Genomic DNA, 55,485 nt, shown 5'->3' on the forward strand with positions numbered 1-55,485 from the left:
AGCAACGCGCCGACCGCGCCGCCGATAATCAGGCCGGTCGTGCCGTTATCCCGCTTGCAATGATAGCGTCCGTCACGGCCGCGCCAGACCTTGTCGTTATGGTTCAGGCGGCGAGGGTTCACGTAGCGACCTTGGCGGTCGTAATCGCCGCGATGATAGCCGTTGTGGCGCTGGGCGACGGCGGGCGCAATCGGCAGCAGCATCGCGGCGATGGTGGTGGCGGCCAATGTCATTTTGAGCATGATTTTCCCTTCCTTCGTGCCGTTCAGAACCCGCAAACCCTACGCGCGGTTGCATGAACGGCCGTCGACCTCTTTGTTCATCGAAGCGTTTGTCCTGGCCGATGCGGTGTTCCGCCCCGGATCAGCGGCATTCGGCGGCGTGCTGGTCGACTGACCGGCCGAGTAGGGCACCGGCGCCAAGGCCGAGGATGGTGCCGACGGCGCGGTGTCGGCCGCCGTCAATCGCGCGACCGATCAGCGCGCCGCCGGCGCCGCCGATGATGAGGCCGGTGGTGCCGTCTGATCGGCGGCAGTAGGTGCGTCCGTCTTCTCCGCGCCAGGTCTGGCCGACGTAGGCAGGGGGCGGTGCCGGCGGTGGAGCCGACGCCTGGTCGTAGTCGCGGTAATAGCTGTCGCGGCTGCGGTAGTAGGCGTCGCGCGAGCGCTCGTAATTCTCGCGGTCCCGATAATATTGGTCGCGGGCGCGCTCGTAGGAGTCGCGGGAATCGACCGCTCGGTCCTGTGCGTAGTTGCGATAATCCTGTGCGCTGTTGAAATGATCTCGCTCGTAAGCGTCACGGTCCGCATCGTAATCTGGCGGCGGCGGGGCGTCATAGGCGAGCGGCGGCGGCGCCCCGGTCTGGGCAGCGGCGACGGTCGTCGGCGTCGCGATCCCCAGCAACGGAGCGAAAAGAAGAACGGCCTTGCGCATCGGAAACCTCGCTTTCGGCGCACTGGAAACACGCCATTCTTGTCCGGCCTGCCTGAACGGCGGCTGATCGGCCCGCTGCTCTATTGCCCGGCCAGTATCGTGCCGCCGAGCAGCAACAGCAACTTGACGTCCAACACAGCGCCTGCCGCTTGCCGCCCGGCGACGAACTGCGAGACTTCGGAAAGCGGAACGCGATGGACGACAATCTGTTCATCTTCGATACCGCCGCCGTCGCCGACCCTGGTCAGCCCCTCCGCTCGAACCAGGGTGAAGGTTTCGGAGATCATGCCAGGCGACGACGCGAAGCGCCCCACCGGCGTGATCCGCGCGGCGCGATAGCCCGTCTCCTCCTCCAATTCGCGCGCGGCGGCGGCGAGCACCGTCTCGCCATCCCGCTCGTCGCCGACCAGCCCGGCGGGCAACTCCAGGCACCGGGCGCCGAGCGGCACACGATATTGCTCGACCAGCAGAACATGGCCGTCATCGACGGCCAGGATCACCGCCGCCTCGATGTTCCGCGCGCGGGACACATATTCCCATTTGCCGTCGCGCTTGGCGGTGATGAAGCGGCCCTGCCAGACAATCTCTTCCATGTGCGCGGCGCTACAGGATGATCAGGCGGTCCGGCAACTCATTGGTGTCATCGGTGCTCTTCGGGAAATGCGCCGCGAGGATCGCGCCGACATGACTAACCGCTGCGACGACGCCATCAGCGACACGACCAGCGCGGACTTCGTCGATCATCGCCGCCATCGCCTCACCCCAGGCTGCGGGCGCGACGCGGGTGTGGATCGCCTCGTCGGCGACGATCTCGGCGACGTGCTCCTCCATCGACAGATAGATCAGGACGCCGGTGCGGCCGACGGTGCGCCGCTCCGCACCCACCTTGAAGCAGGCGATCGCGCGGGCGCGCACCCGCGCCACCTTGAGCGCATTCGGGGTCAGCCACAGCCGCAGTGGACGCCAGGTCAGGATCAGCCAGACGGCCAGGAATTTCAGTGCCATCATCGCCAGCAGCGCGGCGCAGATCAGCGCCGGTTCGTGGCTGATCGACCAGCCGCCAGACAGCCCGTCGAGTGCGTCGGTCAGCAGCGCCGGGAACAGAGCAAAAAAGGCGGGGACAAGCAGCGCAATGCCGATTGCCCAGAGCAGCGCGACATCATGATAGCTGTCCGACCGGTCCGCGGCGATCGTCACGATCTCGCCGTTCGACAACCGCTCTGCGGCTCCGACCGCCTCCGAAACGCGCCGTGCGCCCGCTTCGTCCATCACCATCCTCCCGATGCGCCGCCGCCACCGAACGATCCGCCGCCGCCGGAAAAGCCTCCGCCTCCGCCTCCGCCCCATCCACCGCCGCCACGGCCGCCCCAGTGATCGTCGCCGCCCCAGACGATGACCGGACCGGCCCCGCCGCGAAAGCGCCGACCGCGCCGGCCGAACAGCGCGGGCAGCACGAACACCACCATGACGATGATCCAGAAAATCAGCGCCACCGGGATACCGTCGTCCTGTCGGTCCTTGGCCTGGGCAAGCAATTGCTGCTGGCGCGCTTGCGCCTGGTCTTCCGGCAACTGCAGTTGGGCGATGACCGCATCGACGCCGGCGGCGATGCCGCCCGCCATGTCGCCGTCGCGGAAGCGCGGGGTGATCTGGGTGTTGATGATGACGGATGACAGCGCGTCGGTCAGATAAGGCTCCAGGCCGTAGCCGACCTCGATCCTGACCTTGCGCTCGTTCGGCGCGACGAGCAGCAGGACGCCATCATTTTCCTGCTTGGATCCGATCCCCCACGTGCGGCCGAGCCGGTAGCCGTAGTCGGCGATGTCGTAGCCTTGCAAATCCGTCACGGTCGCGACGACGAACTGGCGCCCGGTCTGCTGCTCAACGGTGGCGAGCTTGGCCGTAAGGGCAGCGGCCTGGGCGGCGTCTAGCAGATGCGCGTCGTCGACGACCCGCCCGCTCAGCTTCGGGAGTGTCTGGGCCTGCGCTGTGGACGCGAGCAGCAGCGCCAGCAGGACAAGCAGCCATGCCCATCCCCGGCCCAGCGGTAGCATCGGGGATCGCGCGGGCAGAAAGAAAGGCATGGCGCCGGTCCCCGTGCCCGCTTCAGCTCTTGGTGCCGAAATCGACCTTGGGCGCGCGGTCGGCATTGGGTGCGGTCGCCTCGAACGGGGTCAGCGGCTTGGCGCCGTGGACCAGCTTGGCGCCGATCATGTCGGGGAAGGTGCGGATGCGGGTGTTATAGGCGCGTACCGCTTCGTTATAATCGCGCAACGCGATCGCGATCCGGTTCTCCGTTCCTTCGAGCTGCGACTGGAGGGCAAGGAAATTCTGGTTGGATTTCAGGTCGGGATAAGCCTCGACCGTCATCAGCAGGCGACCGAGCGACTGGCCGAGCGAGCCTTGTGCGTCCTGGAACGCCTTGACCTTCGCCGGGTCGTTCAGGTCGTCGGCGCTGAGTTGGGTCGAAGAGGCGCGGGCGCGCGCCTCCGTCACCTCGGTCAGCACGCTCTTCTCTTGAGCGGCATAGCCTTGCACCGTGGCGACCAGATTGGGGATCAGGTCGGCGCGGCGCTGGTACTGGGTCTGGACGTCGGCCCAACGCGCCTTGGCGGTCTCCTCGGCGGTGGGGACGCTGTTGATGCCGCAGGCGGGCAGCGGCAGCACCAGTGCTGGCACGGCAAACATAGCGAGAAAGCGGCGGTCCATCGGCGTCATCCTTTCAGGCCAACTGTATTGTGCGGGGAATACAGCAGCGCCACGCCCGCCGCAATCACTCTTGCCTTCGCGCCGAGATCGGGGAAAGTTCCGTCCGACCGGCTGACAGGGAGATGCAATCATGCTCGGTGAGTTCAAGGCCTTCATCATGCGCGGCAACGTGCTCGACCTGGCGGTCGCCGTCATCATCGGCGCCGCATTCGGCAAAATCACCACGTCGTTGACCGAAGACATCATCATGCCGGTGGTCGGCTGGCTGTTCGGCGGCCTCGACTTTTCCAGCCATTTCATCACCCTCGGCGCCATTCCCGCCACCTATACCGGCTCGCTGACCGATTATGCGGCGCTGAAGGCGGCGGGCGTCGCCCTGCTCGGCTGGGGCGAGTTCCTGACGGTGGTGATCAACTTCATCATCCTCGCCTTCATCATTTTCCTCCTGATCCGCTCGGCGACCAAGCTGGCGCTACGCAAGGACGGCGATGAGGTGCCGGGCGATATCGCCCTGCTGACCGAGATCCGCGACCTGCTGAAGAACAGGTAGCATCGCCTCCCGCCCTACGGCGCGAAGCCACCGCCGGGCGGCTTCACTTCACATTCATCGCCGATCGCCTATATCGGCCGTGCCGGATTCGTCCGGAGATGGCGATGAATGATGCCGTGGAATAGATGCAGCGGACCCGGGGGCAGTACCCGGCGGCTCCACCACAAACCCCCGAAAGGGGGTTTGTGACGGGGCCGAACCAGGATCGACGTGTATTCAAAGACGGTGTTTTTGCCCGGGCTGAGTAACCCGTTAAAGGCTCAAAACCACAAGTGCCAACGATAACGAGGCGCTCGCGATTGCCGCGTAATCACGGCCTAACGGCTTAGATTACAAGGCTTGAACGCGGTTCGGGCCGCACCGGGCAACAGAAGCGGATTCCAGCGGTACGGGGGGCACCGGGCAACAGAAGCTCCCCACTTCCCCATCTGCGGACTGCCCGGCGCCGCTATCGGCGGCGATCGAACAGCCAGAACAGCACCGCGATCAGCGCGCCGGCACCAACGCCGATGACCAGGCCGAGCGAGGGCTGGCGGTAGAGGCCGCCGACGAAAGTACCGACCAGCGGCAGAATCGCCAGTGCGATGCCGGCGGCGCGGGGATTGGGGTTGGGCGCATGGGGCGAAGTCATCGTTCGTCGCCAATGCCATGTCCCGCACCGATACGCCAGCGGTGCCGCATCGATACGCTTTGTCCCGCCGGGGAGAAGCGACGAAAATACCTTCGGTATCATTCACCGGCCGCCCGCCGGGTGGCGGCTTCACCCGGCAGCCAGCCCGATCCCCCTCAGTGCGACAGCAGCACCCGCGCCTGGCCGGCGACCTGCGCCAGCATGGCGGCATTCGGCACGGCGGCGCCGCGCGCCCGCTTTATGACGTCGCGGAACGCGGTGACGCGCGTCGCATTGCCGCCCAGCCAATCAGCGACCTTCGCCTCCGGCGCCTTGCCCCCGGCGCGCGCCAGGAAGTCGAGCCGCATCTGCTGAAAATCACGCGCCAGCCCGGCAGTCAGCAGCCGTTCCCAGGGATCGGTCGGATGCAAGCGGATCGCGGTGGTCTGCGCCCAGTCGAGACCGAGCGCCGCGCCCAGCGCGGTGAACGCGCTGGCGAGCACCGTCTCGTCCACCTTGCTGCGCGCACCGAGCGCCGCCAGACCGATGGCGCCGTCCAGTTCGAACAGGCGGGTGACGCGCTGGACGAGTGGGATCGGAGCGCCGACGGCGGTCAGCCGGTCGGCGATCGCGCGGGCGGCGGCGCGTCCTTCGTCGCGCAGGATCTCGTCGACCTTGGCGTCGAGCCGCTTGATCCCCGGAGCCAGCATCGCGACCAGATCGCTCGGCTGCTGGCCGGGCTGGATCGTGCGGATCAGGTCAGCCATCTGCGCGCGCATCGCCGCCGCAACCTGGTCGAGCAGCATCAGCCGGCCTTCTTCACTGATCGCCGCCGCGTCGATGTCTGCCCAGATCTGGCCGATGCCGAACAGGCGCTCGGCGGTGATGAACACCGTCGCGATGTCGGCCAGTGAGGCGCCTTCCTCTTCCGCCAGCTCGAACGGGACGATCAGGCCCATGCGGTTGACGATGCGGTTGGCAACCTTGGTAGCGATGATCTCGCCGCGCAATTGGTGGGCGTCGATCGCAGCGGCGAACCGCTTCTGCATAGGCATCGGGAACGCAGCGTGCAGTTCCGACGCCAGCGCCGGATCGGCTGCCATCGCGCCCCGCTCGATGCCGTCCTGCAGCGCCAGCTTGGCCGTGGCGAGCAGTACCGCCAGTTCCGGCCGGGTCAGGCCGCGCTTGTCCTGGGCGCGGCGCAGCAGTTCTTCGTTCGGTGCCAGTCCCTCGACCGCACGATCGAGCCGGCCTTCGCTTTCGAATATCTCGATCAGCCGGACATAGGATGGCAACGCCGCCGCTCCGCCGCTCTCGGCGATCGACAGGGCCAGCGTCTGCATCCGGTTGTCCTCCAGCACCAGCGCGGCGACATCGTCTGTCATGCTCTCGAGGAAGGTGTTGCGATCCTCGAAGCCAAGCCGGCCTTCCTTGACCTCGCGGTTGAGCGCGATCTTGATGTTGACCTCGTTGTCGGAACAGTCGACGCCGGCCGAATTGTCGATGAAGTCGGCATTGTTGCGGCCGCCCTTCAGCGCATAAGCAATGCGGCCGGCCTGGGTGACGCCCAGGTTGGCGCCCTCACCGATCGCGGTGGCGCGGACGTCCTCGCCATTGACGCGCAGCCGGTCATTGGCCGGATCGCCGACCTCGCTATTGGCCTGCGCCTTGGCCTTCACATAGGTGCCGATGCCGCCGAACCACAGCAGGTCGGCCGGGCTTTTCAGGATGGCGGAGATCAGCGCCGTCGGCTCCATCTCCGTCTCGGTAACGCTGAGCAGGGCGCGGACCTCGGGCGTCAGCGGCACTGTCTTGGCGCTGCGTGGGTAGACGCCGCCGCCGGCCGAGATCAGCTTCGCATCATAATCCGCCCAACTCGATCGCGGCAGGCTGAACAGCCGCTGGCGTTCCGTCCAGCTCTTTGCCGGGTCAGGGTCGGGGTCGAGGAAGATGTGGCGGTGGTCGAAGGCGGCGACCAGCTTGATCGCCTTGGACAGCAGCATGCCGTTGCCGAACACGTCGCCCGACATATCTCCGCAGCCGACGACGCGAACCGACTCGGTCTGCACGTCGACGCCACGCTCGGCGAAATGGCGCTGGACGGAGATCCACGCGCCACGTGCGGTAATCCCCATGCCCTTGTGGTCGTAGCCGTGGCTGCCGCCGCTGGCAAAGGCGTCACCCAGCCAGAAATTGCGTTCCTCGGCGATCGCGTTGGCGACGTCGGAGAAGCTGGCGGTGCCCTTGTCGGCGGCGACGACGAAATAGGGATCGTCACCGTCGAGCGCGACGACCTTTTCGGGGTGGACCACCTTGCCGCCGACGATGTTGTCGGTGACCGACAGCAGCGCGCGGATGAAGACGCGGTAGCTTTCCTTGCCTTCTTCCAGCCAGGCGTCGCGGTTGGACGGATCGGGCAGCTGCTTGGCGTAGAAGCCGCCCTTGGCGCCAGTCGGCACGATCACCGCGTTCTTGACGCGCTGCGCCTTCATCAGGCCGAGCACCTCGGTGCGGAAATCGTCGCGCCGGTCTGACCAGCGCAGCCCGCCGCGCGCGATCGGCCCGGTGCGCAGGTGGATCGCCTCGATCCGCGCGCTGTAGACGAAAATTTCCCGCCACGGCACAGGTGCCGGCAGGCCGGGGACCAGCGCGCTGTCGAACTTGAACGCCAGTGCCTCGCGCCCGCCGGGGGCGAAGGCGTTGGTGCGCAGGATCGCCGCGACCACGCCCTTGAGCAGGCGCAGGATGCGGTCGTCGTCGGCGCCGGCGACATCGCGCAGCCCGGCGTCGAGCGCTGCCTGCGCGGCATCGGCCGCGTCGCCGCTCTTGCGGCCAGCGGCCGGGTCGTGGCGCGCGTCGAACAGCGCAATCAGCGCGGCGGCGACCTTCGGCGCTCGCGCCAGCGCGTCGACGACGGTGGTCAGGCCATAGGACAGGCCGGTCTGGCGCAGGTAGCGGAACCAGGCGCGGAACAGCACGATTGCCCGCGGGTTGAGCGCGGCGCAGACGATCAGCCGGTTGAACGCGTCATTCTCCGCCCGGCCGGACAATACGGCGGCGATCGCCTGTTCGACCACGTCGGCGCGGTCGAACAACGCCGCCTGCTCCGTGCTGGTCCCCAGATCGAGAACGAAGTCATGGACATAGCCGAGCGTGCCGTGGTCGAGCGCAGTCGGCATTTCCTCGATCACGCGGAAGCCGAAATTCTCCAGCACCGGAACCGCGTCGGACAGCGGCACGGAACCGCTGCCGTTATATATCTTCAGCCGCAGCCGGCTTTCGGCACTGGCGTCGTTCAGCAGCCGTGCGTCGCGGTCGGCAGAATCACTGAGCCCCTGCAGGCGGGTGATGTCCCGCGCCGCCTCGACCGGGCCGGATGTTGCACGGTAGTGCGACGGGAAAGCCGGCGCGTAGCGCAGCGCCAGCCGCGCGGCACGGCCCTGATCGCCGCCTTCGGCGAGTATTGCCTCGACCGCTGGCACCCAGCCGCGCATCATCTGTTCCAGTCGCGCATCGAGCACGGCCATGTCGGGCAGCGTGCCGCCGTCGCGCAGGTCGAGCGTGTAGCGGACCAGCGCCAGGCTGCCTTCTTCCATCGCCATCGCCCAGTTGAGCAGCGTCGCATTGGCCGCCTGGGTCAGCATCTCGCCGATCTCGGTGCGGCGCTGGGTCGTCGACTCATCGCGCGGCAGCCAGACGAAGGCGAACAGGTGCCGGCCAAGCGGGCTGGGCACACCGACCAGCCGGGCACGCGGGCGATCGGCCAGCGACATCGATGTCAGCGCGACGGTTTCGAGCGCGGCCGGCTCGAACGCGATCAGCAGGTCATGCGGCAGCGCGGCGAGCGCGTGGCTGAGCGCCTTGCCGGCGTGGCCTGACGGATCGAAGCGGTATTTCTCCTGTAGAGCGGCCAGCCGTGCGCGCAGCACCGGCACCTTTTCCGGCGCGGCGTTCAGCGCGCTGCTCGTCCACAGGCCGGCATGGAGCGAGAGGGCGATGATCCGCCCACCTTCGCGCACCGGCACGATCAGCACGTCGAGGGGGACATGGCGATGCACCGTCGCGATCCGGTTGGACTTGACCGCCAGCGGCGCGTCACCGCCCTCTTCGAACCAGCGGAACGCATCGGTGATGGTCGACGGTGCGAGCAGCGGCGTGTCGTCCACCCGCGATACGCCGAGCGGGGCGCTGACCGCACCCTTGCGGTCCCGCATCTCATGGGCGAGCTGGGTGAAATGACGGTCAAGGAACCAGCGGAGCAGCGCCGCGCCCTCGCCGTCCGGCAGGCGATCGGCATCAGCGCGCATTGCCGTCTGCATCGCCGGCCAGTCGGAAACGGCGGCGCGGACATGGTTCAGATTGCGTTCGATCGTCGTGACCAGCGCCCGCCGCTCCTTCGCATCGGCGCGCTCGACCTCGACATAAATCATCGATTCCCGGCGCTCGCCTTCGGCATCGTCGTCGAGCACGTCGGTCAGTCGCCCCGCATCGTCGCGCCGTACGCTCAGCACCGGGTGGAGCAGACGATCGATCGCCAGGCCGTGAGCGGCAATCGTCGCCGCAACTGAATCGACCAGGAACGGCATGTCGTCGTTGATGATCGCCAAGCGCATGTGACGCCGGCGCTCCCCCGCTGCGACGGATTCGATGGCGACAACCGCCTTGCCGGCGGCCCGGGTCGCGGCCGCTTCGGCCACGAAGCTGGCCGCATCGTCGCGCGCCTCGCCGTCGAAACCGTCAAGCTCACCCGGAAGCGCGCCGTTGACCAGCGCCTGTCTGATCGTGGCTGCAAGGCCTTGTGCCGATGCGTGCCGGTCCCGCGATGCCGTCGCCATATGTCTCCACCTGCAATTTGCGCCCCTTTTCAGGGGACTTCGCTTCTCTGGAGAGCCTATGCGCCCGGCTGGGGCTTTCCTCAAGCCTCAGCGGCGGCAATCCTGACGGCGCGGTCTATAAGTGCGGTATCGGTGGAGATTGGAGCGACGATTCCGAGCGTTCCATCGCTGATGCGACGGGCGACGAGCACGACGAATTCCGCTTCACCGGTGTCCAGCGTGACGGTCGCGCACGGTGCGATGCTGCGCAGCGTGGTGCGCGCTTCCTCATCGCGATTGGGTTTGCCGGCGGGTGCGCGCAATCGGCGCTCCGCCTGGACGACACCTTTCAGCCCTCCGGCATGGCTGTCGAGCAGCGCGGGCAGGCCGCCGCTGGCGATGCCGAGGCGCCGGCCATGGGACAGGGCGGCGGCATATTCAGTCAGCCGCGTCTTGTCGTGATTGGCGCCGAACACAAGCTTGACGATCGGCGTCATCGGCGCGCGGGCCTGGGCGGCGATGCCGCTGTCCTTCAGCAACTCGGCATATTCTCCGGGTCGCGCATCCGCGATCAGCGAGAAATCGAAAGCGAGGCCGAGGGCGGTGTAGAGCGCACCGCGGCTGCGGCGTTCGCTGTGCTGCGCCGATTCGGCGGATTCGCGCGCGGCAGCCAGCCAGTCGTAGATGCTGGAGCTTTCGTCCAGCTCGGTGGGCTCGCCGGCCTCCGCGTCATAAGCGATCGGCTCGCCGAGCAGCGGGCTGGCGTGGGGGCCGTCGGCCCATACCGGAATGTCCGTGCCCAGCGGCGCGCGGGGCATGTGGCGCAGCGCCTGCCCGACCTCGGCGGCCAGCGCCTCGCCGGCCTTCTCGGCGACCACTTCCTTCCAGTTGATGACGCCGTAGATGAAGTCGATCGAGTCCTCGTCGGAGGAGAAGGGCATCAGGATGCCGCGATACATGGTGTTGCTGCCGCGGCTGTTGACGAATTCCGCCTCGAAGCCGATCGGCGCGCGATTGGCGATGATCTGCAGGTAATGGTCGGTCAGGCGCGACAGCAGCGAACGGCTCGGCACGTCCGCGATGCTGGCGATCTGGTGGTCCAGCCCGCATTCCTCGCGCAGTACCGGGCCGAGCCAGGCGATCTTCGGGTTCTCGATGCCGACGGTGAAATCCAGCAGCACGCTGTTCGGGCCGAAATCGGCGATCTGTGAGGGGTCGAGATCCTCGATCGCCGGATAGGCCCGGCCGCCCAGCAGCGACACCCAGTAGTTATAGGCACGGACATGCATGCGCCGTTCGTCGGTGCCGATCGCCGGCGGAGCCTCGACAGCGGCGTCGTCGATCGTCGCCGCATCGCCCCCATCCCGGTCAAATCCGCGCATCGAATCCATTGTCGATCCCTACTCGTCGTAAGCGGCCATTGTGCACTTCCATGGTAAATGAATGGTGAAGCTTTATGGCGCGCCTTGCGCTTGCCAGCACCTTTGCCCGCTGGTAAGCGCTGCCACCCATCCGGCGCCGCTTTAGCTCAGCTGGTAGAGCATCGCATTCGTAATGCGAGGGTCAGAGGTTCGAGTCCTCTAAGCGGCACCATTTTCCCTATTATATTCATTGAGTTAGCCTGAGAATAGATGGGCTACTCAACTGTTATAAATGCTATTATAAAAGCGAGTCAAAACACTTAAGTGTTTGGAGTCGTTCAGATAGCTGGAAAAACTGAGCCAATCAGCCTGCAAAAGGGCCTCAGCCTCTACAAGCAGCCGCTGTCGAAAGGCAAAGGCAGCCCTAATTGGTATGCTCGGGTTTATCTGCCGATTGATGGCCGGGACATTCATACGAAGAGTACCGGAACCACCGATCAGAAGGTGGCTATAAAGCTAGCCTATGAATTCTACGGCGAGTGCCTCGTCAAGGCCCAGATAGCGGACGGCACACTGATACCTAAGGGGCCAGCCAGCCAATCTTATGTTCGGTTCGACAGGATCGCCGACCAATGGCTGGATCAGTTGAAATCGGAAGTTGGCGATGATCCTCGAAAACACCGTCATTGGATCGACTGCAAAAGTGCTGTTTTAGGCAGAAATGGCTTCACCGATTTTTTCGGCAAGGACGACATTGGCGGTATCACTACCGACAGGATCAGGGCGTTCATTCAATACAAAATAGCAGGCGGCCCCGCTGGGAAACTGGCTGCCACGACGATCAAACGTAATATCGTTCTGCTGAATGTGCTGCTGAAATATGCTTGGGAGAAGCGCCTTCTAAATTCTGTACCGCCAATGCCGAAGGTGGCGACCAAGGATAATCCGAGGCCGTGGTTTGATCATGACGAATATCAACGCCTCCACAATGCGGCGAGAGGGCAGGCCAAGGCAGCCAAAAATGCTGGCGACCAGAAAGCAGCGGACGAATGGAATGAGCTTTCGGACTTCATGATTTTTATGGTCGGCTCATTCCTGCGACCGAGCGAGTGGCCCTACCTTCAGCACAAGCATGTCAAAGTCGTTTCAGACGCCGACAATCCACATTTGGTCCTGACCGTTATTGCCGGAAAGCGAGGTGTGCGAAAGTCGGTTACGATGGGTACCGCCATCGCTCCCTATCGGCGTATTGTCGCTCGAACCGGCAAGGCGCCAGAAAGCTATGTCTTCCAACCAGAATTTCTCAATCGTCGAACAGCGCAACGACGGATAGCTGATGCCTTTGAAACCCTATTGCAGGCGACTGATTTGAAGCTCGATGGATTTGGAAACAAGCGATCCACCTACAGCCTTCGCCATACGTCCCTGATGCTCAGGTTCGATAAGGGCCAGAATATCGATATTCTCAATCTGGCGAAAAATGCTGGAACCAGCGTCGATCAGCTTGAACGGTTTTATCTGAAACGGATCAATACGGCTGACAAGATTGAAAATTTGCAGAGCTTTAGGAAATAAATATTATTAACATTTAAATGTTAAATATACAAACTCATTAAATAGAACTATTCTGTAATGTCTAGGAAATTGGCGCTAACCTAAAAGTTAGCGCCAATTGTAATTTCAGGCATGACTGAAAGTAGTTCTTACCCTGCGGCTACGGGATAAGCCGCCGATCACTCCAAATCCGACGATCAACATTGCCCAAGTAGCAGGCTCTGGCACAGGAGTTTGTACAGGAGTTTGTGTGATATCCGTAATGGATATGGAATAATTTATTGGAATATTGGACGAATATCCATCTATATGAACGGATAGTCCAAGTCCAGTAATATAAAATAATGGCGACGCCGAGTACGATCGACCCGGCACTTTAACATCAGCAAAAAGCGAAACAGGATTTATGGAATTATATATCATGCCTCCCGGATAGAGGTTGTTACTAGTCACTTCATCCCACCGTAGCTCCGCATACAAATAATCTGCCGGTTCATCTAGGCTTACTTCCAAGGCGTAGTGCTTGGCGAATTCAACGGGTATGTAAATGGTGCCGCTACCGAGGACGGTGCCCACGAATCATGTTCGGCCGTCTCAAGGACTGGCGCCGCGTCGCCACGCGCTACGACCGGTGCCCGCAGGCCTTCTTCTCCGCCATCGCACTCGCAGCAACCGTCATCTTCTGGCTCTGATCAATGGGTCCTGACCCTAGCGCTCCTGTGCGAACTACCCAAAAATCTGGGTCGGATTTTTCGCAGCCATCTGAACAGAATCCGATAGAAACTCGCATTGTTGCGTCAGAATACGCCGAAGATCCGCCAATGTCCGATTTAGTCCCTCAATCGGATGGGAATCTAGGTGCACCAGAGTCCGTATCGTTGATGGAAGATTCCGCAACCAGAGACGGTTCGATGCCAAGTTCGAGAGGAAACAAAATATTTCAACCGGCGGCGGCACCGAATCTTATAAAAGCAATAGATAAAGCGGCTTTATCTGGACAGCCTGAACGATGGAGTGACGAAGGGTTTTCTGGATATGCGGTTCCGAGTCAAGAAAATGAAGCGAGCGGATGCCGGAACATAGTATTTACTCTGGATCAGAGGCCAAATTGGCAATCCGATCCACGGGAGGTGTGCCATCATGGCAAGTGAGATGTGATTATTATCTCCGGAACTACTTTATTATAAACATCATTATAAAATAGCAAATAATCCTATATATTCAATGTATTGAGCGCATTCGTAATGCGAGGGTCAGAGGTTCGAGTCCTCTAAGCGGCACCACCGGGTTTTCGACAGCGGTATCGACTGGCCAGCGACGGGGTGCGTCGCGGGTTTGCGGTTGGGTTGTCAGGGCAATATCACGGATGATCCCTGTAATGCTGCACTGCAACATGATAGACGCTCAGCGCGGCGCGGCGGGGGCGAGGAAGGCGGCGAGGTCGGGCGCCGCCGTGTCGAGCGCCGCCGCTTCCGCGCTGGCGACCGGATAGGCGCAATAATCGGCGGCGTACCAGGCGCTGGGGCGGTGGTTGCCCGACGCGCCGGTGCCGCCGAACGGCAGGTTCGACGCCGCGCCGTTGGTCGGCCGGTTGCGGTTGACCACCCCGGCGCGCGAACGGGCGAGGAAGCGCGTCCAGAGCGCGTCGTCGGTGGTGAGCAGCGCCGCCGACAGGCCGTAGGCGGTGCGGTTCGCCACAGCGATCGCTTCGTCGAAACCGGCGACCCGGACCAGTTGCAGCACCGGCCCGAAAATCTCCTCGTCGTCGCGCTTCGCGTCGGTCATGTCGACGATCGCCGGCGCGCGGAAGGCACGGCCGGGCAGGGCGGCGGGCGCCGACGTCAGCAGCCGGCCGCCCTGCGCGACCAGCCGGTCGACGGCGCGGTCCACCGCCGCGGCCGCTTCCGCCGAAACCAGCGACCCCATGAACGGCTGCGGTTCGGCGTCCCAGATGCCGATGCGCAGCCGGCCGGCGAGGGCGATGGCGGCGTCGACGATCGCCCGCCCGCCGGCGCCGTCCGGGACGATCAGCCGCCGCGCGCAGGAGCAGCGCTGCCCGGCGGTGAGGAAAGCCGACTGGGCGATGGTGGCGGCGGCGAAAGCCGGATCCCCGTCCCACGCGATCAGCGGGTTGTTGCCGCCCAGTTCGAGCGCCAGCATGAAGCCGGCGCGCGCGGCGAAATGCTGCTGGAAATGCAGGCCGGCCCGCGCCGAGCCGGTGAACAGCAGGCCGTCGACCGCGCAGTCGACCAGCGCGGCGCCGGTGTCGCGCTCGCCCTGCACCAGTTCCAGCACGCCGTGCGGCAGGCCGGCCTCCCGCCACAGCGCGACGAGCATCTCGCCGACCGCCGGAGTCTGTTCCGACGGCTTGAACACCACGCAGTTGCCGGCGAGCAGCGCGGGGATGATGTGGCCGCTCGGCAGGTGGGCGGGAAAGTTGAACGGCCCGAGCACGGCGAGCACGCCATGCGGGCGGTGACGCAGCACGCTTTCGCCGAACGCGGTGGCGGCGCGGCGTTCACCGGCGCGTTCCGCCTGGGCGGCGATCGACACCGCGACCTTGGCGGCGACGCCCTTCGCCTCCGTGCGGGTTTCCCACAGCGGCTTGCCGGTTTCGCGCGCGATCAGCGTGGCGAGCGCCTCCGCTTTGGCGGTGACGCATTCGGCGAAGCGGCGGACCAGCGCGATGCGCGCGTCGAGCGGCGTTTCCGCCCAGCCCGGCTGGGCGGCGCGGGCGCGGGCGACGGCGGCGGCGCAGGCCGCGGCGTCATCCGTCGCGCCCTCCCACACCAGGCTGTCGTCCACCGGGCTGGTCGATCTGAGACGGTCCCCCACGATTGCGCTCCATGGTCAATGCTGCCACATTTCTAACGGCCGCGATCCCGGCATATCCAACGAGATTGCGGCAACTTCTTATGAGGGTATGGAATGAGTGACCTGCGCCGCCGCCTGCTGCCGCCGATCGGCGTGCTGCAAAGCTTCGTGATCGCCGCGCGCCATGAAAGCGTGTCGGTGGCGGCGCGCGAGACCGGCCTGACGCAGAGCGCGGTCAGCCGCCAGATCGCGCAGCTGGAGGAGATCGTCGGCCAGCCGCTGTTCCGCCGGTCCGGCCGGCGGATCGTGCTGACCGACGCGGGCGCGACCTATGCCGCCGCCATCGGCCCGGCGATCGACGCGATCCGCCGCGCGACCGGCGAGGCGATGGCGAAAAGGCGCGAAGGGGAGTTCACCATCGCGACGCTGCCCAGTTTCGGCATGCGCTGGCTGGCGCCGCGCCTGCCGCAGCTGACCAGCGCCCACCCCGAAATGGTGGTCAATATCGCCGCGCGCATCGAGCCGTTCGAGCTGGCGGCGAGCGGGTTCGACGCGGCGATCCATTACGGCCGGCCCGACTGGCAGAACGCCGCGCACGACCTGCTGTTTCCCGAAGAATCGGTGCCGGTCTGTGCCCCCGCTTTCCTTGTCGCCCACCCGATAAGGCAGGCGGGCGACCTGATCGGCTGCCCGTTGCTCAGCCAGTCGCAGCGCCATTCGGCCTGGGCGGACTGGTTCGCGCTGAACGGGGTGACCGGATCGGTCAAGCTGTCCGGCCGCTACGACCATTTCATGATGCTGGCGCAGGCGGCGGTGTCCGGCGGCGGCGTGGCGATGATGCCGCGTTTCCTGATCGAGCAGGAACTGACCAGCGGCGCGCTGGTCATTCCGGTCGACCGGCCGTTGCAGAGCCGGCTGGCCTATTACCTGGTCTATCCGCACGACCGGCTGGGCTATCCGCTGTTCCGCCTGCTGCGCGACTGGATCGTCGCGGAGGCGACGCGGATGCGGCCGGACGGCGCGGCCGCCGGCAATTGAACCATGTCATGGCGACATGTATGAAATGAAGATGGCATTATCGGAGCCGGATATCGCGCCGGGGGCGCCGATTGCCGCACTGCCGGCGCCGGCGCTGCTGGTCGACCGGGCGAAGATGGACGCCAATGTCGCGCGGATGCGCGACAAGTTGGCCGGCGCCGGCATGGTTTTTCGCCCGCACGTCAAGACCGCCAAGGCGCCGGACGCGATCCGCTTGTTGTTCGACGGGGGCACCGGGCCGGTCACCGTGTCGACGCTGAAGGAAGCCCGGCTGTTCGCCGAGGCGGGGTTCGCCGACATCCTTTATGCGGTCGGCATCGTGCCGGCGCGGCTGGATGCGGTGCTGGCGCTGGCCGACAGCGGCGTGGCGATGCGGATCATCCTGGACGAACCGGAGACTGCCGCCGCCGTCGCCGCCCGGATACCGGCCGGGCAGGCCAATCTGCGGGTGCTGGCCGAGGTTGATTGCGACGGACACCGTTCCGGCGCCGACCCGGAGGGCGAGGCGCTGCTGCGGATCGGCGAGGTGCTTGCCGCGCGCGGCCTGTTCGCCGGGGTGATGACCCATGCCGGCGGCAGCTACCAATGCGTCGGGGCGGAGGCGATCGCCGGCCATGCGGAGCGGGAGCGCGCCGGCCTGGCGCGCGCCGGCGAGCGGCTGCGCGCGGCGGGGCTGCCCTGCCCGGTGCTGAGCATGGGGTCGACGCCGACCGCTCTGTTCGCCAGATCCCTCGCCGGGATGACCGAGCTGCGCGCCGGCGTCTACATGTTCCAGGACCTGGTGATGGCCGGGATCGGCGTATGCGCGCCGCAGGATATCGCGCTGTCGGTGCTGTGTTCGGTCATCGGCCATCGGCCGTCCGCCGGGCAGATCGTCGTCGACGCCGGCTGGATGGCGCTGTCGCGCGACCGGGGCACCGCCGCGCAGGCCGTCGACCAGGGTTATGGCCTGCTGTGCGGCGAGGACGGGGCGGTGCTGGACGATATGATCGTCGTCGGCGCCAATCAGGAGCACGGGCTGGTCGGGATGCGCGATGGATCGCCCGTCGACCCGGCGCGCTTCCCGATCGGCGCGCGGCTGCGGGTGCTGCCCAACCACGCCTGCGCGACCGGGGCGCAGCACGACCGCTATGTCGTGCTTGACCACGCCGGATGCGTTGCCGCGGTCTGGCCGCGCTTTTCGGGCTGGTAGGCCGGTGCGCGTGATCCTCTGCCCCGGCGCGACGCCGCCGCACGGCCACTACGCCCATGCGACGGTGCACGACGGCACCGTCTATGTATCCGGCATATTGGGCAATGGCGCCGGGGTGGCGGGCGTTCCGCCGCCGATCGAGGCGCAGGCGGCCTATTGCCTCGACCAGATCGCGCTGATCCTGGCCGAGGCCGGATCGGCGCTGGACCATGTGCTGAAATTGTCCGTCCATGTCGCCGACCTTGGCGACTGGCCGCGGATCGACGCGCTGTGCGGCCAGCGCTTCGGCGCTCATCGGCCGGCGCGGATCGTGGTGCCGTGCGCCGATGGCCTGCGGCTGGGGTCGCGGGTGGAGATGGACGCGATCGCAGCTTGCGTCACCGATGCGGGATAGGCGGCCGGCGGCGGTGCGATGACACCGATCTGGTCCTAAGTTATTGGTTTGAAAATCCAAACTGGATCGTTGTCAGCGAGGCCGGGTGTCGGCGCCCCGCCCGCGTGAGCGGCGGGCGGGGGCCGTGCCGGATCAGGCCGCCTGCTTCGCCCAGCGTTCGCCGGCCAGGTCGAGCGTCGCGGCGAAGCGGGCGACCGCCTCGTCCGCTTCCGCTTCGCTGAGGTTCAGCGGCGGCAGCAGGCGGACGCAATTATCGCCGCCGCCGGCGACCAGCAGCAGCTTCTCGCGCGCCATTGCCATGAATTCGCGGTTATTGCCGGTCAGCTTGACGCCGATCAGCATGCCCTTGCCGCGCACGTCGACGACCAGTTGCGGGTAGCGCCGGCCCAGATCCTCCAGCCCGGCGCGCAGCCGCGCGGCGACCGCCAGCGTCTTGTCGAGGAAGCCGGGCGCGGCGATCAGGTCGAACGCCTCGTTCGCCACCGCCATCGCCAGCGGGTTGCCCCCGAAGGTGGAGCCGTGGGCGCTGACCCCCATGCCGCTTGCCGCTTCCTCGCTTGCCGCGCAGGCGCCGACCGGGAAGCCGCCGCCGAGCGCCTTGGCGATCGCCATGATGTCCGGCGCGGCATCGTCGAACGACTGGTGGGCGAACAGCTTGCCGGTGCGGCCCATGCCCGACTGCACCTCGTCATAGATCAGCAGCGCGCCGGCTTCCGTGCAGGCGCGGCGGACGGTTTGCAGCCATTCGCCGGACAGCGCCCGCGCGCCGCCCTCGCCCTGCACCGGCTCGACGATGACGGCGGCGGTGGTCGGCGCCGCGATCGCCGCGCGCAGGGCCGGCATGTCGTCGACGCCGCACTGGACATAGCCGGGCAGGCGCGGGCCGAAGCCGTCCAGATAGGTGGCGTTGCCCGACGCGTTGACCGCCGCATAGGTGCGCCCGTGGAAGGAACCGGAAAAGCCGATGATGTCGATCCGTTCCGGATGGCCTTTCGCCGCGTGATATTTGCGCGCCATCTTCAGCGCGCATTCGATCGCCTCCGCTCCGCTGTTGGCGAAGAACACGGTGTCGGCGAAGGTCGCGGCGGTGATCTTCTCGGCCAGCGCCTCCTGCCCGGGAATGCGGAAGATGTTGGAGATGTGCCACAACTTGCCGGCCTGCTCCGTCAGCGCGGCGACCAGGCGGGGGTGGGCGTGGCCGAGCGCGTCGGTGGCGATGCCGGCGACGCAATCGAGGAAGCGGCGGCCGTCGTCGGCGAAGATCCACGAGCCCTCGCCATGGGTGAAGACGGGTTCGGCGCGGTTATAGACGGGCAGCAGCGGCGAGATGGTCATCAGCGGTCATCCTTGGTCCGGGTTGGCAATGGGAAAAGGCAGCGGGGTGCGCGCGGGGCGGCGCGGCGGGCGGCTGGCAGGGCGGTGCCGGCCGATGCCGCCGATCCACGCCTGCCGTTCGCCACCGCCATTGATGCCCCTTTCGTCCAGCAGGCCGGGGATGGGCCGGCCGGGGCGGCAAAGCCATCAATGGTTCGGCAGCTATTCTTTCCGTTTTGGAATATGCGCCGGTGCGCTACGCGGAAGGGCTGGTCCATCCGCCGGACCCGGCGCCGCCGAGCCATTCGGACAGGGCGTGGGCGGCGCGGAGCGCCGACGGTTGATCGGTCAACGCGAAGCTGTTGGCGAACATCGCGCGCTGGACCGGGGCGTAGCGGGCGTGATCGGCCTGCGCCTGGCGCAGCGCCCGGTCGAGCGCGGGGATGTCGGCGACGACCGGGCCGGCGCGCATATGGTCGAAATCCGGGTTGCCGCGCCACGCCGTGCGGTGGGCGTCGACGAAGACGCACGGGCGCGGCTTCCACAGGAATTCGTAGACCTGGCTGCTGGCGTCGCCGAGATAGATGTCGGCGGCGCGCATATGGGTCATGTCGACCGACGCGCGGCTGCCGAGATCGATCAGCATGTTGTCGGCGCGGTAATGATCGGCGGCGACGCGGCCGACGCGCGCGACGGCCAGCCGGTCGATCGACACCGCCAGCCGCTTGCGGAACAGCATCACATGCGGCGCGAAGATCAGGTTGAAATCGGTGCTGCGTCGGAAATAGGCGAGGATGGCCTGCCCCATCCGGTACCAGGAGGACAGGTGCGGCGACGGGTGCGGGTTGTAGACGACCGTCGGCCGGCCGTTGCCGAACGGGTCCGGCGGCGGCGGCCGATCGGCGAGCAGGTCGAACTTGGGGTAGCCGACGATCGCGTAGCCGCCGGGGCGGACAAGGCCGGCGGCGAGCAGCCGGTCGCGGATCTTCGGCCCGGAGACGAGGACGAAATCGAAGCCGCCGCTGGCCTTGTCGAAGCCGATCGCCCGGTCCCCGGCGCCGTGGCGAGTGTGGACGATGCGCAGATTGGGCAGGCCGAAGCGCGTCTTGAGCAGCAGCGAGGTCTTTTCCGGCACGACCAGCGCGGCCAGGCCGGCGAAACGGTCGACATTGTCACGCAGCAGCGCAATCCGGGCGAACGGCGCGTTGTCCCCCGCCAGCCGGGCGGCAAGGCGGGCGGCGCGCGAGCGGACGGACAGTTCGGTGACGGTGCAGCGGTGCGGCGTCGCCCCGGCAAGGCGGCGGACTTCGTCCGCGACGGCGCCGCCGGCGTGGAAGATGTGGACGGCGATATCCGGTCGCAGCCGCGACAGGGCGAGGGCGATCGGCAGGCTGTGGGCGACCTGGTGCGGGGCTTCGTGATTGAACAGGAACCCGACTTGCGTCGGCCCGGTCATCGCCAGTCCAGGATCCGCCAGCCGCGTTCCGAGGCGGCCTGGCGCAGCTTTGCGCCTGGGTTGACCGCGACCGCCTCGTCGCACCAGGCGAGCGCGGGCAGGTCGGACGCGTCGTCGGTGTAGAAGCGTACGTGCAGGGCGGCGCGGCTGGCGGCGAGCGGGGCGAGGAAGTGAGCGAGGCGGCGCGCCTTGGCCGGTCCGTGGCAATTCTCCCCGTCGATCGCCGGGGTCAGGTGGCCGTCCCGCCACCGCGACTGGGTTGCGACCAGATCGGCGATGCCGAGATGACGAGCGATCGCGGCGGCATAGAAATGCGGAGCGGCGGTGGCGAGCACTAGCCGCCGGCCGGCGGCGCGTTCGGCGGCGAGCAGGGCGAGGCCCTGTTCGTAGAGACCGCCGCGGGCGAGGCGGCGGGCGAAACCGTCCGCAAGCGCGGCGACCGTTTGTTCCGGCAGCCGCCGGCCGAGGGTGACGGCGTGCATCGCCTCCTTCATCCGCCGCCGCGGCAGCAGGCGGAGCAGGTAGAGCAGTGCGACCGGCGCGAGCAGTGGCACCAGCAGCAGCCGCCACGGCGCCAGGACCAACGCCGAGCGGATCAGGAACAGGCTGTAGGTCGGCCGCCGGGTCAGGGTACGGTCGAGGTCGAAGACGGACACGGCGCAGAGCGGAGGGCAGGCGCCCGGCGGCGGCGCGGGCCTGTGCGGCGGTTCGGCAATGACCAGCATGGCGACACCTTCAACCGGTGGGGAGATGCTGGTGCAGCGGCAAGCTCAGTGGCGGATGGAGGCTTTCTGTATTTTTGCCCATCTTCGGCCCCGAGGCTGCGAAGATGGACGAATTCAAATGTTGGAGCGGCTGGCCGCTCCGCCGAACGGGCGATAACAGGCGTAATGCATATCTTGCTGATCGAGGATGACGCGCGCGTCGCCGAGCATGTCCGCAAGGGCTTGAGCGAGGCGGGGCACATCGTCGATCACCGGGCCGACGGGCGCGAGGGCCTGTTGAGCGCCGCCGCCGAACGCTATGACGTGCTGGTCGTCGACCGGATGCTGCCCAATGTCGACGGCCTCGCCATCATCCGCACGATTCGCGCGAGCGGCGATCATGTGCCGGTGCTGATCCTGAGCGCGCTCGCGGATGTCGACGAGCGGGTGAAAGGGCTGCGCGCCGGCGGCGACGATTACCTGACCAAACCCTTCGCCCTCGCCGAGCTGCTGGCGCGGGTGGAGATATTGGGGCGGCGCGGGCGGACCGCCGCCGAGCCGAGCCGGATCGCCGTCGCCGACCTGGAGATCGATCTGCTCGGCCATCATGTCCGGCGCGGCGGCCAGCGTATCGACCTGACCAACCGCGAGTTCCGCATCCTTGAATATCTGGCGCGCAACACCGGGCGAGTCGTCACCCGATCGATGCTGCTGGAGAATGTCTGGGATTATCATTTCGACCCGCAGACCAACATCATCGATCAGCATGTCAGCAAGCTGCGGCAGAAGATCGACCGGGATTTCGCCGCGCCGCTGCTCCATACGGTGCGCGGCACCGGCTATGTCCTGCGCGGGGAGCCGTGATGCCGGCGGGCGCGCCCCGGCTGTGGCGGAGCCTGACCTTCCGGCTTGCCCTGCTCTATATCGGGCTGTTCGCGGTGTCGGTCGGCCTGCTGTTCGGCGTGCTGTACTGGCTGATCATCGCCCGGCCGATGCAGGACATGGCCGGCCGGGTGTCCGCCGAGGCGGCGGCACTGGTCGCGACCGATGCGCGCGACGGTCGGCCGGCGCTGCTCGCCGCGCTCGACCGGCGGCTGCGCGACCATGGCGACGTCAAGCCGTTCCACGCGCTTGTCGCGGCGGACGGGCGGGTGGTGAGCGCCAACCTGCCGAGCTGGCCGGCCGTGCCCTTCGCCGGCTCGCGGCGGCTGGAGGCGGACCTCTACAGCGACGGCGACGAGGACGATCATGAGGCGCTGATGGTCGACCGCCGGCTGGGCGATGGCGCCCGCTTGCTCGTCGGCCGCGACATCGAGATGCTCGACGACCGCGAGGAGCTGTTCGCCGGCGGCGCGGCGTGGGTGGTGGCGATCGCCGCGCTGCTTGCCGTGTTCGGCAGCATCGCGATGAGCGCGGTCGTCGCGCGGCGGATCGACGCCGTCGGCCGGACGGCGCGGCGGGTGATGGCCGGCAATCTGGGCGAGCGTATCCCGGTGCGCGGCACCGGCGACGATTTCGACGACCTTGCCGAGACGCTGAACCGCATGCTCGACCGGATCGAGGATTCGATGGAATCGAACCGGCGGATATCCGACAGCATCGCCCACGAGCTGCGCACGCCGCTCGCCCGGCTGCACGCCGACCTGGACGACCTTGCCGCGTCGGAGCCGGGGCCTGCCGAGCGCAGCCGGCTGATCGGCCAGGCGGTGGAGGAGGCGCGGCGGCTGCAGGCGGTGTTCGACGCGCTGCTGCGGATCGCGCGGATCGAGACCGGGCTGCACGACACCGGCGTCCGGCGGATCGACCTGAGCACGCTGCTGCGCGATGCGGCGGAGTTTTACGGGCCGGAAGCGGAGGCCCGCGACCAGCGGCTGACCGCCGCCATCCCCGACGGCCTGGCGATCGAGGGCGACCCGGACCTGCTGTTCCAGGCGGTGTCGAACCTGCTCGACAATGCGATCAAATATGCGCCGGTCGGTGGGCAGGTAACGCTGGAGACGCGGCGCGACGGCGCCCGGATCGCCGTGACCATCACCGACGACGGCCCCGGCATCGCCCCGGAGCACCGTGCGCGGGTGACCGAGCGCTTCTACCGCGCGCCCGGCACGGTGCCCGCCCCCGGCATCGGCCTGGGGCTGAGCCTGGTCGCGGCGGTGGCGCGGTTGCACCGGGCCGAACTGGTCATCCACGACGGCGGCCGGGGGCGGATATCGCTGATCCTGCCGGTTGCGCGCGGCGCCTGAGATGCGCGGCCGGCTGTGGGTGCTCGCCAAAGGCTATGCACCGGACGAGGGCGGCATGCAGACCTATGCCCGGCAGGTGGCCGAGACCTATGCCGCGTCCGGCTGGCAGGTGACGGTGTTCACCCAGAGCAGCGCCGGGCCGCGCGACGTGGCGGTCGGCGGCGCGCGGATCGTCGATATCGGCGCCGGGCGCGGGGTGAGGGTGCCGTGGCGGCTGCTGCGGGCGATGCGGCGCGCGCTGGCGGTGGAGGGCGCGCCTGACGCCGTGCATGCGACGACCTGGCGCACGGCGGTGCTGCCGATGCTGCTCGGCCTGCCCTATGTCGCGACGGTCCATGGCCGCGAGATCATGTACGCGCGGGGGCCGGTGCGGCGCCTGATGCGGCGGGTGCTGGGCGGCGCCGAGCGGGTGGTGGCGGTGAGCGCCCATACCCGCGCCCGGCTGATCGAGCGGGTGCCGATGGCGGCGGAGCGCAGCGTCGTCGTCTGGAACGGGGTCAGCGCCGGCATCCGCCCTGGCCCGGCCGCCGACGGACAGCCGCCGCTGGTGCTGAGCCTGTGCCGGATCGAGCCGCGCAAGAACCTGTCCGCCGCGGTCGCCGCGGCCGCCGCCTGCGCCGCGCGCGGCCACCGCTTTCGATACGTCATATGCGGGCGGGGGCCGGAACTGGCCGCGCTGCGGGCACAGGTCGCTGCGCTTGGCCTGGACGACCGGGTGGTGCTGCGCGGCTTCGTTCCTGCCGCCGAGGCCGCCGCGCTCTATGCCGAGGCGGAGATTTTCCTGCATCCGCAGATCGCCATCGACGATGGCCGCGACTTCGAAGGGTTCGGCATCGCCGTCGCCGACGCAATGGCGGCGCGGACCGCCTGCGTCGTCGGCCGGGCGGGCGGCACCGGCGAATTGATCAGCGACGGCGTCGACGGGCTGGTCGTCGACGGCGCGGCGCCCGACAGCGTCACGGCCGCGCTCGACCGGCTGCTCGCCGACCCGGCCGGCCGACAGCGGATGGCCGAAGCGGCGGCGCGCCATGCCGTCGAACGGTTCGACTGGCATCGCCATTGCCGGATTGCGCTGGGCCTGGCGCAGCCGTGACCTACGCGCCACCAGCGCCGCCGCGCGGCGGGTCGATCGGCGGGTTCCTGCGCAATACGCTATGGCTGCTCGCCGGGCGCGGGACCGGCGCGGTGCTTGGCCTCGTCTATCTCGGCCTGGCGACGCGCGGGCTTGGCCCGGAAGGGTTCGGGCGGTTCGTGCTGATCCTCGGCATGGGGCAGGCGGTGGCGGCGCTGGTCGGCTTCCAGACCTGGCAGATCGTCGTCCGCTACGGCGCCCTGCATCTGAAGGCGGGCGAGGATGCCGCCTTCGCCCGGCTGGTCGCCTGCAGCCTTGGCCTGGACTGGGCGGGGGCGATCGCCGGCTGCCTGATCGCGGCGGGCGCGGTCTGGCTGGTCGGCCCGTATCTCGGCTGGGACGCGGCGGACAGCCGGGCGGCACTGGCCTTCGCGATCGTGCTGCTGCTGTCCGTGCGTTCGACCGCGATCGGGGTGCTGCGCGCGCACGACCGCTATGCGTTGGGCGCCGCCGCCGACGCGGTGACCCCGCTGGTCCGCATGGCCGGGGCGGTGGTGGTGGTGCTGGCCGGCGCGACAGTCGGCGGGTTCCTGCTGGTCTGGGCGCTGTCCGAGGCGGTGACCGCGCTGGTTTACTGGCTGATCGCGCGGCGCGTCGGCCGGGCCGCGCTGCGCCTGCCACGAAAAGGCGATGCGCGGTGGGCGATGCGGGAGAATCCGGGGCTGTGGCGCTTCGCCGCCGGCGTCAATGCCGGGGCAGTGCTGGCCGGGGTCAGCCGCCAACTGGTCGTGCTGCTGATCGGCATGTTCGTCGGGCCGGTGGCGGCCGGCGGCTATCGGCTGGCCAACCAGATCGGGCAGGCGCTGGCGCGCGCCGCCGACCTGCTGAGCCGCGCGCTGTTCGGCGAACTGGCGCGCGCCCATGCCGGCTATGCCGGCACCGCGCTGCCCGACCTGTTCCGCCACGCGACCCTGGTCGCCGCCGGGCTGGCGGGCACCATCGTCCTGCTGCTGGTGACCGTTGGCCGCCCGGCGCTGGGCCTGATCGCCGGCGCCGACTATCTTTGGGCCTATCCGCTGCTGCTGATGCTCGGCATCGCCGCCGCGCTCGATGTCGCCGGGGTCAGTTTCGAGCCGGCGCTGCTGGCGACCGGCCGCGTCGGCCGGGCGCTGACGCTGCGCTGCCTGACCGCCACGCTGCTGTTCGCCGCGCTGGCCGGGCTGCTTCCCGCCTGGGGCGTAACCGGCGCGGCGCTGGCGACACTGCTGGCGTCGGCCGCCGGCCTGCTGCTGTTCGGCGCCTCTGCCCGAGCGGCGGTGCGCCGACAGGCGTGAGGTGAATCCGTTCGCCGGTCTTTCGGGCTCCTGCTTTCGCAGGCGCGCGGCTTAGTCGGCGTCGGCCTGTTCGGCGGCTTCGAAAGCATGGAGGCCGGCGGGGGTCAAATAGGGACGAACGAGGTTGATCAATACCGCATAGCCGCGGGCGATGACCCCCTCGTCGATCGCCTCGCCGAAGGTCTCGACATAGTTGATCCAGTGTTCCGACAGCACCCAACTGGTGGTCAGGAAGCGATCGAGGGTGTCGGCGTCCGCGGGCAGGGCGATCAGGCCCTGATCGGCGAGCGCCAGCATGAAGCGGCGCAGCGCCGCCATCCGCCGCTCGCGCAGTTCGTTGTAGCGGGCCCGGAGCAGCGGATCGTCGTTCAGGATGCCGACGAGGTCGCGGTAGAAGAAGCGGTAGCGGCAGACCATGTGCATCTGGCGCAGGAACATGAAGCGCATATGCGCCATCGTCGGCGTCCGGTCGTCGTTCGCCCAGTCCCCATGGATTTCGTCGCGCATCAGCGAGAAGACGTCGAGAATGATCTCCCGCCGGTTGCGGTAGTGGTAGTTCAGGTTGCCCTTGCTGATCCCGCATTCCGCCGCGATCCGGTTGGTCGAGACGCTGGCTGTGCCGAGGCGGTTGAACAGGGCGATCGCGGCTTCGAGGATGCGGGTTCTGGTGTCGCGGGGCGCCATGTGCGCTCAGCCTTGCTTGCGCGCGCGCTTGCGCCCGCCGCCGTCCCGTGTTCGGGGTGTCGTTAGGCCCATCGCCCTAATCCTCCGCTTTCGGCCGGGCATAGCGCCGGCCATGCTGCGTGGGAACCAGGAGGAGATGCTATCCGATGTCGGCAAGGACCGGCCCGTTCCCGGTGGCGGCGGCGCGCGTGCAGTTTCCGGCGCTGTTCCGCCCCGATCCGTTCGTCTATTTCGACAATGCCGCCGGGTCGCAGGTGCCGCGCGGCGTGATCGACGCGGTGACCACGCACCTGACCGAGCGCAACGTCCAGCGCGGCGGCCGCTATCCGGCGAGCATCGCCGTCGACGAGACGATCGCGCTGGGCCGGGCGAAGGTGGCGCTGCTGGTCAACGCGGCCGACCCGGACGAGATCGCCTTCGGCATGAACGCGACGTCGTTCATCCGCCTGGTCAGCCTGGCGATCGGCCAGACGCTGCGGCCGGAGCGCAGCGAGATCATCGTCACCGACATGGACCATGACGCCAATGTCGCCACCTGGACGGCGCTGGCCCCGATCGGCGCGACCGTCACCGTCTGGCGGATGCGCGCGGACGGGCGGCTGCATGTCGAGGACCTGCTGCCGCTGCTGTCGGAGCGGACGCGGCTGGTCGCCTGCACCGCGGTATCGCACGCGCTCGGCTCGATCGTCGACATCGCGGCGGTGGCGCGCGCCGCCCATGCGGTGGGGGCGGAGATGTTCCTCGACTGTGTCCACCTGACGCCGCATCTGCCGATCGACGTGCAGGCGTGGGATTGCGACTATCTGGTCTGTTCGGGCTACAAGGCCTTTTCCCCGCATATGGGCTTTTTGTGGGGCAAGCGCGACACGCTGGTCCGCCTGCCGACCTTCCGCGAGGATTTCATTCCCGACGCGCCGCCATGCAAGATCGAGGCGGGGACGTTCATCTACGAGAACGTCGCCGGCATGACGGCCGCCGTCGCTTATCTGGAGGCGCTGGCCGACATGCTGCCCGGCGCGGCGGCGCCGGCGGAGCCGCGCGCCCGGCTTGTCCACGCGATGGAGGCGGTGCGCCGGTACGAGCAGCAGCTATCGCGCGCGATGCTGGGCGTGCTGGAGCGCCACGGCGCCACCGTCTACGGCATTACCGATCCGGAGCAGATCCACCTGCGGGTGCCGACGCTGAGCTTCAACCTGCCCGGCATCGCCCCGGCCGCCGTTACCCGCCACATGGCCGCCGCCGGCATCGGCATTCGCGACGGGCATATGTACGCGCCGCGGCTGATGGCGCGGCTTGGCCTGGCGATGGACAGCGGCATGGTCCGCGCCTCGCTGCTCCATTACAACAGTATGGCGGAGGTCGAGCGGTTCGACGCGGCGCTGGCGGCGCTGGTCGGGGGGTAGGCGGGCGGGCCCGCCCGCGCCCGCGCTCAGCCGAACAGCAGCACGCCGTGGGCGCCGAGGACGGCGCCGGCGATGGTGACGAGGGCGGCGGCGAGCAGGATGCGGTGGGCGCGAATCGCGAAGGCGAAGGCGCGGTCGGAATCGGCCTCCGCCCGCTTGTGGAACCAGCGGTGGAGGAACAGCGGCTCGCCGACGAACAATAGCAGCACGAACAGCAGCCACACGCAGACCATCGCGTGCATCCACCAATAGCCCGGCTCGGCGAAGCGGTACCAGGCGTCCATCCGCCAGGTCATATAGAAGCCGGTCAGGCCGACGATGATGATCGACACCCGCGCCTGCGGGGCGAAGCGGGATTCGACCGCTTCGAACCGCGCCATCCGTTCCGCCGGGTCGGTGAGGCGGGCGACGCCGGGCAGAACGACCAGCGTCGCCATCGCCACGCCGCCGATCCAGTGGACGACGGCGAGGACGTGGAGCATCCGGGCGATGGCGAGATCAAGCATGTGAAGCAGCCTTTCCCGGCCGGTCAGTTGTCGCGGCCCTCGTCGACGCCGTGCGCGCGGGCGCCGGCGCGCTCATCATGGCCGCTGTTGGAACTGAGGAAGCCGATCGCCATCAGCCCGCCGCCGAGCACGACCGAGAAGAATACGCCGAGCGTGGTGGCGATGACGATCGTGCTGTTGAGCGGCGCGACCAGCCACAGGTAGAACAGCGCCATCCCCACCATCACGACGGCGGCGGCAACGGTGTAGCGCATGAGTTTGACGAAGCTGAGCCGCGCCGCGGTTTCCCTGGCGCCTGCCGGTTTGCTGATCATCGTTGGGTCTCCTCATCACGAGCGGGAAGCTCCGGCGGGCGGTCGTAGAAATCCACCTGCATCCGCATCGGCCCGTTCAGGGTCACCCAGTGCGGATCGTCGGGGTAGAGCAGGCCGGGGCGGCCGGGCGACAGGCGCTCGGTCGGCCGGCCATTGGCGAAGGACAGAGCGATTTCCCCGTCCAGCACGCGCAATACGCCCCACACGCCGGGCTTGGTCCGGTGCTGGTGGCGCAGAGCGTCGGGCAGATTGTTCTCGTCGAAAACCGGGGATGACCGGTAGGGCAGAGGAGCGCTCATCATCAGACCTTCAGCCTAGGGCGGCGGGCCGCGAGCGGAGAATGGCGCGGGCGTGGAGCTGGCCGGGCGATGCCGGCCGCCGTTGCTGCCCTTCGTCGATTGCGACCCGGTCGGTCATCGTCGCGTCCAAAACATGTATCAAGGATGCATCTATCCCAGCCGCCGGAAACATGCAATGGATATGCATGTTAAAAATGCGGCGATGCGGGCCGGGGGCACCCGGCGTGACGATGGAGCGACGATGCGACTGACGCGCTACACCGACTATGCGGTGCGCGTGCTGATGCACCTGGGCACCGACCCCGACCGGCTGGCGTCGATCGCGGAGATCGCGCATGCCTACGACATTTCGCAGAACCACCTGATGAAGGTCGTCCACGACCTGGGCAAGGCCGGCTATGTCGCCAGCGTGCGCGGGCGCGGCGGCGGCATCCGGCTGGCACGGCCGCCGGAGGCCATTCGCATCGGCGAGGTCATCCGCCATACCGAGGAAGGCTTCACCCTGACCGATTGCGAGAATTGCGTGATCGCCCCGGCCTGCGGCCTGACCCCGGTGGTGCGCGAGGCGCTCGCCGCCTTTCTGGCGGTGTTCGACCGCTATACGCTGGCCGATCTGCTCGGGCGGCGCGACGTGCTGCGCGGCCTGTTCCACCCGGCGGAAGAGGCGGGCGCGGCGGTGGGCGGCGGATTGCACTGAGTCGGGCGGACGGGCGGCACCGGCCCGCGCGGAAATCCGGGCTGGCGGGGGCGGGCGGTTGCCGCTATCGGGCGGGGATGACCGATACGCCGCCCGACCGCCTGAGCAACGACCCGTCCAGCCCGTTCTATGACGCCGACGCGTTGGGGCGCGGCATCGGCATCCGCTTCAAGGGCAATGAACGCCGCGACGTCGAGGAATATTGCGTCAGCGAGGGCTGGATCCGCGTCGCCCTCGGCAAGAAGATGGACCGGCGCGGCCGGCCGCTGACCATCAAGCTGTCCGGCCCGGTCGAGCCGCGGTTCGAGACGCCGGCGAGCGACGACGCGTAGGCGCGCTGCCGCGACAGCCCGGCCCATTGTTTGTTGGGGAACGGCGCCGGCCCGCGCCCCCACCCGACTTCCCAACGACAGTATCCTGAAATGGGGGGCCGGGTGGGGGCGCGGGCCGGCGCCGCACCGCATCGTGCTCCCGCGCAAGCAGGAGCCCATGGCGCGCAGGAACCAGGGATGGATCATCATCGTCCGAATGGCGATCCATCCTACCGGTTGATCGCGGCGGCCGCGCGGCGATATGCCCGACCGGACGGCAGGAGCGCGGACGGATGAAGACGGTTGACCCGGCACGACATGGTTTCGACGCGGAGCGGCTGGACCGGATCGACCGGTTCATCGCCGACCGTTATGTCGCGCCCGGCCGGTTCAGGGGCACCCAGTTGCTGGTCAGCCGCGACGGCGCGCCGGTCCATTTCTCGACGCGCGGGGTGATGGGCGAGGACGGCCGGCCGATGGCCGACGACGCGCTGTTCCGCATCGCGTCGATGACCAAGCCGGTCACCTCGGTCGCGTTCATGCAACTGGTCGAGGAAGGGCGCGTCGCGCTCGACGATCCGGTCGCGACGGTGATTCCGGAATGGAAGGACCTGGCCGTCCGCGCCGGCGGCGGGGGCGGTGCGCCGTTCGTCACCCGGCCACCGGCCCGGCCGATGCTGATGGTCGACCTGCTGCGCCATACTTCCGGCCTGACCTACAGTTTCCAGTATCGCGGCAATGTCGACGCCGCCTATCGCGCGACCAAGCTGGAGGACTGGTACGGGCCGCACGACCTGGACGCCGTCGTCCGGCTGCTCGCCGACATCCCGCTGGAATTCTCGCCGGGCGACGAGTGGAACTATTCGGTGTCGACCGACATCCTCGGCCTCGTCATCCAGCGGCTGACCGACACGCCGCTCGACGCGGTGTTCCGCGACCGCATCCTCGGCCCGCTCGGCATGGACGACACCGGCTTCGTCGTGCCGGACGCGAAGATCGACCGGCTGACCGATTGCTATGCAATGGCGCCGGGCAAGGGCATGCTGCTGTACGACGCGGCCGAGAGCAGCGCCTGGCGGCGGCCGCCGACCCAGCTTTCGGGCGGCGGCGGGCTGGTGTCCAGCGCCGCCGACTATCACCGCTTCTGCCGCATGCTACTCGCCAAGGGGACGCTCGACGGCGCGCGCATCCTGGCGCCGAAGACGGTCGAGCTGATGACGATCAACCACTTGCCGGGCGGCCGCGACATCGCGTCGATGTCGAAATCGCTGTTCAGCGAGGCGACCAACGCTGGCGCCGGCTTCGGCCTGGGCTTTGCGGTGACGACCGATCTGGCGGCGGTGATGCTGCCCGGGTCGGTCGGCGATTTCTATTGGGGCGGCATGTTCTCGACCGCATTCTTCGTCGATCCTGTGGAGCGTATCATCATGATCTTCATGGCCCAACTCAGCCCGTCCAATACCTGGCCGATCCGCCGCCAGATCAAGACGATGCTCTATGCCGCGCTGACCGAGACGCGCCGTGGCTGACGCCGAAACCCCTGCCGACCCGGCAAGCCTGATCGCGGCGCTGACCGCGCTGCTCGATGTCGAGCAGATCGACATCGACCTCTATCGCGGGCCGCAGAAGCCGGACGGCATCGGCCGGGTCTATGGTGGCCAGGTCATCGCCCAGGCGCTGGTCGCCGCCACCCACGCCACCCCGCCTGAGCGGGTGGTTCACTCGCTCCACGCCTATTTCATGCGGCCGGGGGACGAGGACCAGCCGATCATCTACCGGGTCAAGCGCGACCATGACGGCGGCAGCTTTTCCACCCGCCGGGTCATCGCCTTCCAGCGCGGCCAGCCGATCCTGTCGCTCGCCGCTTCGTTCCAGAAGCGCGAGTCGGGGCTTGCCCACCAGGCGGAGATGCCCGCCGTGCCGGCGCCGGAGGACCTGCCCGACGAGATGGAGCTGCGCCGCGCCTTCGCGCCGCGCGTACCGGAGAAATGGCGTCCGTTCTTCCTGCGCCCGCGCCCGTTCGAGATGCGGCCGGTCGGCAGCCATGGCTGGATGACCGGCGAGACGGAGCCGCCCGCCCAGCAGATCTGGCTGCGCGCCGCCGCCCCGGTCGGCGACGACCCGGCGCTGCACCGCGCGATGCTGGCCTATATGTCCGACATGTTCCTGCTCGGCACGGCGATGCGGCCGCACGGCGTAAGCTGGCTCGACGCCGACATGCAGACCGCCAGCCTGGACCACGCGCTGTGGCTGCACGAGGATTTCCGCGTCGACGACTGGCTGCTCTACACGACCGACAGCCCATGGGCCGGGGGCGGGCGCGGCTTCAACCGCGGCGCGCTGTTCACCCGCGACGGGCGGCTGATCGCCAGCGCCGCACAGGAGGGGCTGATCCGCCAGCGCGGTTAGGCGGGGGCGGCACCCTTGGAGGGCATGGGCTCCTGCTTTCGCAGGAGTACGGGTGGCCCCGAAGCCGGTTGAAGCGGCGCAGCGCCGTGGAGGGGCTGCCGCTTGGGCGGGGACGGCGATAGTGCGGTCAGCGCCAGTGCCAGTCGGCGTCGTCCTGGCCGAGCGCAGGCGGGGCGCGGTCGGCGACCATCGGTTCGCCGTCGAGCAGGATCGGGCCGCGCAGTTGCGGCAGCCGCCCGCCGGCGACGTGTGGGGCGGCCAGTTCCACCTGCATGCCGCGCGCCACCACCTGCGGGTCCGCGAACGCCTCGGCGACGCTGTTGATCGGGCCGGCGGGGACGCCTTGCGCCTCCAGCGCGGCGAGCAGGGTATCGCGCGCCATTGTCCCGGTTCGTGCGGCGAGCAGCGCGATCAGCGCCTCGCGGTTGGCGACACGCCCGGCGTTGGTCAGGAAGCGCGGGTCGTCGGCCAGTTCCGGCACGCCGAGCACCGCGCAGAAGCGCCGGTACTGCCGGTCGTTGCCGGTGGCGACGACGACCAGCCCGTCGGCGGTGGCGAACGGCTGGTAGGGGACCAGATTGGGGTGGCTGTTGCCGGTCAGCCCCGGCGACCGGCCGCTGACGAACAGGTTCATCGCCTGATTGGCGAGCACCCCGGTCATCACGTCGAGCAGCGCCATGTCGACATGGCCGCCCTCGCCGGTTTCGGCGCGGCGGTGGAGCGCGGCCAGCGCCGCGCCGGCGGTGTAGACGCCGGTGAACAGATCGGCGACGGCGACGCCGACGCGCTGCGGCTCGCGCCCCGGCTCGCCGGTGATCGCCATCAGCCCGCCCATCGCCTGGACCAGATAGTCGTAACCGGCGCGCGCCGCATAGGGCCCGGTCTGGCCGAAGCCGGTGATCGAGCAGTAGATCAGGCGCGGGTTGAGCGCGCGCAGCGCCGGCCAGTCCAGCCCGTAGCGGGCGAGGCCGCCGACCTTGAAATTCTCGATCAGGATATCGGCGTCGGTGGCGAGCGCCCTGATCCGCGCGATATCCTCCGCCGAATCGAAATCGGCGAGGATCGAGCGCTTGCCGCGGTTGCAGCTATGGTAATAGGCGGCCGACAGCGGCGCGCCGTCCGCGCCGGTGACGAACGGCGGACCCCAGGCGCGGGTGTCGTCGCCCGCCCCGCGCCGTTCAACCTTGATGACGTCTGCGCCCAGGTCCGCCAGCATCTGCCCGGCCCACGGCCCGGCGAGGATGCGGGCCAGTTCGAGGACGCGAACGCCGGCGAGCGGCTTCACGCGAAGGCCGACAGGCCGGTGATCGCGCGGCCGAGGATCAGCGCGTGGACGTCGTGCGCGCCTTCGTAGGTGTTCACCGTTTCCAGGTTCATCGCGTGGCGCATGACGTGATATTCCTCGGATATGCCGTTGCCGCCGTGCATGTCGCGGGCGGCGCGGGCGATGTCGAGCGCCTTGCCGCAATTGTTGCGCTTGATGATGCTGACCATTTCCGGCGCCAGCCTGCCTTCGTCGAACAGCCGGCCGACGCGCAGCGCCGCCTGCAGGCCGAGGGTGATTTCCGTCTGCATGTCGGCCAGCTTCTTCTGGACGAGCTGGGTGGCGGCGAGCGGGCGGCCGAACTGCTTGCGGTCGAGGGTGTAGGCGCGGGCGCGGTGCCAGCAATCCTCGGCCGCGCCCATCGCGCCCCAGGCGATGCCGTAGCGGGCGCGGTTGAGGCAGCCGAACGGCCCCTTCAGCCCCGACACATTGGGCAGCAGCGCGTCCTCGCCGACCTCGACGCCGTCGAGCATGATCATGCCGGTGGTCGAGGTGCGTAGCGACAGCTTGCCCTCTATCTTCGGCGCCGATAGGCCCTTCGCCCCCTTTTCGAGGACGAAGCCGCGGATCGCGCCGTCATGGGCGTCCGACTTCGCCCAGATGACGAACACGTCGGCGAAGGGGGCGTTTGAGATCCACGTCTTGGAGCCGGAGAGGCGGTAGCCGCCGTCGATTCTTTCCGCCCGCGTCCGCATGCCGCCGGGGTCGGAGCCGGCGTCCGGCTCGGTCAGGCCGAAGCAGCCGATCCATTCGCCGGTCGCCAGCCGGGGCAGGTATTTCGCCCGCTGCGCCGCGTCGCCATAGGCGAAGATCGGATGCATGACGAGCGACGACTGCACGCTCATCATCGAGCGGTAGCCGGAATCGACGCGCTCGACCTCCCGCGCGACGAGGCCGTAGGCGACATAGGAAGCACCTGCGCCACCATATTCCTCCGGCAGGGTCAGGCCGAGCAGGCCGAGTTCGCCCATCTCGCGGAAGATCGAGGGGTCCTGCGTCTCGTCGCGGAAAGCGGCGATGACCCGCGGGGCCAGCCTGTCCTGGGCATAGGCGTGGGCAGTGTCGCGGATTGCCCGTTCCTCGTCACTCAACTGCTCGTCGAGCAGCAGCGGATCGTCCCAGCGCAGGCGCGCGATCGTCTCAGCCATGTCAGCCTCCGGTTGCGGCCCGGCGGGCGGGCCAGAATAGTCGCCCGGCCCGGCCGCCTACAGGCGGGTCGCGGAGCTGACCGCTTCCGCCGCGCGCAGCGCCGCGAGGATGCGGGTCAGGTGGTGCAGGTCGCGCACTTCCAGGTCGAGCGAGAAACTGTGGAACCCGCCGTCGCGATTGTCGAGGCGCAGGTTCAGGATGTTCGCCTTGTGCGCGCCGATCACGCTGGCCATCACGCCGAGCGCGCCGGGTTCGTTCTTCAGCACCACCGCCAGCCGGGCGACGGCGCCGTCGGACCCGTCGCGCCACGACAGGTCGATCCAGTCGGCGTCGACGCCGTCGGCCAGCTTCGGGCAGCCGATGGCGTGGACCTCGATCGGCTCGTCCGGGTGGCGCAGGCCGACGATGCGGTCGCCCGGCACCGGGTGGCAGCACGGGGCGAGGACGAAGGCAACGCCGGGGGTCAGCCCCTTGATCGAGATCGCCTCGCGCTGGCGCGGCGCGGTTTCGGCGTCGCCGCCGGAGGAGCCGGGCATCAGCGCCTCCATCAGCCCGGCGTCGCTGACCTGGCCGCGGGCGATGGCGATCATCAACGCCGCCTCGTCATCCATCTTCAGCCGTTGCAGCGCCTCTTTCAGCGCGTTGGGCGCGAGCTGCGCGGGCAGGCGAGCGACGATCTCGTCATACAGCTTGCGGCCGAGCGCCATGCCCTCGTCCCGCTCCTTGTGGCGGACGAAGCGGCGGATGGCGGCGCGCGCCTTGCCGGTGACGACGAAGTTCAGCCAGGCCGGTTGCGGCTCCTGCGCCTTGGACCGCAATATCTGCACCTGATCGCCGTTGACGATCGGGGTGCGCAGCGGCACGACCCGGCCGTTGATCTTGGCGCCGACCGCGGTGTCGCCAAGGTCGGTGTGCACCGCATAGGCGAAATCGACCGGGGTCGCGCCCTTTGGCAACTGATACAGTTCCCCCTTCGGCGTGAAGGCGAAGATGCGGTCCTGGTACATCGCCATCCGGGTATGTTCGAGCAGCTCCTCCGGGCTGCCGGCGGTTTCCAGGATTTCGATCAGGTCCCTGATCCAGCCGACCTGCCCGTCCGGCCCCTTCTTGCTGTCCTGCTTGTAGGCCCAGTGGGCGGCGAGGCCGAATTCGGCCTGGGCGTGCATCGCCTCGCTGCGGATCTGGATTTCGACCCGCATGTTTTCGGCATGGATGACGGCGGTGTGCAGCGACTTGTAGCCGTTGCGCTTGGGCGTCGAGATATAGTCCTTGAACCGGCCCGGCACCATCGGCCAGCGACGGTGGATGATGCCGAGCGCCTTGTAGCAATCCTCCACCGTCGGCACGATCGCGCGGAACGCCATCACGTCCGACAACTGCTCGAAGCTGATGTGGCGTTCCTGCATCTTGCGCCAGATCGAGTAGGGGTGCTTGCGCCGGCCGCTGATCTCCGCGTCCAGCCCGCCGCGGCCGAGCAGCAGCTTCAGCCCGGCGGAGATCCGCGCGATCCGGTCGCCGCCGTCGGATTCGAGCAGTTCCAGGCGGCGGGTGATCGAGGTGTAGGCTTCCGGCTCAAGCTGCTGGAAGGCCAGCGTCTGCATCTCGTTCATGAACTCGTACATGCCGATCCGCTCGGCGAGCGGGGCGTAGATATCCATCGTCTCGCGGGCGATGCGGCGGCGGCGGTCCTCGTCCTTGATGAAATGGAGGGTACGCATGTTGTGCAGCCGGTCGGCGAGCTTGACCAGCAGCACGCGGATGTCGTCCGACATGGCGAGCAGGAATTTGCGCAGGTTTTCGGCGGCGCGCTCGTTTTCGGTCTGCGCCTCGATCTTCGACAGCTTGGTGACGCCGTCGACCAGCCGGGCGACGTTGCCGCCGAACAGCTTCTCGATCTCCGCCGGCGTCGCGACCGTGTCCTCGATCGTGTCGTGGAGGATGGCGGTGGCGATGGTCTCGTCGTCCAGCCGCAGGTCAGTCAATATGCCGGCGACTTCGATCGGATGGCTGAAATAGGGGTCGCCGGAAGCGCGCTTCTGGCTGCCGTGCGCCTGCATCGAAAACACATAGGCACGGTTGATCAGCGCCTCGTCGGCGTCGGGATCGTAGCTCTTGACCCGCTCTACAAGCTCATATTGACGCAGCATCGAGCCTAGATGGGGCCGCCCCCTGCCGCAATGCAACAGATTTCATGCGGGGTAGCCCGAAGGGCGCGAAGGGAGGGCGCGCGCCCTTCGAGCCGAGGCCCGCGCGGGTCATTTCGCGCGGGCGTTGCACTTGTCCAGCGCGGTGGCGTCGAACGCCTCGCCATCGGCGGTGAAGGCGGTCAGCCGGCCCAGCTCGCGGGCGGCCACGGCGCAGACAACCGCCGGGCGGCTGTCCCCCCGGCCGGACGCGCAACTGGTGCCGTCGCACGACCAGATCTGGTCGCGGATCACGGTGCGGCCGGCGGCGGGGGCGGCGGCCGGGATCGCGTTGTAGAAGGCGCCCGGCTGGGCAGCGGACGGGGCCGCGACGAACAGGGACGACGCGGTGAGCGCGGCGGCCAGGCTGAGAATACGAAGCATCGGGGTCATTCCCATTCCGCTGAGGGGCATCGCGATATTTACAGCGTCAAGTTTACGTCGTCAAGTTTCCATATGAAACCAGGCAGCATTTTTTCGTTTCGCCCGGCGCACGGGCTGGTCTAGCTCTGGCGGTCATGGAAAATCCCGCTCCCCTGCCGCATCTTGCGTTGCAGTGCAGCCTGCCGGCCGCGCTGGAGGCGATGGGCGAGCGCTGGTCCTTCCTGATCCTGCGCGCGGCGTTCAACGGCTTGCAGCATTTCCAGGAGATGCAGGCGAGCCTCGGCATCGCCCGCAATATCCTGGCGAATCGGCTGGCGCGGCTGGTCGCGGCCGGCATCCTGGAGCGGCAAGCCTGCCCCGGCGATCGCCGCAAGGTGGAATACCGGCTGACCGACAAGGGCGCGGCGCTGTTGCCGACGATGATCGCGCTGCGCCAGTGGGGGGAGCGGTGGGAGACCGGCTGCCCGTCCAACCCGGTGCTGGTCGACACCCGCGACGGCGCGCCGGTGCGGCCGATCCGCGTCTACGCCCATGACGGGCGGCCGCTGGAATGGGAGGATCTGTGCTTCCGCGACCGCGCGGAACTGGCCGGGCCGGCGGCCGAATAGCGCCTGGCGGCGGATGCGGGTCCGGTGGGCCCCTGCTTTCGCAGGAGCACGGGGTGATCGATCCGGGCCTCCCCCCGCCGTGGCGCGGGGGGGGCGGTTTCAGTTATTCGTAGTCGGCGCCGAGATTCTGGTTGCGCGGCGGGGCGGCGGCGGTCAGGCGCAGCGCCTCCGCCGACTGGCTGAGCGAACCGATCGCGTCGGGCGCGTCCTCGTCGTCGACCTGGACGCGCTGGAGCAGCTGGACCACCGACTCGCGCAGGTCGTCGGGGCGGATCGTCTCCTCGGCGATCTCGCGCAGGGCGACGACCGGGTTCTTGTCCCGGTCGCGGTCGAGGGTCAGATCGGCGCCGCCGGAAATCTGCCGCGCACGCTGCGCCGCGACCAGCACCAGGTCGAACCGGTTGGGCACCTTGTCGACACAATCCTCGACGGTAACGCGCGCCATAGTCGCTCCAGCTTCATCACGATGGAAGGAAGGGCTCGCAGGTAGCGATGCGACCCGCCGATGTCAATGAAAACGGAGGGCTGGCGCCGCCGGCTTGCCTCTCCGCGACGGGCGCGGCATCCCTGCGCGATGGGCGATGCGGCGACCGACGGGGACAACGCGCTGATCGACGGCAACCGGTTGCAGCTGATGACCGAGGGGCCGGAGCATATGGCCGCGCTGATCGACCTGATCGACGGCGCGGAGCACAGCCTGCGCCTGCTCTATTACACCTTCGCGCCCGACCATGCCGGGCTGCGGGTGCGCGACGCGCTGATGGCGGCGGCGGTGCGCGGCGTGAAGGTGTCGCTGCTCGTCGACGGTTTCGGCAGCGTCGAGGCCTGCGACCGTAATTTCTTTGCGCCGCTGGCCGATCTGGGCGCCGCCTTTTGCTGCTTCATCCCGCGTTTCGGCCGCCGCTATCTGCTGCGCAACCACCAGAAGATGGCGTTGGCGGACGACAGGCGGGTGCTGATCGGCGGGTTCAATATCGCCGACGATTATTTCCTGTCGCCGGCAGAGGGCGGCTGGCGCGACCTGGGCCTGATCCTCGACGGGCCGGCGGCCGAGCCGCTTGCCGTCTATTTCGACCGGCTGCTCGAATGGAGCCAGCACCCGCACCCACGGCTGCGCGCGCTGCGCCGGGCATTGAAGGGCTGGCAGCCGCGCCACGGACGGGTGCACTGGCTGCTCGGCGGGCCGACCCGGCGGCTGAACCCGTGGGCGCGGGCGGTGAAGCGCGAATTGCAGCACGCCCACCGGCTGGACCTTGGCACCGCCTATTTCGCGCCGAACCCGGCGATGCTGCGGCGGGTGGAGCGGATCGGCCGGCGCGGCGCGGCGCGGGTGATGACCGCCGCCTGGTCCGACAACACGACGACGATCGGCGCGGCGCGCTTCTGCTATGCCGGGCTGCTGCGCCGGGGGGTCAGGGTGTTCGAATACCAGCCGGGCAAGCTGCACACCAAGCTGATGGTCGTCGAGGACCGCGCCCATATCGGCAGCGCCAATTTCGACATCCGCAGCCTGTACCTGAACATGGAGATCATGCTGGCGGTGAAGGACGCCGGCTTCGCCGACCGGATGCGCGCCTATTTCGACGGCGAACTGGCGCAGTGCCGCGAATGGACGCTGGCCGACGTCACCGGCTGGCGCACGCTGCTGCTGCGGATGCGCTGGGCGCTGTGCTATTTCGTGGTCGCGGTGCTGGACTACAACATCACCAGCCGGCTGAATTTCGATGTGGATGGCGCCTGAACGGCGGGGTCAGTCCTTCCACGCCCAGTAGAGCTGGGCCGGGGGGACGTTCCAGAATTCGAAGCCGTGGTCGATCCGCTCGAAATGCGGGGCGATGAAGTCGCGGACCCTGGGGCTGAACTGATAGACGAGGAAGGCGCCGCCGGGGCGCAGGATCGCCGCCGTTTCCGACGCGATGCGCGGGCCGACGCCGGCGGGCAGGGTGGAGAAGGGCAGGCCCGACAGTATATAGTCGGCGTGGGCGAAGCCATGGTCGCGCACGATGCGGCCGACATCGGCGGCGGAACCGTTGACCACCTTGAAACGCGGGTCGGGGATCTCGTCGCGCAGGTAGGAGACGAAGTCCGGATTGGTATCGATCGCGATCAGCATCGCATCCGGCGCCAGCTTTTCCAGAACCGGGCGGCAGAAGGTGCCGACGCCGGGGCCGTATTCCACGAACAGTTTCGTTGAAGCCCAATCCACCGGCTTCAGCATCTTGTCGATCAGCATCGGCGATGAGGGGATAATCGAACCGACCATGACCGGATGCTTCAGAAAGCCCGAGAAGAACATCGCCAGCGGCCGGCTACGGTGCGCGAAGCTGTTGCGGGACTTGGTGCGATGCTGGGCGGAAGAAACGGACATCATGACTCCGTGAACGGTCCTGAAATCGTGCCGTCGCAAATCCGTGGCCTTTATTCAAGCGCGCGCCGCTCCTATGGCATCGGTATGGCGCAAATTCTTACCGGCATGACCGCCGTCATCTTCGTCTCGACGCGCAGCGTGGACGACGACGCCGGTTATGCGGCGGCGGCTGAGACGATGGTCCGGCTCGCCGCCCGCCAGCCCGGCTATGTCGATATCGTCAGCGTCCGCGCCGCCGACCGGCGCGGGATCACGATCAGCTATTGGGCGGACGAGGCGGCGGCGCTGGCCTGGCGCGACCAGCCGGAACACAGGGCGATCCGCGAGCGCGGCCGGGGCGTGTGGTATGACGACTATCAGGTCGTCGTCGCCACGGTCGACCGCGCCTATGCCTGGACGCGGGCGTGAAGCAGCAACTGGCGGGGCCGGGGCGCGTCGACCGCGATTTCGGCCTGCTGTTCCTGGTCATGCTGACCATCGCTGCCGGTAATACCGCGCTGCAATCGGTGCTGCCCGCGCTCGGCCGGTCGCTCGGCGTGCGCGACAGCGCCGTCGCCCTCGCGTTTTCGGTGTCGGCGCTGGTCTGGGTGGTGGTCGCCCCGGCCTGGGCGCGGCGGTCCGACCGGTCGGGGCGCAAGCGGATGGTCGCGATCGGCATCGCCGGCTTCACCCTGTCGGTCATCCTGTGCGGCGTGTTCCTGGCGGCCGGGGTGCTCGGCTGGATCGGCGGCACGGCGGCGATGGTCGCCTTCATCCTTGCCCGGATCATCTATGGCGGCTTCGGCGCGGCGGCGCCGCCGGCGGCGCAGGCGATGGTCGCCGCGCGCACCGGGCGGGAGGAGCGGACGCGGGCGCTGACCCTGCTCGCCTCCGCCTTCGGCCTCGGCACGATCCTGGGGCCGGCCTTCGCGCCGTTCTTCGTGCTGCCGCTGGTCGGGCTGGCCGGCCCGGCCTTCGTCTTCGCTGGCTTCGGCGCGGTCGTGCTGTGGCTGGTCCTGCGCCACCTGTCCGACGACACGCTGGAGGTGACCACGAAAGGTGCGGCGACCAGCTATCCGTCGATCGGCGGCGAGGGCACCGGCGCCAGCATCGTCGCCGCCACCGCCGAGGGGCCGCCGCGCGAGATCAAGCTGACCGACCGGCGGATCTGGCCGTGGATGGTTGTCGGCCTGGTCACCGGCCACGCCCAGGCGATGACCAGCCAGGCGATCGGCTTCCTCGTCATCGACCGGCTCGGCCTGCCGCCGATCGAGGCGCAGCAGGCGATCGGCATCGTGCTGATGACCGGGGCGGGGGCGACGCTGCTCGCCCAATGGGGGGTGATCCCGCTGCTCGACCTGAGCCCGCGCAGCCTGGCGATCTGGGGCGGGATCAGCGCCGCGGCCGGCTGCGCGCTGATCGGCGTCGCCGGATCACTCTACGCGATCGCGGTGGCAACCGGCATCGCCTCGCTCGGCTTCGGCTTCCTGCGGCCGGCCTTCACCGCCGGCGCGTCGCTGGCGGTCGGCGCGGAGGAGCAGGGGGCCGTCGCCGGGCGGACGACGGCGGTCAACGGCGCGGCCTATGTCCTCGGCCCGTCGATCGGCGTCGGCCTGTACGAACTGTGGGGGCCGCTGCCCTACCTTGTCGCCGGCGCGGCGCTGTTCGTCCTCGCCGGCTATGCGATCGTCAGTCTCCGCCCTTCTGCCCGCGCGGAGTGAGCATGCCGGGCGCGACGAAGCCGATCGTGTCCATGCCGCTCGCATCCTGCTTCAGCTTGGCGGCGATCTGCTCGTAATCGCGCTCCATTTCCTGCGTCACCGAGGCGCGGGTGGTTTTCAGCCCATCCTCGAAATCGGCCATCGTCACCTCGACCGAGTCGAGCGAGCGGCGCAGCGCGCTGAGGCCGGCGCGGCGGACCAGGTCCTCCAGGTCGGCGCCGGTGAACCGCTCCGTCCGCGCCGCCAGCACGTCGAGGTCGACATCGCCGGCGATCGGCATGCGGGCGGTGTGAATGCCGAGGATGCGCCGCCGCCCCGCCTCGTCGGGCACGCCGACATAGACCAGCTCGTCGAAGCGGCCGGGGCGGAGTAGCGCCGGGTCGATCAGGTTGGGCCGGTTGGTCGCGCCGATGACGACGACCGACTGCAGTTCCTCCAGCCCATCCATCTCGGCGAGGATGGTGTTGACCACCCGTTCCGTCACCTGCGGCTCGCCCAGCCCGCCGCCGCGCATCGGAACCAGGGAATCCAGCTCGTCGAGGAAGATCACCGTCGGCGCCACCTGTCGCGCGCGGCTGAACAGGCGGGCGATCTGCTGTTCGCTCTCGCCGTACCATTTGCTCAGCAGGTCGGACGACTTGGTGGCGATGAAATTGGCCTGCGCCTCATGCGCGACCGCCTTGGCGAGCAGCGTCTTGCCGGTGCCGGGCGGGCCGTAAAGCAGGAAGCCCTTGGCCGGACGGATGCCGAGCCGCCTGAACGCCGCCGGGTCCTTCAGCGGCATCTCGACGCCCTCGCGCAGCCGTTCGCGCGCTTCGTCGACGCCGCCGATGTCGTCCCAGCGCGTCGTCGGCGCCTGGACCATCACCTCGCGCATCGCCGACGGCTGCACCCGTTTCAGCGCCTCGACGAAATCGGCGCGGGTGACGGACAGCGATTCCAGCACATCCGGCGGGATCGTCCGTTCCTCCAGGTTGATGCGCGGCATGATCCGCCTGACCGCCTCGATCGCCGCCTCGCGGGTCAGCGCGGCAAGGTCGGCGCCGACGAAGCCGAAGGTGGTGCGCGCCAGTTCGTCCAGGTTGACGGCTTCGCCGAGCGGCATGCCGCGGGTGTGGATCGCCAATATCTCGCGCCGGCCAGGCTCGTCTGGCACGCCGATGATGATCTCCCGGTCGAAGCGGCCGGGGCGGCGCAGCGCCTCGTCGATCGCCTCGGGGCGGTTGGTCGCGGCGATCACCACCAGGTTGGCGCGCGCCTCCAGCCCGTCCATCAGCGTCAGCAACTGGGCGACCAGCCGCTTTTCCGCCTCGCCCTGCACCTGGCCGCGCTTCGGCGCGATCGAATCGATCTCGTCGATGAAGATGATCGACGGCGCCCGCTGGGTCGCCTGCTCGAACACCTCGCGCAGCGCCTTCTCGCTCTCGCCATAGGCGGAGCCCATGATCTCCGGGCCGTTGATCAGGAAGAATTCGGCATCGCTCTCGTTGGCGACGGCGCGAGCCAGCCGGGTCTTGCCGGTGCCGGGCGGGCCGTGGAGCAGCACCCCGCGCGGCGGATCGACGCCCAGCCGCTGGAACAGCTCGGGGTAGCGCAGCGGCAATTCGACCATCTCGCGCAACTGGTGGATGGTCGCGCCGAGGCCGCCAATGTCGTCATAGGTGACGTCGGCGCGGCGGGCGTCGCGCGGCTCCTCATATTCCGGGCGCAGCTCGACCTCGGTATTCTCGTCGATATGGACGATGCCCTTGGGCGCCGCGGCGACGACGACCAGCCGGATCTCCTGCAGCGCATAGGCCGGCGCCGCGATCATCTGCCGCACCTGCGGCGGCACGTTGGATTGCTGGTGGCCGGCGGTGGCGACGACGTCGCCGGCGCTGAGCGGGCGGCCGTAGAAGGTGCGCTTCAGCGCCATCGACGATCCCTGGAGCCGCAGATTCTGCTGGGCGGGGGCAAAGACGACGCGCTGCGCCGGCTTCGATTCCGCCTTGCGCAGGGTGACGATGTCGCCGGAGCCGGCGCCGGCATTGGCGCGCTGGAGGCCGTCGAGGCGCAGGATGTCGAGCCCCTCGTCCTCGCTGTAGGGGAGCAGCGCGCGAGCGGCGGTAGTGCGCTTGCCGACGATCTCGACGACGTCGCCTTCCTGCAGGCCAAGCGCGGTCATCACCGCGCGGGGAATGCGGGCGAGGCCGCGGCCGCTATCCTCCGGCCGGGCGTTGGCAACCTGGATCTTCCGCCCCTCGTCACTGTCGGCCATGGCCGCCTTGCCCTCTCTTTGCATTCGTCGGACGCTAGACATAGGAGTGCCGCCGGCAGGTTGCGACCCCCTTGTGCTTCGGGCAGGAGGGAGAGGCGCGGGCAAAAAAAGAGCCGGCCCCGAAGGACCGGCCTTGAAGTTTTAGGAGAGGATGCCTGAAAGGCCCGTCCCGTTTGCAGCCGAATCGGGTTTTGTGCAAGTGCGAAATACCAAATGTGAGTTGCAATTTATGCAATCATGATAGAGAGCGGATCGGGAGATTCCGGCGCCCGTTGAAATTCGACTGCTGGAATAGACTTTTATATGCATCGCACAAGGAACGGTCAGAATGCGGCGCCTGCCCCCGCTCACTGCGATCGAGGCGTTTGTCCAGGTTGCGCGGCTCGGTTCGATCAAGGCCGCGGCCGAGGAACTGGCATTGTCGTCCCCCGCGCTCAGCCGGCGGGTGCAGGCGCTGGAGCGATTCGTCGGCAAGTCGTTGTTCGACCGCGGCCATCAGGCGATCCGCCTGAACGACGTCGGTCTGCGCTTCCTGGAGGCGGCGTCGCCGCCGCTCGACGCGCTGGGCGAAGCGATCGAACAGTTGATGAGCGGCACCGCGCTGCTCCGCTTCCGGCTGGGTGTGCCGCCGCTGTTCGCGTCGCAGCGGCTGTTCCCGCGCCTTGGCGATCTGCGCGCCCGGCACCCGGATCTGCATATCGACATCGACACCGCCGCGCACAGCGTCACCCGGCTGGGCGACGGCCTTGACGCGGCGATCGCGCTGGCGCGCGACATCGACCCGGCGCTCTACGCATACCGGCTGGACCGCAATCGCATCCTCGCCATCGCCGCACGCTCGCTGACCGAAGGGCCGGACGGCATCCGCGAGCCGGCCGACCTGGCGCGCACCACCGTGCTGCTCCACCGCGACATGCCTGAAAATTTCAATGTGTTCCGCGAGGCGGTCGGCCTGCCGGAGCTGGAGCCGATGGCGATCGACCAGCTTGATTCGGGGCAGTTGATGCTCGACGCGGTGGCGCAGGGCCTCGGCGTGGCGTTCATGCACGAAAGCCACCTGATCGAGGCGCATGACGACAGGCTGACCAGCCTGTTCGGCTTCGATCTCGCCAGTCCGTACAGCTACTGGTTCGTCTGCCGGCCGCGCGCGCTGGAATCGCGCGCCGTGCGGCTGTTCCGCGACTGGCTGATCAAGACGTTCAAAGCGTAACGGCGGCCGGGCCGGCACCCGGCCGCTGCCTGGAGCCTGTCCGCTTCAGGCGGCACCGATTCCGCTTGAAGCGAACAAACTCTTGCCGGTCTCAGGCGACGGTCGCCTTGACGATCTTGCCGGGGCTGCGCGGCGGCTCGCCCTTCGGCAGCGCGTCGACATGCTCCATGCCCGACACCACCTCGCCCCAGACCGTGTACTGGCGGTCCAGGAAGCGGGCGTCGTCGAAGCAGATGAAGAACTGGCTGTTGGCGCTGTCCGGGTTGGAGGTGCGCGCCATCGAGCAGACGCCGCGGACATGCGGTTCGGCCGAGAATTCCTGCTTCAGGTCCGGCTTCGACGAGCCGCTGGTGCCGGTGCCGGTCGGGTCGCCGCCCTGCGCCATGAAGCCGTCGATGACCCGGTGGAACACGACGCCGTCGTAGAAGCCCTCGCGCGCCAGTTCGCTGATGCGCTCGACGTGGTTGGGGGCGAGGTCCGGGCGCAGGCGGATGACGACATCGCCGGTGTCCAGGGTGAAGGTCAGGGTTTCGGCATCGGCCATGGATGGTCTCCTGCGCGTGTGGGAAGGTGGCCCATATAGGGCCGGGCGCGCCGGATGGAAGGAGATTGCCATCGCGCGCCTGTCGCGCCTAAGGCGGTGCGCCACCGGGATCGAGAGTGAGGAGCGCAGCGATGAGCGAAAGCGAGCTTGCCGCCACCGACGCCGCCGTCGAGCCCAGCCATGACGAGGAGGACCGGCTGACCCCGGAATTCGTCGCCGCCGTCCTCGACCGGGTCGAGCAGGGCGACGACGAAGGGGCGCGGGCGCTGGTCGCGCCGCTGCACCCGGCCGATATCGCCGACCTGTTCGAGGTGGCGCCGGAGGAGCGGCGCCCGGCGCTGGCGACGGCGCTGGCCGAGATGCTCGACGCCGACGTGTTCGCCGAGATGAACGACTGGGTGCGCGAGGCGCTGCTCGACGAGCTCGACGCGCATCAGGTCGCCGACATCGCCGGCCAGCTCGATACCGACGACGCCGTCGCGATCATCGAGGATCTGGAGGAGGACGAGCAGCGCGCGGTGCTCCGCGCGCTGGACCCGGACGACCGCGCCGCGATCGAGGAAGCGCTAAGCTACCCGGAGGAATCGGCCGGCCGGCTGATGCAGCGCGAGCTGATCGCGGTGCGGGAGAACATGACGGTCGGCGACCTGCTCGACTATCTGCGTTCGAACGAGGACCTGACCACCGATTTCTGGGAGATCTTTGTCGTCGACCCGGCGCACCGGCCGGTCGGCACGCTGCGGCTGAGCTGGGTGCTGCGTACGCCGCGCGGCATCCAGCTCGCCGACGTGATGCAGCGCGAGCAGACGCTGATCCCGGTCGACATGGACCAGGAGGAAGTGGCGCTCCGCTTCCAGAAATACGGGCTGATCTCCGCCGCCGTCGTCGACCAGGCCGGGCGGCTGGTCGGCATGATCACCGTCGACGACATCCTCCACATCGTCCAGGAGGAAGCCGGCGAGGACGTGCTGAAACTGTCCGGCGCCGGCGACGGCGACATCAACGAGCCGGTGCTCGACAGCTACCGCGCGCGGGTGCGCTGGCTGGTCGTCAACCTCGCCACCGCCCTTGTCGCATCGTCGATCATCAGCCTGTTCGAAGGGACGATCGAGCGGATGGTGGCGCTGGCGACGCTGATGCCGATCGTCGCCGGGGTGGGCGGCAATGCCGGGACCCAGACGCTGGCGGTCACCGTGCGCGCGCTCGCCACCAACCAGCTGACCCGGACCAACCGCTGGCGCGCGGTGGCGCGCGAGATCCGCGTCGCGCTGCTGAACGGCGCGACGATCGCGGTGGTGATCGGCCTGTGCGTGTCGCTGGTGTTCCAGAACCCGTTGCTGGGCGTGGTGATCGCGACGGCGATGCTGGCCAATATCGTCATCGCCGGGCTGGCCGGGGTGCTGGTGCCGCTGACCCTGGAGCGGCTGAAGGCGGACCCGGCGGTCGCGTCGTCGATCTTCGTTACCATGACCACCGATTCGATGGGTTTCTTCGTGTTCCTGGGACTGGCCGCCGCGTCCGGCCTGGTCGGCTGACGGCGCGGGCATGGCGGCGCTGCACATCACCAAGGTCGCGGTCGGCTGTTCCGGGTTCGAGGCGCTGGCCGGGCGGATCGCGGCGCGCGCCACCGGCGGCACCGTCGACGTGACCACCCGTTACCGCCCGACCCGCCACGCCGGGCTGATCGGCGGGTCGCTGTACTGGATCATCAAGCACCATCTGGTCGCGCGCCAGACGATCGTCGATTTCGTGCCGGTCGCCGACGCGCCGCGCTGGATCATCCGGCTCGAATCAGCGCTGGTCCCGGTGCAGGCCTGGCCGCGCCGCGCCCATCAGGGCTGGCGCTACCTGAACGACCCCGACGCGCCGCCCGACCTTGCCCATGCCGCCGGCGGCGACGCCCTGCCGGCGGCGATCCGCGACGAGCTGGCGGCGCTGGCGTTGCTCTGAGCCTTTGCGAAGCGCGCGGCAGCGCCTAACTGACGGTCATGTCCCGCGCCCGCGTCCTGCTGCTCAACCCCGCGCTCGGCCCGCTCGACTACCGGGTGCCGCGCGGCATGGATGCGCCGCCCGGAACCATCGTCGTCGCCCCGCTCGGCCCGCGCCAGTTGACCGGCGTGGTGTGGGAGGCGGAGGCGCTGCCCTCCGCCGGCGAGGTCGGCGACAACCGGTTGCGCAACCTTGTCGGCGTTCACGATGCGCCGCCGCTGCCGACACCGCTGCGCCGGCTGATCGAATGGACCGCTGACTATTATCTCTCGCCCCCGGCGGCGGTGCTGCGCATGGCGCTCGCCAGTACCTCGGCGCTGGAGGGCGGGCGCAGCATAACCGAATATCGGGCGACGGGGCGAACGCCCGAGCGGGCAACGCCGCAGCGAACGCAGGCGCTGGAGCGGATCGGCGACCGGCAGGGGCTGGTCCGCGAACTGGCGGCGATCGGCGGCGTGTCCGACGCGGTGATCCGCGGCCTGGTCAAGGCCGGGGCGATCGAGCCGGTCGAGGTCGCACTCGACAGCCCTTACCCGCGGCCCGACCCCGACCATGCGCCGCCGACATTGTCCGCCGCGCAGGCGGCGGTCGCGGCCGATCTGGTCGCGGCGGTCGACGCTGCGGCGTTCCAGCCTTTCCTGCTCGACGGCGTGACCGGTTCCGGCAAGACCGAGGTCTATTTCGAGGCGGTCGACGCCGCGCTCCGCGCCGGGCGGCAGACGCTGGTGCTGCTGCCCGAGATCGCGCTGACCGAACCGTTCCTGCGCCGGTTCGAGGCGCGGTTCGGCGTTGCCCCGGTCGCCTGGCATTCCGACCTGCGCCAGTCGCAGCGGCGCCGCGCCTGGCGGGCGATCGCCAGCGGCGAGGCGCAGGTGGTGGTCGGCGCGCGATCGGCGCTGTTTCTGCCCTATCCGGCGCTCGGCCTGATCGTCGTCGACGAGGCGCACGAGACCAGCTTCAAGCAGGAGGAGGGTGTTCCCTACCACGCCCGCGACGTGGCGGTGATGCGGGCGATGCTGGAGGGGATTCCGGTCGTCCTCGCCTCCGCCACCCCGGCGATCGAGACGCTGCATCAGGTGGAGATCGGCCGCTATCGTGCGCTCCACCTGCCGGCGCGCTACGGCGGTGCCGACATGCCGGACATCGCCGCGCTCGACCTGGTCGCCGATCCGCCGGAGCGCGGGCGCTGGCTGGCCCCGGCGCTGGTCGCGGCGATGGCGGAGACGCTGGAGCGGGGCGAGCAGGCGCTGCTGTTCCTCAACCGGCGCGGCTATGCGCCGCTGACCCTGTGCCGTTCGTGCGGCCACCGCTTCCAATGCCCGAACTGCACCGCCTGGATGGTCGAGCACCGGCTGGTCCGCCGATTGCAATGCCACCATTGCGGCCACGTGATGACGCCGCCGACCGCCTGCCCGGAGTGCAAGGCGGAGGACAGCCTGGTCGCCTGCGGCCCCGGCGTCGAGCGGATCGCCGACGAGGTCGCCGCGTTGTTTCCGGAGGCACGGACGGCGATCGTCACCTCCGACACCATCTGGTCGCCGGCCCGCGCCGCCGAGTTCGTCGCGCGGATGGAAGCGGGGGCGATCGACATCGTCGTCGGCACCCAGCTCATCACCAAGGGCTATCATTTTCCCGAACTGACGCTGGTCGGCGTCGTCGATGCCGACCTGGGCCTGCAGGGCGGCGACCTGCGCGCCGCCGAGCGCAGCTTCCAGCAGATCGCCCAGGTCGCCGGCCGCGCCGGGCGCGGCGAGAAGCCGGGGCGCGTGCTCGTCCAGACATTCGATCCCGATGCGCCGGTGATCCGCGCGCTGGTCACCGGCGACGCCGATGGGTTCTACGCAGCGGAGACCGCCGCCCGCCGCGACGCCGGGGCGCCGCCGTTCGGCCGCTTCGCCGCGATCGTCGTCTCGTCGGAAAAGGCGGAGGCGGCGGTGGAGACGGCGCGCCTGATCGGCCGCGCCGCGCCACGCGTCGAGGGGATGCAGGTCTATGGCCCGGCACCGGCACCGCTCGCCATGCTGCGCGGGCGCCACCGCCAGCGGCTGCTGATCCACGCCCGCCGCGCCCTGCCGGTGCAGGACGTGATCCGCGACTGGCTGGGCGCGCTCAACTGGCCGGCGAGCGTGCGCGTCACCGTCGACGTCGATCCATACAGCTTTCTCTGAGCGCCGCCGCGCCCGCCTATTTCCTTTCATTTCGCTGACGAAGCCATTCCGCCCGAATTCAGCACGAATCGGCAAGAAGGCAGGAACCACGCCGGCACCGAAATGCGAATGGCGCGTTCGGGGCAGGCATGGGAGATTGGAGACAGAGCATGCGCAAATTGATTTTCACCGCCCTGATGGCGGCCGTCGCGCTCCCCGCCACCTCTGCCGTCGCGCAGTCGCGTGGCGAATTGCAGCGGGACCGGATGGAGATCCAGCGCCAGCAGCAGCAGCTTGACAACGCGCGGCGTCACGGCACCCGTCAGGATGTCCGTGAGCAGCGGCGCGACGTGCGCGACGCCCGGCGCGAATATCGCGAGGACTGGCAGGATTACCGCCGCACCAACCGCAACGCTTTCCGCCGCCCGGCCTACGCTGCGCCGGTTCGCGGCTGGCGCTACCGGCCGGTTACCGTCGGCTACAGCCTGCCGCGCGCCTTCTACGGCCAGCGCTACCTGATCGGTAATCCCGGCGCCTATCGGCTGGGCGCGCCGCGCGCCGGAACCCGCTGGGTTCGTTACGGCAACGACGTGCTCCTGGTGAACACGCGGACCGGCCGGGTTCTGACCGTGTACCGCGACTTCTTCTGGTAAGAGCGGACGTTCGGGGCCGGCGGCTGGAGCCGCCGGCCCCTTTTTTGTGCGCCACCCGCCGAGCGCGCATGCCGTTCGTCGAAAAATTCCTCCCGTTTATCGGGGCTTCGGCTTAAAGCTGGAGCCATGCTGAAAGCGGAGAATTTTCCGATGCCATCGATCCGTTCCATTTGCGCCGCGCTGCTTGCCGGTGCCGCCTTCGCCCTGCCCGTCGCGCCGCTTGGCGCGCAGGCGGCGGCGCCTGTTCCGGCCGCCAGCCAGGGGGCGGAGGACGCCCGGCTGCTGAAGCTGTTCCACGACAGCGACGAGGCCACCCTGAAGCGCAACCCGATCCAGGCGCTGTTCCGCGGCGACCTGCGCTACGCCGACCGGCTCGGTGACTATTTGAGCGATGCCTATTTCGCCGGCGAGCGCAAGGCGGCGGAGGATGACCTCGCCGCGTTGCGCGGCGTCGACCGGTCGAAGCTGGATGCTACCGATCAGGTCGCCTACGACGTGTTCAAATGGCAGACGGAACTTGGCCTGCGCGGCCTGCAGCCGGAACTGCTGGCGCTGACCGTCGTCAGGCCGATCGACCATTTCTACGGCTTCCACACCTTCTATCCCGACATCGCCTCCGGCCAGGGGGCGGCGCCGTTCAAGACGCTGGTCGATTACGAGAACAACCTGAAACGGCACCGCGAATATGTGCACCTGCTCGACGAGGCGATCGCCCGCTTCCGGCAGGGGATGAAGGCGGGCGTTGTCCAGCCGAAGCTGGTGGTCAACAACGTCATCGACCAGTTGGACCTGCAGATCGCGCAAGGGGTGGAAGGGTCAACCTTCTATGGCCCGGTCAAGGCGTTTCCCGACGGCATTTCCGCCGCCGACCGGGCGCGATTGACCAAGGCCTATGCCGACATCATCCGCGACCAGATCATCCCGGCCGACATCCGGCTGCGCGACTTCCTGAAGACCGAATACCTGCCCGCCGCCCGCGACAGCGTCGGCCTGTCCGCCATGCCCGGCGGCGACCGGCTTTACGCCTATCTGATCGAGCAGAACACGACGCTGCCGCTGACCGCCGACTATGTCCACGACCTCGGCCTGTCGGAAGTGAAGCGGATCACCGCCGAGATGGAGGCGGTGAAACAACAGGTCGGTTTCAAGGGCACGCTCGCCGAGTTCTTCACCTTCCTGCGCAGCGACGCGCAGTTCAAGCCGACCAGCAAGGACCAGTTGCGCGAAGGCTATGAGGCGATCGGCAAGCGGGTGTGGGCCCGCATTCCAGAGCAGTTCTCCACCCTGCCGAAGTCGCCGCTGGAGATCCGCCCGGTCCCCGATTACCGGGAAAAGACCGATGCCGGCGGGTCGTACCAGCAGGGCACGCCGGACGGATCGCGCCCCGGCGTGTTCTATTACAACGCCTATGATTTGCCGAGCCGCTACCTGTGGGGGATGGAGACGCTCTACCTGCACGAAGCGGTGCCGGGCCATCATTTCCAGATCAGCCTGGCGCAAGAGAACCCGGCGCTGCCTGCCTTCATGCGCTTCGGCGGCAACACCGCCTTCGTCGAGGGCTGGGCGCTCTATGCCGAGACGCTGTACAAGGACCTGGGCATGGAGACCGACCCGTATCAGCGCATGGGCGGCCTCAGCGACGAGATGCTGCGGGCGATGCGGCTGGTCGTCGACACCGGCATCCATGCCAAAGGTTGGACCCGCGACCAGGCGATCGCCTACATGCTCGCCAATTCGCCGATGAGCAAAACCGACGCCACCGCCGAAGTCGAACGCTACATCGCCATTCCGGGGCAGGCGCTGGCCTACAAGATCGGCGCGCTGACCATCCTCAAGCTGAAAGCCAGGGCGCAGCAGGAACTGGGCGCGAAGTACGACCCGCGCGAATTCCACGCGCAGGTGCTGATGACCGGGGCGCTGCCGATGACGGTGCTGGAAAAGAAGATCGACGCCTGGATCGCGGCGAAGAAGAAGGGGTGACGGCGCTCAGCGCCTGACCTGCCCCAACGGCAGCAGGCGGACGGCGAGGGCGCTGGCGCGCTTGCCGTCGCCGGCGCGGAGTGGTTCGAGCAGGGCGGCGGCGCGCTGGCGCAGCAGCCGGTCGAGCGGGGTCGGTGCCTCCGCCGCCGCCGCTGCTTCGGCCAGCGAACGGGCGTGGGCGACGTCGCGGGGGTCGAGCCTGATCCGCATCAGCGCGGCGAGCGCCGGATACATCGCATGGTCGGGGCGGAGCGCCACCGCCCGATCGAGCGCGGCCAGCCCGGTGTCGCGGCTGGCGCCGAGCACGAGGCGGGCGGGCAGGGCGCCGGCGCTGGCGATCGCATCGAGATGCCAGCCGGCGACGGCGATCTGCGCATCGGGATTGCGCGGCTCGGCGGCGACGACCGCTTCGATCTCCATCCGCGCCGCCATCGCCCCCTGCCGGCTGCGCTCCAGCGTCGCGCGGTAGCCGACCGCCATCGCCTTCACTAGCCGCGCCTCGCTGTCGTGTGGGGCGTGGGCCAGCGTCGCCGCCGCCGCGCGCCCGGCGGCGTCGATGCCGGCGAGCGCCGCCGCCTTGTCGGCGCCGTCGAAGATCGCCGCGGTCAGCAGGGCGCGCGAACTGGCCGCCTGCGCCGCCGTCGCCGCGCCAAGCAGCAACAGCAGCGTGGGCAACAGGTGCCTAAGCACTAAGCGCTTCGGCGATCAGACGGCGGGTATTGGCGATGCCGTAGAGCGCGATGAAGCTGCCCATGCGCGGGCCTTGCGGCGAGCCGAGCAGGGTTTCGTAGAGCGCCTTGAACCAGTCGCGCAGCGCGTCCTTGCCGTAGAAGCGCTTGCCGATTTCGTAGATCTCGTTCTGCAGCGCGTCGGCGCCGGTCGCCGGGTCGGCGGCGGCGAGGAAGGCGTCGAGCGCGGCGAGCGCCTCCGCCTCGACACCGGCCGCCTTGCGGCGGTTCAGGGTCGGGGCGACGACGTCGCGGTTATAGGCGAGGGCGTGGCCGATCAGCCGGTCGAGTTCCGGGTAGGTTGTCGGGGTTGCATCAGCCACGTAATTGGAAAGATATCCCCATACCTGCGCGGCGGTGGCGTCGGCACCGAGCACCCCGGCGAGGTTGAGCAGCAGGCCGAAGGTGACCGGCAGCGGTTCCGCCGGTACGGCGCCGTCATGGATGTGATGGACCGGGTTGCCGAGCCGCTGATCGACCGGCTGGCCCGGATAATTGGCGCGGAACTGCCAGTAATCGTCGATCGCGCGCGGGATGACGCCCATGTGCAGCTGCTTCGCCTTTTTCGGCTCGCGATAGGCGAAGAAGGCCAGGCTCTCCTCCGTGCCGTAAGTCAGCCATTGTTCGAGCGACAGGCCATTGCCCTTCGACTTGGAGATCTTCTCGCCCTTCTCGTCGAGGAACATCTCGTAGTTGAAGCCTTCCGGCGGGCGGGCACCGAGGATGCGGGCGATCTTGCCCGACTGGACGACCGAATCGATCAGGTCCTTGCCGGCCATCTCGTAATCGACGGCGAGCGCGACCCAGCGCATCGCCCAGTCGACCTTCCATTGCAGCTTGGCGAGGCCGGACAGCGCCGACTGGACGACCGTCTCGCCGTCATCCTCGAAGCGGATCAGCCCGGCCTCGGCGTCGACCACCTCGACCGGCACCTGCAGGACGATGCCGCTTTTCGGGCTGACCGGCAGCACCGGGGAATAGGTGGCGCGGCGCTCGGCGCGCAGCGTCGGCAGCATCACCGCCATGATCGCGTCGTAATGGGCGAGGACCTGCTTCAGCGCCGCGTCGAAGCGGCCGGACAGATAATAGTCGGTCGACGAGGCGAATTCATAGGCGAAGCCGAAGCGGTCGAGGAAGGCGCGCAGCATCGCGTTGTTATGGTGCGCGAAGGATTCGTATTTTTCGAACGGGTCGGGAATGCGGGTCAGCGGCTTGCCGAGATGCTCGGCGAGCATCGCCTTGTTCGGCACATTGTCCGGTACCTTGCGCAGCCCGTCCATGTCGTCGCTGAACGCGAGCAGCCGGGTCGGCACGTCCGACAGGGCGTGGAACGCGTTCCTGACCATCGTCGTGCGCAGCACTTCGTTGAACGTGCCGATATGCGGCAGGCCGGACGGGCCGTAGCCGGTCTCGAACAGCACATGGCCCTTGGCGGGCGCGCCGTCCGGATAGCGTTTCAGCAGCTTGCGCGCTTCCTCATAAGGCCAGGCCTTGGACTGCAGGGCGGCGGCGCGGAGCGCAGTGGGATCGTTCGTGTTCACGCCCG

At 68.5% G+C, this 55,485-nt stretch carries 54 protein-coding genes, 1 tRNA gene, 1 other RNA gene and 1 pseudogene (2 of these 57 cut by a window edge); 28 read left to right on the plus strand and 29 right to left on the minus strand.

From position 1 onward, the window contains the following. On the minus strand, nt 1-233 hold the 5' portion of the coding sequence (locus tag E4A53_RS07040; protein ID WP_420822611.1) for a glycine zipper 2TM domain-containing protein. 112 nt of this gene lie to the left of the window's left edge; the window shows 233 of its 345 coding nt (coding positions 1-233); its start codon is at nt 231-233; its stop codon lies off the left edge, out of view. On the opposite strand from E4A53_RS07040, the gene E4A53_RS07045 reads away from it, so the two are divergent. After that, nucleotides 217-396 (plus strand): hypothetical protein, encoded by a 180-nt coding sequence (locus E4A53_RS07045; RefSeq protein ID WP_136162384.1) that lies wholly within the window; start codon nt 217-219, stop codon nt 394-396. The genes E4A53_RS07040 and E4A53_RS07045 overlap by 17 nt on opposite strands. On the opposite strand, the gene E4A53_RS07050 is transcribed toward E4A53_RS07045, so the two are convergent. From E4A53_RS07050 to E4A53_RS07070, 5 genes are all read right to left on the minus strand, one after another. Continuing rightward, nucleotides 364-933: a glycine zipper 2TM domain-containing protein gene (locus E4A53_RS07050; RefSeq protein ID WP_136162385.1), complete on the minus strand. Its 570-nt coding sequence runs from the start codon at nt 931-933 to the stop codon at nt 364-366. The genes E4A53_RS07045 and E4A53_RS07050 overlap by 33 nt on opposite strands. Before the next feature lie 80 nt (nt 934-1,013). Further along, nucleotides 1,014-1,526, minus strand: a complete 513-nt coding sequence (locus tag E4A53_RS07055; protein WP_136162386.1) for an NUDIX hydrolase — start codon at nt 1,524-1,526, stop codon at nt 1,014-1,016. A gap of 10 nt (nt 1,527-1,536) precedes the next feature. Beyond that, nucleotides 1,537-2,202, minus strand: coding sequence for a TPM domain-containing protein (locus E4A53_RS07060; protein ID WP_239018171.1), 666 nt, complete (start codon nt 2,200-2,202; stop codon nt 1,537-1,539). After that, on the minus strand, nt 2,202-3,017 hold the full coding sequence (locus tag E4A53_RS07065) for a TPM domain-containing protein (RefSeq protein ID WP_338054981.1): 816 nt from the start codon (nt 3,015-3,017) through the stop codon (nt 2,202-2,204). Before E4A53_RS07065 ends, E4A53_RS07060 begins: the two co-directional genes overlap by 1 nt. 22 nt (nt 3,018-3,039) lie before the next feature. Beyond that, nucleotides 3,040-3,642 (minus strand): LemA family protein, encoded by a 603-nt coding sequence (locus tag E4A53_RS07070; RefSeq protein ID WP_420822612.1) that lies wholly within the window; start codon nt 3,640-3,642, stop codon nt 3,040-3,042. A gap of 130 nt (nt 3,643-3,772) precedes the next feature. On the opposite strand from E4A53_RS07070, the gene mscL reads away from it, so the two are divergent. Both mscL and ssrA read left to right on the plus strand, forming a co-directional pair. Next, nucleotides 3,773-4,192: a large conductance mechanosensitive channel protein MscL gene (gene mscL / locus E4A53_RS07075; protein ID WP_136162389.1), complete on the plus strand. Its 420-nt coding sequence runs from the start codon at nt 3,773-3,775 to the stop codon at nt 4,190-4,192. Nucleotides 4,193-4,235: 43 nt separating this feature from the next. Beyond that, nucleotides 4,236-4,574: a transfer-messenger RNA gene (ssrA, locus tag E4A53_RS07080) on the plus strand. 66 nt (nt 4,575-4,640) lie between these two features. Here the strand turns inward: ssrA and E4A53_RS07085 are convergent. From E4A53_RS07085 to E4A53_RS07095, 3 genes are all read right to left on the minus strand, one after another. Next, nucleotides 4,641-4,823 (minus strand): hypothetical protein, encoded by a 183-nt coding sequence (locus tag E4A53_RS07085; RefSeq protein ID WP_136162390.1) that lies wholly within the window; start codon nt 4,821-4,823, stop codon nt 4,641-4,643. Between the two features lie 155 nt (nt 4,824-4,978). Continuing rightward, nucleotides 4,979-9,637: an NAD-glutamate dehydrogenase gene (locus tag E4A53_RS07090; protein WP_136162391.1), complete on the minus strand. Its 4,659-nt coding sequence runs from the start codon at nt 9,635-9,637 to the stop codon at nt 4,979-4,981. 80 nt (nt 9,638-9,717) lie between these two features. Beyond that, entirely contained in the window at nt 9,718-10,998 is a 1,281-nt protein-coding gene (locus E4A53_RS07095) for a PAS domain-containing protein (protein ID WP_338054982.1), read from the minus strand. A gap of 135 nt (nt 10,999-11,133) precedes the next feature. Here E4A53_RS07095 and E4A53_RS07100 point away from each other — a divergent pair. After that, a tRNA-Thr gene (locus E4A53_RS07100) sits at nt 11,134-11,209 on the plus strand. Between the two features lie 92 nt (nt 11,210-11,301). Next, on the plus strand, nt 11,302-12,552 hold the full coding sequence (locus tag E4A53_RS07105) for a tyrosine-type recombinase/integrase (RefSeq protein ID WP_136162393.1): 1,251 nt from the start codon (nt 11,302-11,304) through the stop codon (nt 12,550-12,552). A gap of 105 nt (nt 12,553-12,657) precedes the next feature. On the opposite strand, the gene E4A53_RS07110 is transcribed toward E4A53_RS07105, so the two are convergent. Further along, entirely contained in the window at nt 12,658-13,107 is a 450-nt protein-coding gene (locus E4A53_RS07110; protein ID WP_239018172.1) for a PEPxxWA-CTERM sorting domain-containing protein, read from the minus strand. Nucleotides 13,108-13,109: 2 nt separating this feature from the next. Here E4A53_RS07110 and E4A53_RS07115 point away from each other — a divergent pair. After that, nucleotides 13,110-13,223 (plus strand): annotated as a pseudogene (locus E4A53_RS07115) (IS5/IS1182 family transposase); the annotation flags it as partial. A gap of 712 nt (nt 13,224-13,935) precedes the next feature. Here the strand turns inward: E4A53_RS07115 and astD are convergent. Then, complete coding sequence (astD, locus tag E4A53_RS07120) at nt 13,936-15,366, minus strand: succinylglutamate-semialdehyde dehydrogenase (protein ID WP_136162394.1); 1,431 nt, start codon at nt 15,364-15,366, stop codon at nt 13,936-13,938. Between the two features lie 93 nt (nt 15,367-15,459). Between astD and E4A53_RS07125 the strand changes: the two genes are divergently transcribed. Genes E4A53_RS07125 through E4A53_RS07135 form a run of 3 tightly spaced genes read left to right on the plus strand, consistent with a single transcriptional unit; the run spans nt 15,460 to nt 17,969 of the window. Beyond that, a complete protein-coding gene (locus E4A53_RS07125) occupies nt 15,460-16,383 on the plus strand; it encodes a LysR substrate-binding domain-containing protein (RefSeq protein ID WP_136162395.1) in 924 nt (307 codons plus the stop codon). 31 nt (nt 16,384-16,414) lie between these two features. Continuing rightward, entirely contained in the window at nt 16,415-17,575 is a 1,161-nt protein-coding gene (locus E4A53_RS07130) for an alanine racemase (RefSeq protein WP_136162396.1), read from the plus strand. Nucleotides 17,576-17,585: 10 nt separating this feature from the next. Continuing rightward, nucleotides 17,586-17,969, plus strand: a complete 384-nt coding sequence (locus tag E4A53_RS07135) for a RidA family protein (protein ID WP_206366262.1) — start codon at nt 17,586-17,588, stop codon at nt 17,967-17,969. 132 nt (nt 17,970-18,101) lie between these two features. On the opposite strand, the gene E4A53_RS07140 is transcribed toward E4A53_RS07135, so the two are convergent. The 3 genes from E4A53_RS07140 to E4A53_RS07150 all read right to left on the minus strand — a co-directional run bounded on the left by E4A53_RS07140 (nt 18,102) and on the right by E4A53_RS07150 (nt 21,464). Beyond that, nucleotides 18,102-19,304, minus strand: a complete 1,203-nt coding sequence (locus E4A53_RS07140) for an aspartate aminotransferase family protein (RefSeq protein WP_136162398.1) — start codon at nt 19,302-19,304, stop codon at nt 18,102-18,104. 235 nt (nt 19,305-19,539) lie between these two features. Then, on the minus strand, nt 19,540-20,739 hold the full coding sequence (locus E4A53_RS07145; protein ID WP_136162399.1) for a hypothetical protein: 1,200 nt from the start codon (nt 20,737-20,739) through the stop codon (nt 19,540-19,542). Next, the gene (locus E4A53_RS07150) at nt 20,736-21,464 is read right to left on the minus strand and encodes an HAD family hydrolase (RefSeq protein ID WP_136162400.1); all 729 of its coding nucleotides are present in this window, start codon (nt 21,462-21,464) and stop codon (nt 20,736-20,738) included. The genes E4A53_RS07145 and E4A53_RS07150 overlap by 4 nt, the downstream gene beginning before the upstream one ends. Nucleotides 21,465-21,629: 165 nt before the next feature. Between E4A53_RS07150 and E4A53_RS07155 the strand changes: the two genes are divergently transcribed. From E4A53_RS07155 to E4A53_RS07170, 4 genes are read left to right on the plus strand one after another with little or no spacing between them, the layout of a single operon-like run. Continuing rightward, nucleotides 21,630-22,307: a response regulator transcription factor gene (locus E4A53_RS07155; RefSeq protein ID WP_136162401.1), complete on the plus strand. Its 678-nt coding sequence runs from the start codon at nt 21,630-21,632 to the stop codon at nt 22,305-22,307. Then, nucleotides 22,307-23,686, plus strand: coding sequence for a sensor histidine kinase (locus E4A53_RS07160; protein ID WP_136162402.1), 1,380 nt, complete (start codon nt 22,307-22,309; stop codon nt 23,684-23,686). The genes E4A53_RS07155 and E4A53_RS07160 overlap by 1 nt, the downstream gene beginning before the upstream one ends. Before the next feature lies 1 nt (nt 23,687). Next, a complete protein-coding gene (locus E4A53_RS07165) occupies nt 23,688-24,779 on the plus strand; it encodes a glycosyltransferase family 4 protein (protein WP_136162403.1) in 1,092 nt (363 codons plus the stop codon). Then, nucleotides 24,776-26,092 (plus strand): lipopolysaccharide biosynthesis protein, encoded by a 1,317-nt coding sequence (locus E4A53_RS07170; RefSeq protein WP_206366263.1) that lies wholly within the window; start codon nt 24,776-24,778, stop codon nt 26,090-26,092. Before E4A53_RS07165 ends, E4A53_RS07170 begins: the two co-directional genes overlap by 4 nt. A gap of 51 nt (nt 26,093-26,143) precedes the next feature. On the opposite strand, the gene E4A53_RS07175 is transcribed toward E4A53_RS07170, so the two are convergent. Next, nucleotides 26,144-26,776: a TetR/AcrR family transcriptional regulator gene (locus tag E4A53_RS07175; protein ID WP_136162404.1), complete on the minus strand. Its 633-nt coding sequence runs from the start codon at nt 26,774-26,776 to the stop codon at nt 26,144-26,146. Nucleotides 26,777-26,922: 146 nt separating this feature from the next. On the opposite strand from E4A53_RS07175, the gene E4A53_RS07180 reads away from it, so the two are divergent. Further along, on the plus strand, nt 26,923-28,179 hold the full coding sequence (locus E4A53_RS07180; protein WP_136162405.1) for a cysteine desulfurase-like protein: 1,257 nt from the start codon (nt 26,923-26,925) through the stop codon (nt 28,177-28,179). 26 nt (nt 28,180-28,205) lie between these two features. On the opposite strand, the gene E4A53_RS07185 is transcribed toward E4A53_RS07180, so the two are convergent. Genes E4A53_RS07185 through E4A53_RS15010 form a run of 4 tightly spaced genes read right to left on the minus strand, consistent with a single transcriptional unit; the run spans nt 28,206 to nt 29,440 of the window. Continuing rightward, nucleotides 28,206-28,685, minus strand: a complete 480-nt coding sequence (locus E4A53_RS07185; protein WP_136162406.1) for a hypothetical protein — start codon at nt 28,683-28,685, stop codon at nt 28,206-28,208. A gap of 23 nt (nt 28,686-28,708) precedes the next feature. Next, complete coding sequence (locus tag E4A53_RS07190) at nt 28,709-28,999, minus strand: hypothetical protein (RefSeq protein WP_136162407.1); 291 nt, start codon at nt 28,997-28,999, stop codon at nt 28,709-28,711. Then, a complete protein-coding gene (locus tag E4A53_RS07195) occupies nt 28,996-29,301 on the minus strand; it encodes a TehB family protein (protein WP_420822613.1) in 306 nt (101 codons plus the stop codon). Before E4A53_RS07195 ends, E4A53_RS07190 begins: the two co-directional genes overlap by 4 nt. Nucleotides 29,302-29,308: 7 nt before the next feature. Beyond that, the gene (locus E4A53_RS15010; RefSeq protein ID WP_275401798.1) at nt 29,309-29,440 is read right to left on the minus strand and encodes a hypothetical protein; all 132 of its coding nucleotides are present in this window, start codon (nt 29,438-29,440) and stop codon (nt 29,309-29,311) included. 99 nt (nt 29,441-29,539) lie between these two features. Here E4A53_RS15010 and E4A53_RS07200 point away from each other — a divergent pair, with 99 nt between their 5' ends. From E4A53_RS07200 to E4A53_RS07215, 4 genes are all read left to right on the plus strand, one after another. Further along, nucleotides 29,540-29,995: an RrF2 family transcriptional regulator gene (locus E4A53_RS07200; protein WP_136162408.1), complete on the plus strand. Its 456-nt coding sequence runs from the start codon at nt 29,540-29,542 to the stop codon at nt 29,993-29,995. A 77-nt stretch (nt 29,996-30,072) separates the two neighbouring features. After that, nucleotides 30,073-30,327 carry a DUF3297 family protein gene (locus E4A53_RS07205; protein ID WP_136162409.1) on the plus strand — a complete coding sequence of 85 codons (255 nt, stop codon included), beginning with the start codon at nt 30,073-30,075 and terminating at the stop codon, nt 30,325-30,327. A 272-nt stretch (nt 30,328-30,599) separates the two neighbouring features. Continuing rightward, on the plus strand, nt 30,600-31,835 hold the full coding sequence (locus E4A53_RS07210) for a serine hydrolase domain-containing protein (RefSeq protein ID WP_136162410.1): 1,236 nt from the start codon (nt 30,600-30,602) through the stop codon (nt 31,833-31,835). Next, nucleotides 31,828-32,715, plus strand: a complete 888-nt coding sequence (locus E4A53_RS07215; protein ID WP_136162411.1) for an acyl-CoA thioesterase — start codon at nt 31,828-31,830, stop codon at nt 32,713-32,715. Before E4A53_RS07210 ends, E4A53_RS07215 begins: the two co-directional genes overlap by 8 nt. Nucleotides 32,716-32,842: 127 nt before the next feature. Here the strand turns inward: E4A53_RS07215 and E4A53_RS07220 are convergent, their stop codons facing one another. From E4A53_RS07220 to E4A53_RS07235, 4 genes are all read right to left on the minus strand, one after another. Then, entirely contained in the window at nt 32,843-34,000 is a 1,158-nt protein-coding gene (locus E4A53_RS07220; RefSeq protein ID WP_136162412.1) for a CaiB/BaiF CoA transferase family protein, read from the minus strand. Beyond that, nucleotides 33,997-35,187: an acyl-CoA dehydrogenase gene (locus tag E4A53_RS07225; RefSeq protein WP_136162413.1), complete on the minus strand. Its 1,191-nt coding sequence runs from the start codon at nt 35,185-35,187 to the stop codon at nt 33,997-33,999. The genes E4A53_RS07220 and E4A53_RS07225 overlap by 4 nt, the downstream gene beginning before the upstream one ends. Before the next feature lie 57 nt (nt 35,188-35,244). Then, the gene (locus E4A53_RS07230) at nt 35,245-37,335 is read right to left on the minus strand and encodes a RelA/SpoT family protein (RefSeq protein WP_136162414.1); all 2,091 of its coding nucleotides are present in this window, start codon (nt 37,333-37,335) and stop codon (nt 35,245-35,247) included. 108 nt (nt 37,336-37,443) lie between these two features. Beyond that, nucleotides 37,444-37,755 carry a CC_3452 family protein gene (locus tag E4A53_RS07235; protein WP_136162415.1) on the minus strand — a complete coding sequence of 104 codons (312 nt, stop codon included), beginning with the start codon at nt 37,753-37,755 and terminating at the stop codon, nt 37,444-37,446. 134 nt (nt 37,756-37,889) lie between these two features. On the opposite strand from E4A53_RS07235, the gene E4A53_RS07240 reads away from it, so the two are divergent. Next, nucleotides 37,890-38,363, plus strand: coding sequence for a winged helix-turn-helix transcriptional regulator (locus tag E4A53_RS07240; protein WP_136162416.1), 474 nt, complete (start codon nt 37,890-37,892; stop codon nt 38,361-38,363). A 103-nt stretch (nt 38,364-38,466) separates the two neighbouring features. Here E4A53_RS07240 and rpoZ read toward each other — a convergent pair whose 3' ends face one another. After that, on the minus strand, nt 38,467-38,808 hold the full coding sequence (rpoZ, locus tag E4A53_RS07245; protein ID WP_136162417.1) for a DNA-directed RNA polymerase subunit omega: 342 nt from the start codon (nt 38,806-38,808) through the stop codon (nt 38,467-38,469). A 129-nt stretch (nt 38,809-38,937) separates the two neighbouring features. Between rpoZ and E4A53_RS07250 the strand changes: the two genes are divergently transcribed. After that, complete coding sequence (locus E4A53_RS07250; protein ID WP_136162418.1) at nt 38,938-40,104, plus strand: phospholipase D-like domain-containing protein; 1,167 nt, start codon at nt 38,938-38,940, stop codon at nt 40,102-40,104. Nucleotides 40,105-40,113: 9 nt separating this feature from the next. Here E4A53_RS07250 and E4A53_RS07255 read toward each other — a convergent pair whose 3' ends face one another. After that, nucleotides 40,114-40,731: a class I SAM-dependent methyltransferase gene (locus tag E4A53_RS07255; RefSeq protein WP_239018173.1), complete on the minus strand. Its 618-nt coding sequence runs from the start codon at nt 40,729-40,731 to the stop codon at nt 40,114-40,116. An 84-nt stretch (nt 40,732-40,815) separates the two neighbouring features. On the opposite strand from E4A53_RS07255, the gene E4A53_RS07260 reads away from it, so the two are divergent. Next, nucleotides 40,816-41,139, plus strand: coding sequence for an antibiotic biosynthesis monooxygenase family protein (locus E4A53_RS07260; protein ID WP_136162419.1), 324 nt, complete (start codon nt 40,816-40,818; stop codon nt 41,137-41,139). Between the two features lie 59 nt (nt 41,140-41,198). Then, nucleotides 41,199-42,431, plus strand: coding sequence for an MFS transporter (locus E4A53_RS07265; RefSeq protein WP_136162455.1), 1,233 nt, complete (start codon nt 41,199-41,201; stop codon nt 42,429-42,431). Here the strand turns inward: E4A53_RS07265 and E4A53_RS07270 are convergent. After that, the gene (locus tag E4A53_RS07270; protein WP_136162420.1) at nt 42,400-44,688 is read right to left on the minus strand and encodes a CDC48 family AAA ATPase; all 2,289 of its coding nucleotides are present in this window, start codon (nt 44,686-44,688) and stop codon (nt 42,400-42,402) included. The two genes, E4A53_RS07265 and E4A53_RS07270, sit on opposite strands and share 32 nt — an antisense overlap. A 328-nt stretch (nt 44,689-45,016) precedes the next feature. On the opposite strand from E4A53_RS07270, the gene E4A53_RS07275 reads away from it, so the two are divergent. After that, nucleotides 45,017-45,898, plus strand: a complete 882-nt coding sequence (locus E4A53_RS07275; protein ID WP_136162421.1) for a LysR substrate-binding domain-containing protein — start codon at nt 45,017-45,019, stop codon at nt 45,896-45,898. A 91-nt stretch (nt 45,899-45,989) separates the two neighbouring features. Here the strand turns inward: E4A53_RS07275 and E4A53_RS07280 are convergent, their stop codons facing one another. Further along, nucleotides 45,990-46,442: a peptidylprolyl isomerase gene (locus E4A53_RS07280; protein WP_136162422.1), complete on the minus strand. Its 453-nt coding sequence runs from the start codon at nt 46,440-46,442 to the stop codon at nt 45,990-45,992. Nucleotides 46,443-46,573: 131 nt separating this feature from the next. Between E4A53_RS07280 and mgtE the strand changes: the two genes are divergently transcribed. The 5 genes from mgtE to E4A53_RS07305 all read left to right on the plus strand — a co-directional run bounded on the left by mgtE (nt 46,574) and on the right by E4A53_RS07305 (nt 53,211). After that, entirely contained in the window at nt 46,574-47,977 is a 1,404-nt protein-coding gene (gene mgtE / locus E4A53_RS07285) for a magnesium transporter (protein ID WP_136162423.1), read from the plus strand. Nucleotides 47,978-47,987: 10 nt separating this feature from the next. After that, nucleotides 47,988-48,392 (plus strand): DUF1489 family protein, encoded by a 405-nt coding sequence (locus E4A53_RS07290; RefSeq protein ID WP_136162424.1) that lies wholly within the window; start codon nt 47,988-47,990, stop codon nt 48,390-48,392. 38 nt (nt 48,393-48,430) lie between these two features. After that, a complete protein-coding gene (locus tag E4A53_RS07295) occupies nt 48,431-50,599 on the plus strand; it encodes a primosomal protein N' (protein WP_136162425.1) in 2,169 nt (722 codons plus the stop codon). A 149-nt stretch (nt 50,600-50,748) separates the two neighbouring features. Continuing rightward, nucleotides 50,749-51,231 (plus strand): RcnB family protein, encoded by a 483-nt coding sequence (locus E4A53_RS07300; protein WP_136162426.1) that lies wholly within the window; start codon nt 50,749-50,751, stop codon nt 51,229-51,231. Nucleotides 51,232-51,357: 126 nt separating this feature from the next. Beyond that, entirely contained in the window at nt 51,358-53,211 is a 1,854-nt protein-coding gene (locus E4A53_RS07305; protein WP_239018175.1) for a DUF885 domain-containing protein, read from the plus strand. A gap of 6 nt (nt 53,212-53,217) precedes the next feature. Here the strand turns inward: E4A53_RS07305 and E4A53_RS07310 are convergent, their stop codons facing one another. Both E4A53_RS07310 and E4A53_RS07315 read right to left on the minus strand, forming a co-directional pair. Further along, nucleotides 53,218-53,886 (minus strand): hypothetical protein, encoded by a 669-nt coding sequence (locus E4A53_RS07310; protein WP_239018176.1) that lies wholly within the window; start codon nt 53,884-53,886, stop codon nt 53,218-53,220. 7 nt (nt 53,887-53,893) lie between these two features. Continuing rightward, on the minus strand, nt 53,894-55,485 hold the 3' portion of the coding sequence (locus tag E4A53_RS07315; RefSeq protein ID WP_136162428.1) for a lysine--tRNA ligase. The gene runs 58 nt beyond the window's last position; the window shows 1,592 of its 1,650 coding nt (coding positions 59-1,650); its start codon lies beyond the right edge, outside the window; the stop codon is at nt 53,894-53,896.

The organism is Sphingomonas flavalba, assembly GCF_004796535.1.
Classification (GTDB): Bacteria; Pseudomonadota; Alphaproteobacteria; order Sphingomonadales; family Sphingomonadaceae; genus Sphingomonas_L; species Sphingomonas_L flavalba.

Bases quoted from the DNA above. Each gene is read 5' to 3' on its own strand.
- E4A53_RS07050 (WP_136162385.1), bottom strand. From the start codon at position 933: ATGCGCAAGGCCGTTCTTCTTTTCGCTCCGTTGCTGGGGATCGCGACG.
- E4A53_RS07055 (WP_136162386.1), bottom strand. From the start codon at position 1,526: ATGGAAGAGATTGTCTGGCAGGGCCGCTTCATCACCGCCAAGCGCGAC.
- E4A53_RS07060 (WP_239018171.1), bottom strand. From the start codon at position 2,202: ATGGACGAAGCGGGCGCACGGCGCGTTTCGGAGGCGGTCGGAGCCGCA.
- E4A53_RS07065 (WP_338054981.1), bottom strand. From the start codon at position 3,017: ATGCCTTTCTTTCTGCCCGCGCGATCCCCGATGCTACCGCTGGGCCGG.
- E4A53_RS07070 (WP_420822612.1), bottom strand. From the start codon at position 3,642: ATGGACCGCCGCTTTCTCGCTATGTTTGCCGTGCCAGCACTGGTGCTG.
- mscL (WP_136162389.1), top strand. From the start codon at position 3,773: ATGCTCGGTGAGTTCAAGGCCTTCATCATGCGCGGCAACGTGCTCGAC.
- E4A53_RS07085 (WP_136162390.1), bottom strand. From the start codon at position 4,823: ATGACTTCGCCCCATGCGCCCAACCCCAATCCCCGCGCCGCCGGCATC.
- E4A53_RS07090 (WP_136162391.1), bottom strand. From the start codon at position 9,637: ATGGCGACGGCATCGCGGGACCGGCACGCATCGGCACAAGGCCTTGCA.
- E4A53_RS07095 (WP_338054982.1), bottom strand. From the start codon at position 10,998: ATGCGCGGATTTGACCGGGATGGGGGCGATGCGGCGACGATCGACGAC.
- E4A53_RS07125 (WP_136162395.1), top strand. From the start codon at position 15,460: ATGAGTGACCTGCGCCGCCGCCTGCTGCCGCCGATCGGCGTGCTGCAA.
- E4A53_RS07130 (WP_136162396.1), top strand. From the start codon at position 16,415: ATGGCATTATCGGAGCCGGATATCGCGCCGGGGGCGCCGATTGCCGCA.
- E4A53_RS07140 (WP_136162398.1), bottom strand. From the start codon at position 19,304: ATGACCATCTCGCCGCTGCTGCCCGTCTATAACCGCGCCGAACCCGTC.
- E4A53_RS07145 (WP_136162399.1), bottom strand. From the start codon at position 20,739: ATGACCGGGCCGACGCAAGTCGGGTTCCTGTTCAATCACGAAGCCCCG.
- E4A53_RS07150 (WP_136162400.1), bottom strand. From the start codon at position 21,464: ATGCTGGTCATTGCCGAACCGCCGCACAGGCCCGCGCCGCCGCCGGGC.
- E4A53_RS07155 (WP_136162401.1), top strand. From the start codon at position 21,630: ATGCATATCTTGCTGATCGAGGATGACGCGCGCGTCGCCGAGCATGTC.
- E4A53_RS07160 (WP_136162402.1), top strand. From the start codon at position 22,307: ATGCCGGCGGGCGCGCCCCGGCTGTGGCGGAGCCTGACCTTCCGGCTT.
- E4A53_RS07165 (WP_136162403.1), top strand. From the start codon at position 23,688: ATGCGCGGCCGGCTGTGGGTGCTCGCCAAAGGCTATGCACCGGACGAG.
- E4A53_RS07175 (WP_136162404.1), bottom strand. From the start codon at position 26,776: ATGGCGCCCCGCGACACCAGAACCCGCATCCTCGAAGCCGCGATCGCC.
- E4A53_RS07180 (WP_136162405.1), top strand. From the start codon at position 26,923: ATGTCGGCAAGGACCGGCCCGTTCCCGGTGGCGGCGGCGCGCGTGCAG.
- E4A53_RS07185 (WP_136162406.1), bottom strand. From the start codon at position 28,685: ATGCTTGATCTCGCCATCGCCCGGATGCTCCACGTCCTCGCCGTCGTC.
- E4A53_RS07190 (WP_136162407.1), bottom strand. From the start codon at position 28,999: ATGATCAGCAAACCGGCAGGCGCCAGGGAAACCGCGGCGCGGCTCAGC.
- E4A53_RS07195 (WP_420822613.1), bottom strand. From the start codon at position 29,301: ATGATGAGCGCTCCTCTGCCCTACCGGTCATCCCCGGTTTTCGACGAG.
- E4A53_RS07200 (WP_136162408.1), top strand. From the start codon at position 29,540: ATGCGACTGACGCGCTACACCGACTATGCGGTGCGCGTGCTGATGCAC.
- E4A53_RS07205 (WP_136162409.1), top strand. From the start codon at position 30,073: ATGACCGATACGCCGCCCGACCGCCTGAGCAACGACCCGTCCAGCCCG.
- E4A53_RS07210 (WP_136162410.1), top strand. From the start codon at position 30,600: ATGAAGACGGTTGACCCGGCACGACATGGTTTCGACGCGGAGCGGCTG.
- E4A53_RS07225 (WP_136162413.1), bottom strand. From the start codon at position 35,187: ATGGCTGAGACGATCGCGCGCCTGCGCTGGGACGATCCGCTGCTGCTC.
- E4A53_RS07230 (WP_136162414.1), bottom strand. From the start codon at position 37,335: ATGCTGCGTCAATATGAGCTTGTAGAGCGGGTCAAGAGCTACGATCCC.
- E4A53_RS07235 (WP_136162415.1), bottom strand. From the start codon at position 37,755: ATGCTTCGTATTCTCAGCCTGGCCGCCGCGCTCACCGCGTCGTCCCTG.
- E4A53_RS07240 (WP_136162416.1), top strand. From the start codon at position 37,890: ATGGAAAATCCCGCTCCCCTGCCGCATCTTGCGTTGCAGTGCAGCCTG.
- rpoZ (WP_136162417.1), bottom strand. From the start codon at position 38,808: ATGGCGCGCGTTACCGTCGAGGATTGTGTCGACAAGGTGCCCAACCGG.
- E4A53_RS07250 (WP_136162418.1), top strand. From the start codon at position 38,938: ATGGGCGATGCGGCGACCGACGGGGACAACGCGCTGATCGACGGCAAC.
- E4A53_RS07255 (WP_239018173.1), bottom strand. From the start codon at position 40,731: ATGTCCGTTTCTTCCGCCCAGCATCGCACCAAGTCCCGCAACAGCTTC.
- E4A53_RS07260 (WP_136162419.1), top strand. From the start codon at position 40,816: ATGGCGCAAATTCTTACCGGCATGACCGCCGTCATCTTCGTCTCGACG.
- E4A53_RS07265 (WP_136162455.1), top strand. From the start codon at position 41,199: ATGCTGACCATCGCTGCCGGTAATACCGCGCTGCAATCGGTGCTGCCC.
- E4A53_RS07270 (WP_136162420.1), bottom strand. From the start codon at position 44,688: ATGGCCGACAGTGACGAGGGGCGGAAGATCCAGGTTGCCAACGCCCGG.
- E4A53_RS07275 (WP_136162421.1), top strand. From the start codon at position 45,017: ATGCGGCGCCTGCCCCCGCTCACTGCGATCGAGGCGTTTGTCCAGGTT.
- E4A53_RS07280 (WP_136162422.1), bottom strand. From the start codon at position 46,442: ATGGCCGATGCCGAAACCCTGACCTTCACCCTGGACACCGGCGATGTC.
- mgtE (WP_136162423.1), top strand. From the start codon at position 46,574: ATGAGCGAAAGCGAGCTTGCCGCCACCGACGCCGCCGTCGAGCCCAGC.
- E4A53_RS07290 (WP_136162424.1), top strand. From the start codon at position 47,988: ATGGCGGCGCTGCACATCACCAAGGTCGCGGTCGGCTGTTCCGGGTTC.
- E4A53_RS07295 (WP_136162425.1), top strand. From the start codon at position 48,431: ATGTCCCGCGCCCGCGTCCTGCTGCTCAACCCCGCGCTCGGCCCGCTC.
- E4A53_RS07300 (WP_136162426.1), top strand. From the start codon at position 50,749: ATGCGCAAATTGATTTTCACCGCCCTGATGGCGGCCGTCGCGCTCCCC.
- E4A53_RS07305 (WP_239018175.1), top strand. From the start codon at position 51,358: ATGCTGAAAGCGGAGAATTTTCCGATGCCATCGATCCGTTCCATTTGC.